Source organism: Rubrivirga litoralis, assembly GCF_031846415.1.
In the GTDB taxonomy this organism is placed as follows: domain Bacteria; phylum Bacteroidota; class Rhodothermia; order Rhodothermales; family Rubricoccaceae; genus Rubrivirga; species Rubrivirga litoralis.
Genome location: NZ_JAVRHT010000028.1, coordinates 1 through 49,038 on the forward strand (window position 1 = coordinate 1; position 49,038 = coordinate 49,038).

The window sequence follows — 49,038 nt, forward strand, 5'->3', positions numbered from 1 at the left end:
ACCGCCCCGCCCGCTCCACCCCGCGTCCGGCGTGGCGGCCGGGACCCGACGAGGACTCGGTGAACGGGGCGGGGCGGCGCCGAGCTCGGCCGCCGCGCCCGGTAGCTTCCGTCCATGCCCGAGACGCCCGCCCCGCCCGTGTCCGCCCGCGTGCTCGCCGTCGAGCGCCTGCTCCGCGTCGAGGCCGACGGCGCGTTCGTGGCCCGCCTCGGCGCCGCCCGCCGCGGGGCGGGGCGGGTCGACGCCGAGACGGCGCGGGCGGCGTCGGACTACGTGGCCGGCGTCACGCGGCAGAAGCGGTGGCTCGACTTCCTGCTCGGGCACTACGTGCGGGGCGGGCTGGGCGCGCTCGACCTCGAGTTGCTCCAGACGCTCCGCGTGGGCGCCTACGACCTCGTCGTCCGGGGGACCGCCCCGCACGCGGCCGTTAATGAGGCGGTCGAGACGGCGCGGGCGCTCCTCCACCGCGGGGCCGGCGGGCTCGCCAACGCCGTGCTCCGCGCGCTCGCGCGGGCGCTCCGCGATGGGGCGCTCCCCGAGCCGTCCACGGGCGACCTCGCCGACGACCTCGCCGTCCGCCACTCGCACCCGACGTGGATGGTCCGCCGGTGGCTCGCGGCGTGGGGCGAGGAGGCGACTGCTCGGTTTCTGGCCTCGAACAACGAGCCGCCCCGCTTCGCGCTCCGCGCCACGGGTCGGGCGCAACCCGATGGGCCGCAACCCGATGGCCCGGGCGGGGTGGACGCGCTCGCGGAGCGCCTGACCAGCCTGGGCGCCGAGCCCGAACGGTCGCGGTGGCTCGACGACTTCGTAACGGTCGGGCGCCTGCAACCCGTCCTGCGGGCGGGCCTCTTGGCTGAGGGCGCGTGCGCGGTCCAGGACGAGGCGGCCGGGCTGGTCGTCCGCGTACTGGACCCGCAGCCGGGCGAGGCCGTCCTCGACGGGGCCGCGGCGCCGGGCGGCAAGGCGGTCTACGCGGCGCAGCGGATGGCCGCGGGCGGAGCGATCCCGGGCGGGGCGGGGCGGCTCGTGGCGCTCGACGTGAGCGAGGCGAAGACGGCGCTCGTTGCCGAGGCCGCGCGCGCGCAGGGCGTGGCCGACCTTGTCGAGACGGTCACAGCCGACCTAACGACGTGGACGCCGCCCCGCCCGTTCGACCGCGTGCTCCTCGACGCGCCGTGCTCCGGCACCGGCGTGCTCGCCAAGCGGGCCGACCTCCGGTGGAACCGCTCGCCCGAGGACCTCAGGGAGCTGGCCGCGCTTCAGGACCGCCTGCTCGACGCCGCCGCGCGCGCCGTCCGCCCCGGCGGGCTCCTCGTCTACTCGACGTGCTCGGTCGAGGCCGAGGAGAACGACGACCGCGTCGGCGCCTTCCTCGCGCGTCACGCCGACTTCTCGCTGGAGCCCGTGGGCGCCCTCGTGCCCGAGCCCATACGCGACGGCGACGTGTACCGGGCGCTCCCGCACGTCCACGGGACGGACGGGGCGTTCGCGGCGCGCCTCCGCCGGGCGGGGTAGGGGCGGGCGCGTCCTATCCTGAACCGCCCCGCCCCCTTCGGGCGGGTACGGGGTACGGGGTACGGCCCGGTTTGGCCTCGGCGCGCGGGTACCTCGTACCGAGTACCCTGTACCTCCCTGCGTCCCGCCCCGGGTCGTCCGCCCCGCCCGCGCCATGAGCCCGCAGCTCCAGTCCTACGTCGACGCGTTCTCCGAGTCCCGCCGGCGCCTCCACGCGCTCGCGGGCGGGGTGGGCGACGACGCGTTCAACCGGAAGCCGTCGGCCAAAGCTTGGTCGGCGGGCGAGTGCGTGGTCCACCTCAACCGGACGGCCGCGGCGTACCTGCCGGCGCTGGAGGCGGCACTCGGGGCGGGGGCGCCGCGCGGCGAGGGGCCGTTCCGGTGGGGCTGGGTGGCGCGGCGGTTCGTCGAGGCCGTCCGCCCGGGAAGCCGGCCGGTCCCGACGTTCGGGGGCATGCGGCCGCCCCGCCCGGCGGGCCTCCGCTCGGACGTGGACCGCGCGCGCGCCGTCGCCCAGTTCGACGCCGACGCCGCCCGCTGGCTCGCCCTCTGCGAGCGGGCCGACGGTGTAGACCTGGGGCGAGTCCGCGTGCGGTCGCCGTTCGTCCCCCTCCTGAAGCTGCCGGCCGGGGCATTTCTGGAGGCGATGGGGCTCCACGCGCTCCGCCACGTCGGGCAGGCCGAGCGGGCGGTCGAACGCCCTCCCAGCGTCGGGGGCGGGGCGGACTCGTAGGGACGCCCCGTGCGGTGTCCGCATTCGCCTGGAGGCGCACCACGCCACGGGCGGGGCGGCCACGGGCGGGGCGGCGCCGTTCAGGACCGCCCCGCCCGTTGGATCCGCCCGCCCCGGACGCGGCGAGCCGTCCAGGCCCCGCCCGCGCGTCAGGGGCGGGGCGGCGGCGCTCCGGCAGGGCGACGGCACGCGCCTTGCGATGGACCCGGGCGTGCCCGACCTTGCGGGCTCGCCACCCCGCCCGCCTCTGCGCCTCGGTACGTTCTCGCCCTCTGGGTTCCCCCCGCCCCGCCCGTGATGCCGACGCGCCTCTGGCTCGCCCTGCTCCTGTTCGCCGCGCCCGCGGCGGCCCAAGACGTCGAGCCGGCCGCGCCCGACGAGCCCGGCGTCCGGTACGGGGCCGAGTTCCTGGCGACGGGCGTCGGCGCGCGCGCGCTGGGCATGGGCGGGGCGGTCGTGGCGCATGTGGGCGACGTGACGGCCGGCTACTGGAACCCGGCCGGGCTCGACGGGCTCCGCCAGACGGAGGGGGCCTACATGCACGCCGAGCGGTTCGACGGCGCCGTCTCGTTCGATTACGCGGCCGTCGCCGTCCCGCTCTCCGACCGCTCGACCGTCGCCGTGACGCTCGTGCGCTCGGCCGTCGACGACATCGCCAACACGCTCGACGCGCTCGACCCGGCAACCGGCCTCCCGCGCCCGGACGCCGCCGACTACATCACGTACTTCTCGGCGGCAGACCACGCGCTCTTCCTGTCGTACGCCCGCCGCGTCTCCGATGTCCTCTCGGTCGGTGCCTCGGCCAAGGTGGTCCAGCGGGGGATCGGGGACTTTGCTAGCGCCTGGGGCTACTCGCTCGATGTCGGCGCGCAGCTGAAATTGGGCGGGGTGGCGCTTGGGATCGCGGTCCAGGACGCGACGACGATGAACCAGGTGTGGTCGATCGACGAGGCCCTGTTCGAGCAGCTCGAAGGCGACGAGCGGCCGCTCGGGCTCGACACCCGCGTCCGCCCGGTCCTCCGCCTCGGGGCCGCCTCGTCGCGCGCGCTGGGCGCCGACGTCGCGCTCACGCTCGCGGCCGACCTCGACGTGGCCTTCGACGGCTTCGCCGCCAACGCGCTCAACACGGGCGACGTGTCGTACCACCCGCGCGTGGGCGGGGAGGTCGTCTACCGCGACGTGCTCGCCTTCCGCGCCGGGCTCTCGGACCTGACGACGAACGAAGACTACGGGACGCAGGTGACGCCGTCGGTCGGCGCCGGCGTGCGCCTCGGCGCGCTCTCGGTCGACTACGGGTTCGGCGACTTCGGCGGCCTCACCGGCGAGCTCGGCCAGTCGCACCGTGTGTCCGTCGCCTACCGCTTCGGCGAGCCCCGCGGGCGGTAGACCACCCCGCCCCGCCCGGCTCACGTGCGAGCCGCCGGGCGGGGTGGGGACGGGCGGGGCGGCGTCCGGCGTTATCCTCCGTCTCCCCCCACCGCCCTCTGGGTCCGCCCGTGTCCCGCGACGACCGCGAAGGGATCGCCCTCAGCCTGGGCGTCCACGCCGTGCTCCTGGTGTTCCTCGTGCTCGTGGCGGCGACGCCGTCCGAGACGCTGGACGAGGACTACCCGCCCCAGCTGACCGAGATCGAGTTCGGCGTGGCGCCGACGCTCCCGGTCGTCGAGGGGCCGCCGCAGTCGGCGCCGAGCGCAGCGCCGAGCGAGGCCGCCGAGCAGCCCGAGCCCGAGCGCCCCGCCCCGCCCGCCGCCACGCCCGCGCGCGTCCCCCGGCGGACGCCGACGCCGCCGCGCGACAACCCGCTGCCGCGGCCGGCCCCGACGCCCGAGGCCCGCCCCGCCCCGCCCAACCCGCCGTCCAGCGCCACGCGCCCGGAACCGCGCCCGACGGCCCCGACGAACACGCGCCCCACGCGCGGCGGCGGCCGCTCCGAGGGCGACGCCTCGACGGCCGGCACCGACGACGGCACGCAGCGCGGCTCCGGCGGCGACGCCGCGACCGAGGTCGGGTTCAACCGCGGCAACCGCGCCGACACCTGCCCCACGCCGCCGTTCGACGGCATCGTCGGCGAGGTCCGCTACCGGGTCACGTACTCGCCGAGCGGGAGCTACGTGGCCAACCAGCCGCTCCCGCCCCGCAACTCGGACCTCGACCGGCTGGTCCAGGGCGTCATCAACCGCTGCCGCGCCGAGCCGCTCCCGGCCGGTGTGCCGCAGGTGAACCAGAGCAACACGGTCACCTTCCGCTTCCGCGCGAACTGAGCGGGCGGGGCGGGGAGGAGAAGAGGCCGCGCGCCCTCGTGGCGCGGGCGGGGCGGTGGGCTCGCCTGCACCACCCCGCCCCAGACGTGCGGCGATCTCGGGGAACGGCGAGCCGTCCGCGGCGGCGCGCAGACGGATCTGCGGGCGGGGCGGCTGCGCTCCTCTCTTCTTCTCCTCCCCGCCTCTTCTCACCCCAGGCGCCGCGCCGCCGTCTGCACCTCGTCCGCGACGGCGTCCGCGAGGGCCTGGGCGGCGAGGCGGACCGGGCCGCGCCCCCGCGAGAACGCGTCGGCGACGGCGTAGAGCATCGTGGGCGTCACGCGCGGCGTCGACGTTGCGAGGTAGACGGGCTCCCAGGCGCCGGGGCGGAACTTGGCCTTGAAGTGTTCGAGGCCTCCGAAGTTGTAGAACCGCTGGGCGTGTGCACGCATCCACGCCAGGCCGGCCCGGATGAGGCGGGGCGGGGCGGGGTCCGAGAGCGGGGCGTGCGTCGAGAGCGGGACCAGCCCGAGCGTCACGAACGCGGCGCCCTCCTCGGCCGCGAGCCGGAACGCCCGGTCGATGAGGAGCGCGGCCGTCCCGTTCGGCGCGCGGTCGCCCTGGATCACCCACTCGACGAACCGGCCGTCGCGGGCTGGCACCGGCGCGAGCAGCAGGTAGCCGACGACGTCGCCGCCCCGCTCGGCCGCCAGCACGCGCCGCGCGCCGAGGTGGCCCAGCACGAGCGGGTCGGTCATGAACCCGAGGGCGGGCAGGCCGCGCCGGGCCAGCCATTCGTCCAGGACCGCCTGGAGCGGGGCGGGGCCGCCGTCCCACAGGGCGGCCTCGACGCCCTTGTTCCGCGCCCGGTTGACCTGGGCGCGGACCGAGCGCGTGGCGTCGTAGGTGGCCGCCCACTCTGCCGGGTCCCACACGGGCTCGGCCCCGACGACGAGCGATCCGTGCGGACCGGACGCGCCGAGCGCGTCGAGGAACGGTCGCCCCACGCCGAACCAGCACACGTCCGCCCCGCCCCGCTCGGCGTCGGCCTCGAACGCAGCGGCGACTTCCGCCACGTCGCCCGGCGGGCACACGGGCTCGCCGGCGGCCACCCACGTCGCCCCGCCCCAGGGCGCTCGCCGCGCGCGGACGTAGGCCACGAGCGCGTCGTCCTGCCGCCACCGGGCGAGGCCCGGGTTCAGGACCTGCTCGACGGACGGGCTCCGCCCGTAGCGGTCGACGAGGGCGCGGTCGGAGGTCACGGGGATGGGGGATGGGGGATGGGGGATGGGGGATGGGGGATGGGGGATGGGGGATGGGGGATGGGGGATGGGGGATGGGGCGGGCGCCGCGAAATGTTCCGGCCGCCCCGCCCGCGGGTGGGTGCCGTGGGGCGGGGCGGCCACGTCAGGCACAAACGCCGGCCGAGGGCGGCGGCAGTCCCCCTCCTGGTCAGGAGGGGATAGGGGTGGTTGTGACGCGGGCGGGGCGGTCGCCCAGCGCCACCCCGCCCGCGCGCCACCCCGCCCGATGCCGCCCCGCCCGTGGGCGGCGGCCCAACGGCGTTGCATGCAACGCCGCTACGAGATGTCGCCCCGCCCGGTGGCGCCGCCCCGCCCCGCCCGGCATCTTCCCGTACCCCGTACCCCGTACCCCGTACCCTACAGCCGGACCGCCAGCTCGGCGCGGACGAACGCCTCGTCGGGCGCGCGGTCCCACCGCTGGAGGTCGCCGAAGAGGCGGATCTCGACGTCGTTCAGGGGCTCGACCACCAGTTGCCCCTGGAGGCCCCAGCCCTCGAAGCGGTCGCCCGAGAGGAACGCCTTGAGGCCGTCGGGCGGAGCGGTGCCCACCTCGACGTCGCCGCCCACGTTCACGAACGCGCCAGTCTCATCGGTGTAGTTCTCGCCGCGGCGGCGGTAGCGGGCGACGGCCCGGGCGCGCACGCGGGCCGGCAGCCACGCCTGGACGCCCGCCAGCCACTGGTCAGCGTTCGGGCCGATAGGGTGGCCCAGGCCGAAGGCGTTGTGCGTGTACGCGTTGTAGAAAAACCCGTCCTCCTGGAAGCGGTGCGTGTAGGTGTGCGGCTCGACGCGGGTGTACTCCCCGAACGCGGTCCACCCCGAGACCGGGAGCGTGACCGACCCGCCCGCGTTCATGGCCCACTTGTTCGAGAACCGGCCGTCGCCCAGCTCGGCCGTCGCGAGGTCGTCGACGAACCACGTGCCGTAGAGCTCGACGCCGCGGGCGGGGCGGACCGTCGCTTCGAGCGCGAACAGCGAGTTGTCGCGGTCGTAGAGCGCGTGCTCGGCGGCCTTGATCGGGAAGAGCGGGTTGAGGTAGGCGATCTCGGGGCCGCGGAGCCCGTAGACCACCATCTCAGTAAAGGCCAGGTCCAGCCACCGCGTCGGCCGCACGCGGAGCCGGTGGAGCGCGAGGTAGCGCTCGGGGCTCACGATCCCGTTGTCGCCGTTCGGCCCGGCGACCTGGGCCGAGCGCGAGCTGAGCGCGGCGTGGACGGCCTGGAGGTCGAGCACGCGCGTGTGGAGGCCCAGCCGGACGAACGGGAGGTAGTCGGCGTTGGCGCTGAGCACGAGCGGGGCGTCGGCCGAGGCCCCGACGCGCAGCCGCTCGTGGGCGATCTCGGCCGAGAACGGGCCGGTCCGCACGCGGAGCGAGGCCGACGTCTGGTCGAACGGGCCGGCCACGTTGTCGGGGTCGCGCGAGACGTAGTAGAGCGGGGCGAGCGCGGGGTCGCTCCGCAGCACGGCCGCGTCGCCCGACGTCTGGGTGCCGGCCAGCGTGCTCGAGTACAGCCCGAGCCAGCCCCGCCACCCGCCGGCCACCGTGAGGCGGACGGCCCGGGCGAACCCGCCCGCACTCCGGTCCTCGCCGCCGACGCCGCGCGCCGCGCGGACCTGCGCGGCCCCCTCGCCGACCACGACGGCGCGCCAGTCGTCCGAGCGGTGGTAGAACAAGGTCCGCTCGGCGTCCGCGTCGAGCACGCCGGCGCGGCCGTTGCCGAGGTAGCTGTGGACGCGGTCGAGCGGCTCGAAAAACTCGCGGCGGAACTCGCCCAGCCAGAACCGCTCGGCGGCCCCGAGCCGCCCCGCCCCATCCGCTCCGCCCCGCCCCGCCCACGCGTCGGGCGGCAGCCGCGCGAGGCTGTCGCGCACGGTGAGGCTGTCGAGGTGCGCGCGGACCGTCCGCCGCCCGGTCGGGAGGATCTCGGCGTCGAACTCGGGGAGCCGCCCCGCCACGCGCTGGTCGGCGAGGAAGGCGTAGACCGGGTGCTCGGCGGGGACGACCTCGGCCTGGGCGCGGGCGGGCGGGGCGGCGGCGAGGGCCGCCAGGCCGGCGACGAGGGCCAGGAGGGCGGGGCGGGGCATGGGCGGCCCAAGCTACGGGTGGCTCCGGCGTGCCTTGCGCCCCCTGGGGCGGGGTCCTACTTTTGACCCCCCGCTCGACCCGCACCGACTGAGACCGTTCCGCTACGCGCCCTCTCCCGACGCGCTTCTGTGTCTCGTCGAGTCGAACTGCTCGCCCTCCTCCTGGGGGACACCCTCGCTACCGCGCTCGCCGCCGCCGTGGTGCTGCGCGGGCCGGCGGCGTGGGACTGGGTCCCGGAGCCCGGCGGGTCGGCTGCGCTCGGCGTCGCGCTCCTCGTGGCGGGGTGGCTCGTCCTGTTCTCGTTCTCGGGGCTCTACGGCGAGCGCTACGCCGGCGGTCGGCTCGACGAGCTCGTCGCGCTCCTGAAGGTGGTCGTGTTCGGGACGCTCGTGCTCCTGTTCGGGTACGCCCTCGACCGCGTCGCGCCCGACGCGCTGCGGCAGGCGATGGCCGTCTACGGCGGGGCGGTGTTCGCGCTCGTCGGCGCCGAGCGGCTCGCGATTCGGGGCCTCCAACGCGCGCTGGTCGTCCGTGGCTACGGCCGCCACCGGGCCGTCGTGGTCGGGTGGTCGGACCGGGTGGAGACGCTCTACCACGACCTCGCGAGTTACCCGGCGGCCGGCATCGAGGTCGTCGGCGCCATCCGCCTCAAGCCTGCGGTGACGGAGCCGGCCTTCGCCGGCGACGTCCCGAGGCCCGCGGGCGACGACGGGGGCGGGGTGGTCGAGAGGCCGTCCCCGGGCGGCGACGTGCTCCCGGCCGGGGCCGTCGAAGTCACGGCCGCCGGCGCCCCCGAGGCCGGCGTCGCCGAGCTCCCGCGCCTCATCGACTGCCTGGGCGTGCGCGACGTGCTCATCGCGCTGGGCAGCGACGACCATGCGACGCTCGACGCCGTGCTCCGCGTGTGCGACGGGCGCCCGGTCACGCTCAAGCTGGTCCCCGACTTCTACGCCGCGATCGGCGGCATGGCGCGGACGGAACACACGTACGGGATCCCGCTCATCGAGGTGCTCCCGGAGCCCATCCCGGTGTGGGAGCGCCGGACCAAGCGGATCGTCGACGTGGTCGCGAGCGCCGTGGCGCTCGTGGCCGGGCTCCCGCTGTGGCTGGCCCTCGGCGCGCTCGTCCGCCTGACGTCGCCGGGCGGGGCCATCTACCGCCAGGAGCGGGTCGGGCGCGACGGGCGGCCGTTCACGATGCTCAAGTTCCGCACGATGGTCGACGGCGCCGAGCGCGAGACCGGCCCGGTGTGGGCGGGGCGGGGCGACGCCCGCGTGACGCCGGTCGGCCGGTGGCTCCGGCGGTTCCGGCTGGACGAGGCGCCCCAGCTGTGGAACGTGCTCGTGGGGCAGATGAGCCTCGTCGGTCCGCGCCCGGAGCGGCCGTACTTCGTGCGCCAGCTGGCCGAGCAGGTCCCGCTCTACAGCCGCCGCCACCGCGTCCACCCCGGGCTGACCGGCCTCGCGCAGGTCAAGTGGCGCCGCGACGCCGACATCGAGGACGTCCGCCAGAAGCTGAAGTACGACCTGTTCTACATCGAGAACATGAGCCTCCAGATGGACGCGACGATCCTGTTCCAGACCGTGCGGACGGCGCTCCTGGGGCGCGGGCACTGACCGCCCCGCCCACGGGTGGGGCGAGGAGGTCGGAGCGGCTTGCGATCTCTGGAGCTTTGGGGAGCCGCTTTCTCCACCCCGCCCGTTGCGAGACGCGCCTGAGGCGGGGTGGAGCCCGGCCTAGGTCTAGCGACGGCCTCCCGGCTCGGAGCTCCTGGTCCGGTACGCGGGGCACGGCACGCGCGGTGCCTGGAGCGGAACGGACTTCTGGTACTCACCCGTCGCCGACGCATCGGTATACGCGATGAGCCGGCCGACGAGACCGCCCCGCTCAGGCCGAGCCACGACGTAGACGCCGCCGAAGGCGAACCGAGCAGGACCGAGCGCGATGAGGAGCGAGTCGCCGGCCTCCGTCGGACGCCACGCCTGAAACGGGTCGTCGTCGCGGGGCCAGTCGCGTACGTCCGTGCGGCCGTATGCAGCACGGTACGGCGACGGCACGGACTGCCCCGTCGAGTCCCGACCGGCGACGGGGATGGCCGTCAGTTCCACCGCTCCAGGCGTCCCGCGGAACCACGAGGGGTAGCCCGCCGCCTCCGGAGCGTCGAGCCGGTAGCATCCGACGAGGCTGCTAGGCCGGTCCACGTGGGGAGCGGGGCGGAGGGCCGCGCACCCGCCGACGAGCAGCGCGACGAGGCCCAGCAGGGCGGAGTGGCGGGGTGGGAGCATCAGCCTCGGACGCGTCTCAAGTCCTGAGGCGCGCGCCTCGCCCGGGCCGCCACCCCGCCCCCGGCGGCCGCCCCGCCCCCGGCCGTCCGCCCCGCCCGGTACCAGCGCGCAAAGAGGGCCACGAGCAGGAGCCCCTCCGCCAGGTCGCCGCCGTAGTACATGACCTGCGCCGCCGCTTGCACCTCCGCCGCGCCCGCCACGCCGCACGGCCACCCGTACCCGTACATCAGCTTGCCCAGGACGGCGTGCGCCGCGATCGCCAGCGTCAGCACGCCGAGCCGGGTCGCGAGCGGGGCGGGGTGGGGCGCCGGGTCCGGCCCGGCGAGGACGGCCCACGTAAACAGCACGCCGGCCGCCAGAACGTGCAGGTGGACCAACGCGTGGAGCGCCGGCGCGTGCAGCGTGGCCGCGTAGAGCGGGGTGAGGTACAGCACGGCCATCCCGCCCACGTTCAGGACCGCCGCCGTCGCCGGGTGCGACACGACGCGCACCACCCTGCCCCTCAAAAATCGCGTCACGCGGCGGGCGGCCGGGACGGGCAGCGTGCGCAGCGCGAGCGCCACCGGCGCGCCGAGCACGAGCCCGAGCGGGGCGAGCATCCCGACCAAGACGTGCTGGACCATGTGGCCTCTCAAGTCGCCGTGCGCCCACGCCGCCAGGGGCGGGGCGGCGGCGAGGGCCAGGAGCGCCACCCCGCCCGCGAACGCCGCCGTCCGCCCGCCGGCCCAGCGCCGCCCCGCCCGTCGCTGCGCGCGCGCGGCGGCGAGGTAGGCCATGAGCACGGCCGCGAGCGCTAGGAGCGGGGCGGGAGAAGGCGCGTGGTCCACGGCTACGCCGGCCTGGCTCGCCGCGCGCGGACCGCGAGCGCCGCGCCCACGGCCAGGAGCGCGAGCCCGACCGCGTTCCACGCCACGTCGTACGGCAGGAGCTCGACGCCGTAGCGGACCTGGTGGATGCGGAGCACCTTGTGGTCCACGATCCCGTCGAAGAGCTGGAATCCGCCGGCGCCGAGGAAGCCGCCGGCCCACGCCCACCGCCCCGCCCACGCCCCGCGGCGGAGGAGGTCGGCGGCGAGGAACGCGCCCGACACGAGAGCCACGAGCTCGAAGGCGTGGAGCAGCCCGTCCGAGATGATCCCGACGGCCGGCGTGGAGAGGTCGAAAAAGTGGTGCCAGCGGAGGAGCTGGTGGAACACGACCTCGTCGACGGCCGCCATCAGCCCGACGCCGAGCAGGGCCGCCACGCCGAGCGACCGGCGGGCGTCGGGGCGGGGCGGAGCCGCGGGGCGGGGAGCGTCGGGCATGGGCGGGGCGGGGAAGAGGGGCCAACCCTGTTCTGCCCGCCGAGGTCCGGGCGGGGCAGCATCTCCCCGCAGGCTAAGGCGAGGAGCTCGGGGAGGGAATGGCCTCAGTTCGGGTGAGGCGGCTCGTACGCGGCTCCCTGGAGGAATCCGGTCGAGTTCCTGGCGACTACGCTTGCGCGGTGACGCTCATTCGTGACGTTCGCTCCCACACATTTGTCACGCTCGAAACCCCGCCCCGCTCCGTAAACTGGCACGCGGACCCCGCTGGGTAGGGCACCGTTGTGCCCCCTCGTTTCCCTCGACGCATGCCTGTTGCTTCGCCCTCCGCCGCCCTCTGGAACCGCCTCGCTTGGCAAGGACTCCTGATCGGAGCACTCACTGTCGGGGCTGGGTGCGCCACGTCCCGCCCTGCCCCGCCGCCGGCCGTCAACGCTGAGCCGGAGCTCGCCCGCGCCCGCGAGGCTATCGCCGACGCTCGGGCGGTCGGGGCTGAGGCCGAGGCCGCGGTCGAGCTCCGGGCAGCGACGACACGTCTGGACGAGGCAGAGCAGGCGCTCGCAGGTGGTGACGCTGTCGGGGCGAGCCGCTTCGCCCGCGAGGCGTTCGTCGACGGCCAACTCGCTGAGCTCACCGTGCTCGCCGCCCGCGCGCGCCGAGCGCGCGCGCTCTACGACGAAGTCCGCGCGCTCCGCGCCGAGGTCGATACCGCCCTCGCGAACTAGGGCAGAGGCCGCCCCTTGGCCCCGCTCCGCCCGCTAAGGGCGGGTCACTGCTACTCAGCCCCCGCCGACCGACCCTCGCCGCAGCCGACCCCAGATGGGGCGGGGCGGCGGCCGTAGCGCCCCCTTCGCATTTCCTTCCTTCCGCCTGTTCCTCATGCGTCGATTGACGTCTCCGGCTCTCTTCTTGGCGGCGGTGCTCGCAGTTGGTCTCGCCGGCTGTAGTTCCTCCGCCGTTGTCTACACCGCCAGCCGTGCCGAGGCTGAGGCCGCCGTGTCGGAGGCCCGCCGGGCCGTCGACCGCGCCGACCGTTCGTCCGCGCTCGCGGCTCGCTACGACCTCGGCGCCGCCGCCGCGGCGCTCGAGGCCGGGGACCTCGACGAGGCGGTGCACCAAGCATACCTCACGCGGCGACGCGTGCGCGTGGCAGCGCTCCAGGCCACGCTCGACGACGCCGAGCGCAGCGTCTCCGGCGCCGACGCCGAGGGGGGGCGCCGCCTCCTCATCACGGACGCCTTCCAAACGGCGCAGACGGACCTCCGCCCGGCCCCCCGCGAGGCGGTCGCCCGCGTGGCGTCTTACCTCCTGTCCCACCCCCATCGCGTCGTCCTCGTCGAGGGGTTCACCGACAGTACGGGCAACGAGAAGCAGAACCTCGACCTCTCGGTCCGCCGTGCCGCGGCCGTCAAGGCCCAGCTCGTCGAGGCCGGCATCGACCCCTCCCGCGTTGTGGCGGCGGGGTATGGGCAGGCATACCCCGTGGCCCCCAACGACACGGCCGAAGGCCAGCGCCAAAACCGCCGGATCGAGATCACCGTCGCCGACCGCCTCGACGCGCTCCCCACGCGCTGACGGGCTATGCCCGGGCGGGGCGGCGTCCTGACCCCGGGCCGCCCCGCTCGGACGCAGGGGGTGGGGCTTTGGCCAAACCGGCGGGGCAGAGAGCCCCCGACGCACCCGCTCGCCTCGCCGAGGAGGCCGGCGAAGAGCCCGTGCCCGGCGCCGTTCTGGTCGTAGAGGTTCTGGTCGTGAGGGCGAACGGGCTCGCGGGTCCCGTCGTCCGCCCCGCCCGTACCCCACGTGCCGGGGCGGGGCGGTCGGTAGCTTCGCCACCCCGCCCGGCCGCCCCGCCCGCATGGACACCGCCCCCCACGTCGCCGCCCCGCCCGTCTCGGACGCCGACCTCGACCTGTACCGGGCGCTCCGCCTGCCCCGCGCGGTCGAGGACAAGATGCTCCGGCTGATCCGCCAGAACCGGATCTCGAAGTGGTTCTCGGGCTACGGCCAGGAGGCGATCGCCGTCGGGTGCGCGTGGGCGCTGGACGACCGCGACTGGCTGCTCCCCATGCACCGGAACCTGGGCGTGTGGACCACGCGCGGCGTCCCGCTCCGCCCGCTCTTCTGCCAGATGATGGGGCGCGAGGGCGGGTTCACGAACGGCCGCGACCGGACCTTCCACTTTGGCACGCGCGAGCACCGGATCGTCGGGATGATCTCGCACCTGGCCGCCATGCTCCCGGTCGCCGACGGGCTGGGGCTGGCCGCGCAGTTGAGGGGCGAGGACGCCGTCGCGCTCGCGTTCACCGGCGAGGGGGCCACGCGCGAGGGCGACTTCCACGAGGCGCTGAGCCTGGCCGCCGTGTGGTCGCTGCCGGTCGTGTTCGTGGTCGAGAACAACGGGTACGGGCTCTCCACGCCGACCGCCGACGCGGTCCCCGTCGAGGATCTCGCCGACGCGGCGGCGGGCTACGGGATGCCGGGCGTGGTCGTCAATGGGAACGACATAGAATTCGTTATTGCATCAACAAAAAAAGCCGTTGAGCGCGCGCGGGCGGGGCGGGGGCCGACCCTCCTCGAAATGAAGACGTTCCGCGTCCGCGGCCACGAGGAGGCCAGCGGCACGGCCTACGTCCCCGACGACCTTATCGCTGAGTGGGAGGCGCGCGACCCCGTCGCCGCCTTCCGCGCCCGTCTCGTCGAGCGCGGCGTGGCCGAGGCTACGCTCGACGCCGTCGACCGCGAGGTCGAGGCCGAGGTCGAGGAGGTCGCCGAGTGGGCGCTACAGCAGCCGCCCGTCGAGGGCACGCCCGAGGGCGAGGCCGCCGACCTGTTCGCCCCGCCCGCGGACCGCCCCGCCCTGCCCGCCCCGCCCGCTAAAGGCCAGGGCGGGGTGGAGGAGAAGCGGTTTATCGACGCGCTCTCCGACGGCCTGCGCAACGCCTTCGACGCCGACGACGCGACGCTGCTGATGGGCCAGGACGTGGCCGGCTACGGCGGCGTGTTCAAAACGACCGCCGGGTTCCTCGACCGCTACGGGCCGGAGCGCGTCCGCAACACGCCGATCATCGAGAGCGGGGCGCTCGGGTGCGCGCTCGGCCTCGCGCTCGACGGGTTCCGCCCGGTCGTCGAGATGCAGTACGCCGACTTCGTGACGTGCGGGTTCAACCAGATCGTCAACAACCTCGCCACGACGCACTACCGCTGGGGCGCGCCGGTGCCGGTCACCGTCCGGCTCCCGTTCGGGGGCGGCATCGGGGCCGGACCGTTCCACAGCCAGAGCCCCGAGGCGTGGTTCTGCCACGTCCCCGGCCTCAAAGTGGTCGTGCCCGCCACACCCGCCGATGCCAAGGGCCTCATCCGGGCGGCGATCGCGGACCCCAACCCGGTCCTCGTCTTCGAGCACAAGAGGCTCTATCGCGCGCTCCGGGGTGACGTGCCGACGGGCGACTACGCGACGCCGCTCGGCGAAGCGCGCCTCGCGCGGGCGGGGCGGGACCTGACGGTCGTGACGTGGGGCGTCGGCGTGCAGTGGGCGCTGGACCTTGCCGAGACGCACGAGGCGGACCTCGAAGTGGTCGACCTCCGGACGCTCGTCCCCTGGGACCGCGCGGCCGTCCTGGCGTCGGTCGAGAAAACCGGCCGGCTCCTCGTGCTCCACGAGGCGACGCGGACCGGCGGGTTCGGTGCCGAGGTGGCCGCCGAAGTCGCCGAGGCCGCGTTCTCGTACCTCGACGCCCCGCCCGTGCGCGTCGGCGCGGCCGACCTGCCGGTTCCGTTCTCCCCGCAGCTCGAGTCCGACGTCTACTCGGCGCGCGCGCGCCTGGGCGGGGCGGTCGACCGGGCGCTCGCGTTCTGACCGCCCCGCCCGCGCCGAGGGCGGCCCCGACGCAGCGGCCCCTGCTGACCCCAGCCCGTGAGGCCGAGGAACGGGCGGGGTGGCGGTCTTCTCGGCCGCCCCGCCCTCTCGACTCTCGGTCCTCGATCCGCGATCCGCCGGCTGCTCGGCCGCCCCGCCCGCTACACCGTCCACATCGGCTCCTCCTCCGGCCCCAGCTCCGGGTGCCCCGGCGGCAGCGGGCCGCCTGGGAGGGCGGGGTGGCCCGGCGGGAGGCGGTCGAGGTCGGGCGGCGCGTCGGCCACCTCGACGACCAGCCGGTACGGCCCCGCCCCGCCCGGCGCCGACGACGTCACGAGCACCTCCCACCGCCCCGCGACCGGCGCCACGAACGCCGTCGCGGCCGCGCGCGCGCCGCCGGGCACGTCGGTCTGCACGCCGTCCGGGCTGTGGAGGATGAGGTAGGGCGCGAAGCCCTCGGCCTCGACCTCGACGCGGACCCACTGGCCGGGCTCGACGTCGACCTCGTGGGCGTCGACCAGCTCGCCCGTCGCGAGCGTCTCGTCGCCCGGTTCGAGCGCGCCGGCCGTCTCGACCGGGCCGCGGGCGCAGCCGGCGGCGAGGAGCAGGAGGACGGCGAGGGCGGGGCGGACGGGCATGGCCCGAACCTACGCCGCCCCGCCCCGCCTACCCGCCTCCGGCCGTGGCGGGGAGTGCCTGAGGAGCGGGCGGGGCGGCTCCCGAGACCGAGTCGCGCGCGGCGCGCGGCCCGACGCCGGCCCGGTCGAGCGCGTCGTCGAGGAGCCCGCCCCGCCCGCCGGCGGCGCCCAGCGCGACGGCGTCGAGGACGAGCCCGTTGAGGTTGCCGCTCACCTTCGTCAGCACGAGGTTGCCCTCGCCCATCACGACGGCGAGAAGGTCGGTGAGGCGGCCGTCGGGGCGCTCCCGGAGGAACACCCACGCGGCCGCGGCGCTGTCGCGGGCGACGACGAACGGGCTCCACCCGTCCTCCCGGTAGCGGCGGAGGGCGCGGGGCGTGGACATCGCCCGGCCGTCGAACGCGCCGCGGAGGCGGTAGTGGCCGACCTTGACGGCCTTGACGTGGCCGATGATCTGGCGGGCCTCGCGCGTGGAGCTTGGGGCGGCGAGCCGCCCGAGAAACCGGGTGGTCCCCATCGTGAGCCGGCCGAATCCGACTGCGAACCCGTCGCCGACCTCGGCGTCGGTTTGGGCCTCAACGTCGTGTCGGAGGTCTCGGCTCAGCCGGTTCATCTCGAACGAGACGCACCCGGTGAGCGGGGCGAGGAGGAGGAGCGCCGCGAGGGCGGGGAGGGCTCTACTGGTCATCGTCGTCGCGGCTGGAGTCCCCGTCGCGGTCTGCCTGGTCTGCCTCGTCGTCCACGTCGACGTCGGCGAAGCGGCGCGTGAGGGCGCTCACCTGGGCCGGGTCGATGGTCCCGTCGATGAGAACGAACACGGCGTTGTCGTCCTCGTTGTCGACGGCCATGACGGCCATCCCGTCGAAGGCGTCGCCGGCGTCGCGGACGTAGATCCAGACGTCGCCGTCGTTTTCAGTGTCGCCCGGCTGCGAGCGGACGCGGACGAACGTCCACCACCCGTCGGCCTCGAACCGCTGGCCGACGTCGGCCAGGCGCCGCACGGCGAGGTCGCGCGTGGCGCCTAGCGTGTAGACGCGGACGGTCACGGCGCGGAGGCCGTCGAGCATGAGGGCGGCCTCGGGCTCCTCGGCGCGGGCGGCCTCGGACGCGAGCCGGAGGAGCGACCCGCGGAGGTTGACCTCGACCGTGGGCGGGGCCTCGAACAAGGCGTCGAGCGCGGCGACGTCGACGGGCTGGGCCGTGGCGCCGAGCGGGGCGGCCAGGGCGAGGGTGAGGAGGAGGCGTCTCATGGCGTCGTTACGGGGCGAGGTGGGGGAGGGCGGTGTCGAGGGCGCGGAGGGCGTCGGTCTCGTCGCGGACGGCGCGGTCGGCCTGGCGCTGCGCGCGGGCGACGAGCGCGAGCGCGAGCTGGAGGTCCTGGGCGGCGGCCTCGACCTCGGCCGCCGTCGGCTCGGGGGCGCCGGCGAGGTCCAGGGCGTCCGGGGGCGGGGCGGCCGCCCCGCTCGGGCGGGGCAGGCCGTTGTCGGGCGGAGCGCTCGGCGCGGCTGCGTCGTTGGCCCGCGGCTCCACCCCGCCCGGAGCGGCGTCCGCGACGGTGGGCGGGGCGGTGTCGGACGTGGTGGTTTCGGGCGGGGCGGCTTCAGGCGTCGTGCCTCCGGGCGGGGCGGTGTCGGGCGAGGCGCCCAGGGGCGGGGTGGGAGCGACCGGGGCCGGCGCCACGCGCTCGGCCACGCGCGGCGCCGGCTCGACGCCCGCCCCGCCCGGCCACAAGACGACGGCAACGGCGAGCGCGCCCAGGGCCACGAGCGCGACGGGCGCCCACCGCCGCCCCGCCCGCGCACGCCGGGCGGGGCGGTCCGGCGCCGGGCGCGCGGCGCTCCGCCCCGCCCGAGTGGCGGCCGGCGGGGCGGACGTCCGGTGCGCCGCCGCGAGCGCAGCGGCGACCACGTCGGGCGGGCACGTCGCGTCAGCGAGGACGGCGAGGTCGGCGCTGACCGACGGGGGCGGGGCGGCGAGCGCGGCGTCGAGCGCGGCCTCGCACGCGGCGCAGTCAGCGAGGTGGCGCTCGAATGCGGCCTCCTCGTCCGGCGCGAGCCGGCCGTCGAGGAACTCGTCGAGTCGGGTGCAGGGCGCGGTCATGGGACGAGGTCGGGCGAGGCGGCGGTGAGGGCGGCCTGGAACCGCCGGCGCGCGCGGAGCAGGTACACTTTCATCGTGTTCAGCGGGAGGTCGAGCGCGTCGGCGACCTCGGCGTAGGCCAGCCCCTCGACGTCGCGGAGCACGAGGAGCGAGCGGTACGGCTCGTCGAGCGTTCCGAGCGCCCGCTCGATCCCGGCGCGGAGGTCGGCCGCGTGGGCGTCGTCGTCGGGGAGCGGGGCGGCGCTCGCGGGTTCGGAGACGGGCTCGGCGAGCCCGGGCTGCGGCCGCACGCGCCGCCGGCGGACGAGGTCGAGCGCGGCGTTCCGCGCCACGCGCGCCACCCAGGCGCGGCGCCGGTCGGGCTCGACGGTCTCGATGTGGTGCCAGACGTTCACGAGGGCGTCCTGCGCGGCGTCGGCCGCGTCCGCCGGGCACCCGGTCACGCGCAGCGCGACGCGGTACGCGAGGTCGGCGTGGGCACGGACGAGGCCGTCGGCGGTCATGGTGTGGGGGCGTGACGGACGAACGACGGGGGTCGCTTCTCAAAGGTTACAGGCCCCCAATCGCGCGCCCGCTCCCCCACCACCTCTGCCCACCCCACCCCGCCCCGCCCGCTCTGGCCCCTCAGCCCTCAGCCGGGGCCGCGAGCCCGGACCCGATTCGAGACGGCGCTCGGTTCCCGGTCCACCCGTGCTCACAGGAGCGGGGCGGCGGCCTCAACGCATTCGCCAACGGCGCGGCGTAGCGCCCCCGCCCCGCCCGCCCCTGCCCAGGAGCATCTGAGCCGCCCCGCCCTCAAAGCACTCTGCGGATGGGTGCGGGGTATGGCCCGATCTGACCTCGGCGCGCACGTACCCCGTACCGAGTACCCCCGTACCCACCGCTCTAGAACGAGCCGCCCCGGAACGCCTCGCCCTCGAGAACGGCCTCGCCGTCTGAACTGGGGGCGGGGCGGCCGACGTCCAGGTCGTCGAGGGCGGGGTGGCCCGCGTCGAAAAGGGCGAGGTCGCGGACGTTCTTCTGCACGGCCACGGCGCCGAACAGGACGAGCAGGAACGACATGCCATAAAACCCCTTCTCGCTCAGCGCCAGGTCGGCGTTGAACAGCCCGACAAAGAGCAGCGTGATGGCGATCGCGACCGCCCCCCCAGCACAGGCCGAAGTAGAGGGCCGTCACCGAGATCCCCTCCAGCCGTTCGCGGACCGACTTCTGGAGCGAGACGGCCGCGAACAGACCGAACAGCAGCACCGTCAGGTAGTACCCCTTCTCGTTCAGGAGCATCGCGGCGTTCCACAGCCCGACCATAAAGGCGACGGCGCCGACCAGGAGGGCCGTCCAGGACGCGGCGATGAAGGCGGGCGTGGGGCGGGCGGTCGTCGTGTTCATGTCGGGGCGGGGTGGGAGGAGACCCGTAGGCTACAGCGCGTAACGCGTTTAGCCCTAATGCAAACGGACTATGCCGCGCCACCCCGCCGGGCGGGGCGGGAAAAGCCTCGGCGGCTCCACGCGGGCCGCCCCGCCCGGTCACTTACCGCAGTCGCCCCGCGAGGTCCGCCGCGGCGTCCGCCGCCGCCTCGGCAAAGTCGGCCCCGGGTGAGGCGTAGAGGATGGCTCGGCTGCTGTTCACCAGGATCGGCCCGCCGGCGTTCGCGTCGAGCACCTCGGCCGCCGCCCCTCCCTGGGCGCCCACGCCCGGCACCAGGAACGGGACGCCGGGGTGCTCGTCGCGGAGCCCGGCCAGGAGGGCCGGGCGAGTCGCGCCGACGACGAACCCGGCCGCCCCGCCCCGACGGGAAGCGTCTTCGTCGGGCACGGCCTCGACGGCCAGCCGGGCGACGCGCCGGTAGAGCGGCTCGCCGCCCACGTCGAGCGCCTGGAGGTCGGCCCCGCCCGGGTTCGAGGTGGCGACGAGGACGAACGCGCAGCGGCCCGGGTGCTCCAGGAACGGGGCGACGCTGTCGGCCCCCATGTACGGCGCGACGGTGGTCGCGTCGGCCCCGAGCCCGTCGTAGAGGGCGTCCGCGTAGCGCCGGCCCGTGTTGCCGATGTCGCCGCGCTTGCCGTCGAGGACCAGGAGCCGCCCCGCCCGGCGGACGGCGGCGCAGACGGCGGCGAGGGCGTCCCACCCGTCCGGCCCGTACGCCTCGAAAAAGGCCAGGTTGGGCTTGAACGCCGCCGCGTGCGGCGCCGTCGCCCCGACGACGGCCTCGCAGAACGCGGCGGCGCCCTCCGCCCCGCCCACGACGAACGGGGCGGGGAGGCGCTCGGGGTCGGGGTCGAGCCCGACGCACAGCGGGGAACCGACCTCAGCGACGGCTGCCGCTAGGCGGTCGGCGAATGGGGCGGGGTGGGGTGAGGGCATGGAGAGCGGAGAGAGCGGAGAGAGCGGAGAATGCGGGCGGGGGCGGGGCGGGTCAAGCCACATTCCATCGACTTCCTGCCGCCCCGCCCTCGCGCCGGGTGGGCGGGGTGGGCATCTTGCCTTCTGCCTTCTGCCTTCTGCCTTCTGCCTTCTGCCTTCTGCCTTCTGCCTTCTGGCCTTGCCTCAGGCTTCAACCGACGGCGGGACCCAGGGAGCACCTCCGGTCGTCTCAGAAGCGCTTCCATTCCCCTAACACGAGCACACGCGCAACCGCTATGGCCGACCTCTCCACGATGAAGGGCGTCTCCGCCCGAGACCAGAAGATGATCCGCGAGGTCGAGACCATGTTCGGTCCCGAGCCCGAGGACATGGGGTTCATCAAGAACCTGTTCTGGGGCCGCATCCGCGAGGAACTCGTGTTCCCGTACCCCGAGGTCTCGCCCGAGGAAAAGGCCAAGACCGACAAGCTCCTCGACGAGCTCGAAGCGTACCTCGACACCGAGCACCCGCGGATCCAGATCGACCAGGACCAGGTCATCCCCGAGTGGGTCGTCGACCGGCTGTTCGAGATGGGCGTCATGGGCATGACGGTCCCGGAGCCGTACGGCGGGCTCGGGCTCGGCGTGGCGTCGTACAACCGCGTCCTCGAAGCCATCGGCCGGCGGTGCGGCTCGACGGCCGTCATGGTCTCGGCCCACCAGTCGATCGGGTGCAAGGCGCTCATGCTGTTCGGGACCGACGACCAGAAGGACCGCTTCCTCCCGATGGTGGCCCGCGAGAAGCTCTCCGGCTTCTGCCTCTCCGAGCCCCAGGTGGGCTCCGACGCCGCCGGCCAGGAGACGCACTGCGAGTGGAATGAGGAGGAGCAGGTCTTCGTCCTCAACGGCGAGAAAAAGTGGATCACGTCGGGCGCCCTCTCCGGGCTCCTTACGGTTATGACCACGCAGGACGTCAAGGACCCCAAGACGGGCAAGGTCAAAAAGGGCGTCTCGGCGCTCATCGTGACGCCGGACATGGACGGCGTGACGTTCTTCCAGAAGAACCGCTCGAAGGCCGGCATCCGCGGGACGTGGCAGGCGCGCATCCGGTTCGAGGACGTGAAGGTCCCGAAGGAGAACCTGCTGCACCGCGAGGGCCAGGGCCTGAAAGTCGCGCTGACGTGCCTGAACTACGGCCGCTGCACGCTCTCGGCCGGCGTCACCGGCGCCGCCAAGCAGGCCGCCGAGCAGTCGACGAAGTGGGTCCAGACGCGGTACCAGTTCCAGCGCCCGCTGGCCGACTTCGAGCTCGTCCAGAAGCGGGTCGCTGAGATGCACGCGCTGTGCTACGCGATGGACGCCATGCTCTACGAGGTCTGCGGGATGCTCGACCGCCACGACCCGGACATCATGGTCGAGACGGCCGCCTGCAAGTACTTCTGCTCCGAGGAGGGCTGGAACGTGATCGACTCGGCCATGCAGATCATGGGCGGGGAGGGCTACGTGACCGAGAACGAGTTCGAGCGCCTGTGGCGCGACAACCGGATCCACCGGATCGTGGAGGGCTCGAACGAGGTCATGCAGCAGTTCATCTTCGCCTACGGCGGCAAGCAGCTCGCCGAGCACATGCTGGGCGTGCTCAACCAGGTCGAGTGGTCGGACGAGGAGACGACGACGGAGAACCTCCAGCGCATCCTCGCCGGCGCCTTCAAGCCGCAGACGGTCCGGGCCGGCACGCCGCTCGCCGCCGAGATCTTCCTCGGCAAGAAGGTGGCCAAGCCCGAGCTCACGCGCGTCCACCCGTCGCTTAGGTCGTTCGCCGACCGGCTCGCGGCCCACGTCCAGACGCACACGCGCGAGTTCAAGCTGGCCTCGAAGCGGATGGAGGAGCAGATCGTGACCGCCCAGGTCACGCAGGCCCGGTTCGCCGACAACGCGACGCTCATGTTCGCGTGGTCGTGCGTGCTCGCCAAGCTCGACCAGCAGTTGGCCGACGGCGCGAGCGGGCCGGAGTGGGACCGCGACAAGCTCGCCGGCCTCCACTTTATGCACATGGCCCACGAGCGGATCAAGGCCAACGTCCGCGCGCTGACGGAGAACTCGGACGACTCCATGCTCCGCGCCGCCGAGGCCGCGCTGACCTGGGTCGACACGCTCCCGAACGACGAGTTCTACATCCACGAGACCTCGCCGGTCGCCGCCGGCACGGGCCACGAGGTCCAGGAGGCGTACATCAAGCAGTTCCCCGAGGACGGCGCCCCGTACACGCCCCGCCCCGACGGCGAGGCGGCGGGCGACGGCGCCGTCCAGGAGGCGTCGCCGGCGAAGACGGCCAAGAAAAAGGCCAAGGCCAAGGCCTAGCCGCCCCGCCCGGACGCTGAGTTCGACCGCCCCGCCCCGCCCGCCACTGCGCGGGCGGGGCGGGCGTGTTTATGGGCGCTCCGCAGTCGGACGGAGGCCGCGGGACGGTATGGCAGGAGCTGGATCCTCAGGGTGGGGTGGCCGGGGCCGCCCCGCCCCGCCCGCCCACGTCCTACCTTGCCGACGGACACAACGGGCGGGGCGGCCGCGCCGACGGCGCGCGGGGGCGGGGCGGTCCCACAGAGCTCCTGCCTGGGCTTCCTTTCCCCTTTCCCTTTCCCACTTTCCCCCGTGGTCGACTTTACGCGGCTCGCCGGCCAGATCGAGGACTTCGCCGTCTACCGGCGGGGCGAGGACCGCGCGCACGCCGGCCGCCTCGACCGCGCCCGCGTGGCGCTGGCCGACTGCGCGCCGGCGTGGGAGGCGCTCGTCGAGCGCGCGCAGGCCCTCTCCGGCGGACCGCTCCGGGCGCTCCCGCAGGCGCGGCCCGACGCCCGCGACGGCTGCCCGCCCCGCCCCGCCACCGTGACCGTCGTGGCGACGGACGGGTCGCAGATCTTCCCCGACCGCCACGTCGAGCCGGCGTGCTACCTCCTCAACGTGGGCCGCGTGGCGTTCCACTACGGCACGCTCGACCCGCCGCTCATCGCCGCCGAGCCCACGCTCCGCTACCGCCAGCAGGACCTGGCCGACCTCGCCCAGGACGACGACGCGGACGCCTCGCCCATCGACCTCACGACCGAGGTCGTGTCGGCGCTCCGCGACGAGCTCGAGCTCACGTGGCTGTTCGAGACGGCCGAGGCCGAGCGCCGGAGCGGGCGGCCCGTTCTTGCCGTCGCCGACGGCACGCTCATCCGCTGGATGCTCCGCGGCATGAAGAACCGGCGCCTGGAGGACCGCCTCATCGACCGCTACGTGGCCGAGCTCGACCGCTTCCGCGAGGCCGGCATCCCGGTCATGTCGTACGTCTCGCGCCCGGGCAACGCCGAGGTCGTCAACCTCCTCCGGCTGCACCTGGGCGAGGACGACTGGGCCGAGGGGCCGGAGTCGATCCGCGGCCTGCTGGACCGCCACCTGTTCGAGGCGTGGCTCGCCGAGGGCGAGCGGAGCGCCGTGTTCCTCTCCCGCTCAGGCGTCCTCAAGCGCTACGGCGCTCACCGGATCGTCGCGTTCTACGTCCGCGGCTGCGGCGAGGTGGGCCGCGTCGAGATGCCGGAGTGGGTGGCGCAGAACCCCGAGTGGCTCGACCTCGCGCACGCCGTCGTCCTCGACCAGTGCGAAAAGGGCGGGGGCTACCCCATCATCCTCCAGGAGGCCCACGAGCGCGCCGTCGTGCGGATGCAAGAGAAGGAGGTGTTTTACCGCATCCTCGCCCGCCAGGCCCGCCGCGCGGGCGGGGTGGTCCCGACGTACTCCGGCAAGGCGGCCTCGAAGCGGGCGCCGCGGGTGTAGGCTCGCTTCGCTCGCGGGGATGGGGAAAGGGGGGAGGGGAACGGGCAGAAAGCCGCCGCCCTGCCCCCGGCCGCTCCGCCACTCATCGCCCCGCCTGTTCTCCCTCTGCCCTCTCCTTTTTCCCATTGCCCAGTTCCCCCGCATCCCCCGCCCCGCCCGTCGCCGAAGTCATCGCGTCGAGCACGCGCGAGATCCTGGCCGAGGTCTACCCCGACGCCGAGGTGCCCGCCTTTGGGTCGTGGATCGAGGTCGAGACCGAGGGCATCGACGGGCGGGGCGGGGCGGTCCTCTACGGGCTCGTGAGCCACGCCGAGACCGGCTCCGTCGAACCCGGCCGCCAGGCGGTCGCGCTGGGCGCTGACTACGACCGCGACCGGCTCCGCCGCGAGATGCCGCAGCTGTTGGAGCTTATCCGCACGACGGTCCGCGCGCAGGTGCTGGCGTACTGGGACGGGCAGAGCCAGCGTGAAGGGCGCCCGCACGTCCGCCAGACGCTCCCGCCCCGCCCCGCGGCCCTCCACGACCGCGTGCGCCCGTGCGCGCCCGAGGCCGTCGCCGCGATCGCGGCCCCGTTCGACGTGCTGCGGACGCTGGCGCGGAGCCCCGACCCGGCCGTCCCCGCCGACGACTTGATCGCGGCCGCGCTCCGCGGGCTCTACAAGAGCCACGGCGAGGGGCCGGACGGCGAGGCCGTGCTCGTCGCCGCCGGCCGCGCGCTCGCCCGGCTCATGGACGACGACCACGAGCGGCTCCAGTCGATCCTCCGCCGCGTGGAGTAGGGCGGGGGATGGGGAACGCGCGGGCGAGGGGGTGCCCGTCTGGTTCCGCCCCGCCCACCGACGGCGCCCGTAGGGACACGGCTTGCCGTGTCCGGGCTTACGACCACCCCGCCCCAGGCCGCCCCGCCCTCAGATGAGGGCGGGGCGGTTGTGCGAGGGCCGGAGCGTGAAGACGGGGCGCAGGGGGAGGTCGGAGTGGCAGCTTGTCTGGACTCAGTCTAGGTTTGGACAGAGTCTAGATAGAAGCCTCGGCACCGCGCCCCGGTCCGACCCCATGCGTCCCCTCCGCCTCGTCGCCCTCGTCCTCGTCGTCGCCTCCGCGACGGCTGCCCGGTCCCAAGGCCGCGGGGCCGTCGCGGGCGCGGTGACGTCGTCCGCGACGGGGCAGCCCGTCGCCGGGGCCACGGTCCGGGTCGGCGGGCGCGGGGCGGCGGCCGGCACCGACGGCCGGTTCCTCATCGCCGACGTCCCGGGCGGGGCGGCCCGGCTCCGCGTCTCGGCGGTCGGCTACGCCCCGGCCGAGGTCGAGGTCGAGGTCCCCGTCGGCGGGCGCGTCTGGGCCGACGTGGAGTTGTCGGAGGCGGCCGTCGAGACCGGCCCCGTCGTGGTCACGGCGACGCGCACGGCCCGCGACGTCGAGGACGTCGCCGTACCCACGACCGTCGTCACCGCCGAGGCCATGCGCCAGCGCGGGGCCGTCCGGCTGGGCGACGTGCTCGAGGACGTGCCCGGGCTGTTCGTGTTCGACGACCACGGCGGCGGCGTCCAGGTCCAGGGCTTCGACGCCGACTACACGCTCGTCCTGCTCGACGGCGAGCCGGTCATCGGGCGGACGGCCGGGACCCTCGACGTGGACCGGCTGGCGGTCGCCGGGGTCGAGCGCGTCGAGGTGGTCGAGGGGCCGTCGTCGTCGCTCTACGGGTCGGAAGCGCTGGCGGGCGTGGTCAACCTGGTCACAGCGCTGCCCGCGGCGGGCACCGAGGCGGGCAGCGCCCGGCTCCGGGCGGGGTCTTATGGCGAGTCCGACCTGACGGCCGAGGCCGCCGTCGGCCGCGAGCGGTGGGCCGTCCGCGTCCTCGCCGACCGGTTCGGCTCGGACGGCTACGACCTCACGCCCGAGGCGTTCGGCCCGACGACCCCGTCGTTTACCGACTGGACCGGCGACGTCCGCGCTGAGGCGCGGCTGGGGGCGGGGCGGCTGAGCCTCGGCGCGCGCGTCGCGGCCCAGGACCAGGCTGGCGCGTTCGCGCTCGACGAGGGCGGGGCGGAGGTCGGCTACGACGACGCCGGCCGCCGCGTCGACTGGAGCGTCCACCCCGAGTGGACCGCCCCGCTCGGCGGCGGGCTCCGGCTCACGACGACGCTCTACGGCGCGCGCTACCAAGCCGAGACCCGGCACCGCCGGCAGTCCGACGGTGCGCTCGCTTACACCGACGACTTCGACCAGCGCTACGCCAAGGCCGAGGCTCAGCTCGACGCGGCCTGGAGCGGCCGCCACATCTCGGTCGTCGGAGCCGGCGCGACCACCGAGCGGCTGGCCGGCGACCGCTACGGCGCGGGCGGGGTGGCGCCGAGCGCGCGGCAGGGGTACGCCTTTGCGCAGCACGAGTGGTCGCCGTCGCGCCGGCTCGCCGTCGCCGTGAGCGCCCGGTTCGACGCCCACTCCGACTACGCGGCCCGGCTCACGCCCAAGGCGTCGGTCCTCGTGCGCCCGGCGGCCGGGCTCCGGCTCCGGGCCAGCGTGGGGAGCGGGTTCAAGGCCCCGGCCTTCCGCCAGCTCTACCTCGCGTTCACGAACGCGGCCGCCGGCTACAGCGTGTTCGGGGCCACGCGGCTGGCCGAGGGGCTCGGCCGGCTGGAGGCCGAGGGGCAGGTCGCGCAGCGGTTTCTCGACCCGGCCGCGCTGGGGGTCCTGGAGGCCGAAAACTCCGTGGCCGTCAACGCCGGGCTCGCCGCCGACCTCGCGCCGGGGCTGACCGTCGAGGTCGGCGGGTTCTGGAACGAGGTCGCCGACCTGATCGAGACGCAGCCGGTGGCGCAGAAGACGAACGGGCAGCAGGTGTTCGGCTACTTCAACCTCGACCGGATCTACACGCGCGGACTGAACGCCGAGGTGACGGCGCGGCGGGGCGGGGTGGAGGTCGCCGCGAGCTACCAGTTTCTCCAGGCCCGCGACCACGCGGTCGTCGACCGGCTGGCGGCTGGGACCGTGTTCGGCCGCGGCACGGACGGCCGCGACGTGCAACTCTCGCTGGCCGACTACGGCGGCCTCTTCGGGCGCTCGCCGCACGCCGTGACGGCCCGTGCGACGGCCATCCGCGGCCGCTCCGTGGCCTCGCTCCGCGCCCGCTGGCGGAGCCGCTACGGCTACCGCGACCTCGACGGCAACGGCCTCGCCAACCGCGACGACGAGTTCGTGTCCGGCTACGCCGTCGTCGACCTCACACTCACGCACCGCGTCCCGCTCCCGGTCGGCCGGCTCGAGGTCCAGGTCGGCGCCGACAACCTGCTCGACGTGACGCGGAGCACGCTCGTCCCCTCCATGCCGGGGCGGACGTTGTTCGCGTCGCTCGGCCTCCTCTTTTAGCCTCCACCACCCCGCCCCATGACCCGCCCCGCCCTCCTCGCCCTCTCCGGCGCCCTCGCGCTCGCCGCCTGCGACTCCGCCGATCCCGAGCCCGTGCCGGTCCCGCTGAACGTCCAGACCGCGGCCGACGTCGAGGCCGACCCGACCTCGGGCCGTGACCCGAACACAGGCGCGCCGGTCGCGAACGACCAGTTCACGCTCTACGACCTCGACACCGGCGAGGTCGTCCTGTCGTCGTCGGAGGGCGACCCGGCCGTGCGCGCGGCCGATTCGACGGGGACGGCCTGGGACATCGGGCTCAAGGGCACGACGGTCATCCTCAACGGCGGCACCAGCGGTCCGGGCTCGGTCCGCGGCCGGCTCCTCGAGGCGACTCCGTTCGCCGGGCTGGCCGAGGCGCCGGCCGAGGGCTACCTCGTCGACGGCGAGAACGAGTGCCCAGCCGTCCAAACGCCGGGCGGCTCGTTCCCCGGGACGCCGTACGTCGTCTGCACGGGGTCCGGCAACGGGTGGTACACCTACGCCGACGGCGTCGTCACGCCGGTCCCGGGCCGGACGCTCGTGCTCCAGACCAGCGAGGGCGACTACGCCAAGTTCCGCGTCCTCAGCTACTACCGCGGCAACCCGTCCGAGCCGGGCGGGGAGGGCCGCTACTACACGTTCGAGTACGTCGTCCAGCCCGACGGCTCGCGCGACTTCGACGCGACGGCCGCGCTCTAGCGCCCGTCCCCACCCCGCCCCGCTCCTCTCGTCCCACCCCGCCCCATGCTCCGCTTTCCCGCCCTTCTCGCCGTCGTCCTCGTAGCCCTCGCGCCGCCGGCGCCGGCCCAGGACGCCGACGCGCCCGGCCTCCTCGTGATGGCCCACGGCGGCGACCCCGCCTGGAACGCCTCCGTCGAAGACGCCCTCGCCCCGCTCCGCGAGCGCTACCCCGTCGCCGTCGCGTTCGGCATGGCCGACCCGGCCTCGCTCGGCGCCGGCGTGGCCGAGCTCGAGGGCCGAGGCGCCGGGCGCGCGGCCGTGGTCCGGCTGTTCCTCGACGGCCGCTCGTTCCTCCACCAGACCGAGTACTTTCTCGGCCTCCGGCCCGACGCGCCGGATCAGTTCGTGCTGCACGGCCCGTCGGGCGGCCACGGTGGCAGCCACGGCGGCGCCCACGGCGAGCACGGCCCGCCCGCGCCCGTCGAGCACGGGCTGGCCCTCGCGCTCTCGCCCGACGGCCTCATGCAGGCCGACGAGGTGGCCGAGGTGCTCGCCGCGCGCGCGGCGTCGGTGAGCGAGAACCCGGCGGCCGAGTCGGTCCTCGTGCTCGCGCACGGGACCGGCGACGACGTCGAGAACGCCCGCTGGGTCGCGGCCATGGAGCGCCTGACGGGCGGGCTCCGGGCGGACGGCTACCACGCCGTCCGCGTCGAGACGCTCCGCGAGGACTGGCCCGAGCCGCGGGCGGCGGCCGAGCGGGCCATCCGCGCGTTCGTCGCGGCCGAGACCGAGGCCGGGCGGACGGTCCTCGTGGTCCCGTTCCGGCTCTCCGGCTTCGGCCCGTACGCGGCCGTCCTCGACGGGCTCGACTACCGGGCCGCCGAGGCGGGCATCCTCCCGCACCCGGCCGTCGCCGACTGGGTCGAGCGCGAGTACCGGACCGTCCTCGCCCGCGCCGGCTGGGAGGCCCCCGCGCCGTAACGCGCCGACCACGCCGTTGCGTCGGGCGGGGCGGTCTGCTGAATCGCCCCGCCCACGCCACGGGCGGGGCGGGCCGACGCTGCCCGCCGCGTCTCCTGGCACCACCCCGCCCCCAGCGCTCCGGGCGGGGTGGGCGCTGCCGGGAAGGACTCCCTGCGTCCTAAAAGATCACCCCGCCCCGGACGGTCAGGAGCAGGGCCGTCGCGTCCTCGCCGAGGATGAGCGACGGGTTGGCCTCGACGTAGAGCGACGTCGCGTTCAGCGGGACGGCCCACCCGATGCCGCCGTGGACCGTCGGCCCGCCGCCGCCGTCGAACGGGATGAACCCGCCGAACCCGCCCAGGACGTACCGGGCCGTCCCGCCGCCGGGCAGCGTCACGATGAGCGAGGCCTGCGGGTTGAGGACGTACCGGGCGTCCCGCGTCCCCTCGAACAGGTGGGCCGAGGCGCCCAGGCTCGCCGCCACCGAGACGTCGGCGTTGACCGGCAGCGCGACGCGCCCGCGCACGCCGAGGGCGGGGCCGTCCGGGCTGAGGTCGCCGCCGAAGAGCGCGGCCGACACGTCGAACCCGACGCCGATGCGGGGCGGGGCGGCCTGGGCGAGCGCCGGACCGGCGGCGAAGAGCACGAGGAGGACGCCGAGGCGGCGCCACGCGGACGGAGACAACATGGGTGGGGGGACGATCGGGTCGGGCACCGGGGCGCTCTGCGCGCGTATCCCGCAGACTGCACCCGGCGCCCTCAAAGTACCCACCCCGCCCCCGATGGCCGACCCCACCGACCGCCCCGCCCTCGCCCCTTCTGCCGGTGACGGCGCCCCGCACGTGCGCGACCAGGCCGGCGACCCCGACGCGTTCCTGCCCCTGGGGACGATCCCCTACGGCGTCACGAACGGCGACTACGACCCGGCGTCGTTCGACGGCCTCGACTTCTACCGCGTCGACGACCTGCTGACGGACGACGAGAAGGCGCTGAGGGACCGGCTCCGGGAGTACGTCTCGGCCGAGGTCCAGCCCGTCATCGAGCAGCACGCGCAGGCGCTCACGTTCCCGCTCGACGTCGCGCGCGGGCTCGCACGGCTGGGCGCCATCGGGCCGACGATCCCGGCCGAGTACGGCGGGCTCGGCGCGTCGTCGGTCGCCTACGGGCTCGCCATGCAGGAGGTGGAGCGGGCCGACAGCGGGCTCCGCTCGTTCTGCTCCGTGATGGGCTCGCTCGTCATGTACCCGATCTACACGTACGGGAGCGAGGAGCAGAAGCGGCGCTGGCTGCCGCGGCTCGCGACCGCCGAGGCCGTCGGCTGCTTCGCGCTGACCGAGCCCGACGTGGGATCGGACCCGGGCTCGATGACCACGCGCGCCCGCCGCGACGGCGACGACTACGTGATCACGGGCCACAAGCGGTGGAGCACGAACGCGTCGATTGCCGATGTGGCGCTCGTCTGGGCCAAGGACGACGACGGCGACGTCCGCGGCTTCCTCGTCGAGACCGACCTCGACGGCGTCTCGACGCCGCGGATCATGGACAAGTGGTCGCTCCGGGCGGCCGTCACGTCCGAGGTCGTGCTCGACGAGGTCCGCGTGCCGGCGAGCGCCATGCTCCCCAACGTGAAGGGGCTGAAGGGGCCGCTCTCGTGCCTCACGCAGGCCCGCTACGGGATCGCGTGGGGCGTGCTCGGGGCCGCCATGGCGTGCTACGACGCGGCCCTCCAGCACACGACCTCGCGCGAGCAGTTCGGGCGACCGGTGGCCGGCTTCCAACTCGTCCAGAACCACATCGCCGACATGCTCGCCGGCATCACCAAGGCGCAGCTCGTGGCGTGGCGGCTGGGGCGGATGAAGGACGAGGGCACGATGCGCCCCGCCCACGTCTCGCTCGCCAAGCGCGACAACGTCCGCATGGCGCTGAGCGTGGCGCGGCAGAGCCGGCAGCTCCTGGGCGGCAACGGCGTGCTCGGCGTCTACCCCGTCATGCGGCACATGGCCAACCTCGAATCGGTCGTGACCTACGAGGGGACCGACGAGGTCCACACGCTGGTCCTCGGGCTGGAGGCGACCGGAATCAACGCCTTTTCCTGAGCGGGGCGGGGCGGCGTAACTGCCCCGCCGCCCCGCCCGTAGTCCGCCTGCACCCACCCCGCCCCGATGGACATCACCGAACTGTTCGCCATCTTCGCCGTGTTTATCGGGCTGCCCTGGGCCGTGTTCGCGGGCATCGCCAAGGTTCGGGCCGCGAACGCCGTCGGGCGGGGTGGGGGAGAGGAACTGCGCGCGAGCGAGCTCCGCGCGATGATCGAGGCGTCGGTCGAGGAGGCCACCGCCCCGCTCGTCCGCCGCATCGAGACGCTGGAGGCCATCGCCACCGACGACGAGCCCGCGCGGGCGGGGCGGCTCGACCCAGCCACGCTCGCCGACGTGTTTGACACGGACCTCGGGGATGCCGACGAGGTGCCTGTCGCCCGACGCCGCGCGCGCGAGTAGTGCCGTCGGTCCGCCCCGAACACGACGACGCCTTTTGGGCGGCCCTGGCCGAGCGGCCGTGGCGGCGCGTCCGCTGGCGCCGTGCGCGCACGCCCGACGCCCCGCCCGAGGGCGCGCGGTGCGTCGCGTTCGGGACGCCCATCCACCGGGCTGGCACCTACTACGTCCGCCCCGCCTACACTGACGGCGAGGCGTGGCTCAGCCAGCAGGCCTACGAGGCAATGGTCCGGCGGACGCGCGGCGGCCGCGCCTCGCGGCGGACCTCGGACCGCCCCGCCCCGCCCGACGGCTGAGGGCGGGGTGGAGCGGCCTCGCCTGAACGGGGGCGGGGTGGTCCCGCAGGCTGGGAGTTATAACAAGTCCGGTTGATCCGTGCCAGCCGGCTCCCCCCGCTTGCCGGCCGGTCGCTCTGCTCCCGGGCTGGGAAATTGTCCCCCTCACGCGTGAGGGGGACAGCCCGAGCGCCCGCTGAGCGGAGCGAGGGGCGCTCGGGCGGGGGGAGCGGGCTGTGACAGTCTACCCGAATTCGGTATTAGGTGGAGGGCTGGTCAGGGGCGGGGCGGTCCGCCTGAGGGGCAGATCGGAGGACCCACGGGCAGCCCGCGCGAGTCTCAGGAGCGCCGCCGCCGGCTGCTCCGGGTCCCGCTGAGGGGCAAGCCGAGCCGCCGCGGCCTATTCGCCCCTTTCTCCACCCCGCCCGCGCGTGCCCATGTCCGCTTCCCCCACCACCGTCGACGCCGTCGTTATCGGCTCCGGCCACAACGGGCTCGTCGCCGCGGCGGCCCTCGCGAAGTCGGGGTGGTCCGTCGTCGTGCTCGAGGCCGAGGACACGCCCGGCGGGTGCATCCGCTCGGGCGAGGCCACGGTCCCCGGCGTCGTCCACGACCTGTACTCGACCAACCAGAACCTCTTCCAGCAGTCGCCGCCGTACCAGGCGTGGGAGGACGACTTCGAGCGCCACGGGCTCCGCTTTGCCCACTCCGACACCCCGTTCTGCAACGTGTTCGAAGACGGCACGGCGCTCCGCGTGGTCGCCGACATCGACCGGACAGCCGACCTGTTGGCGCAGCACTCGGCCGCCGACGCCGAGGGCCTCCGGCGGCTCAACGAGCGCTTCGAGGACTTCCAGACCGCGTTCCTCCCGCTCTACAACTACGCGCTCCCCTCGGCCGGGGCCGCCGCGGCGGTCGCCAAGGGCGTCGCCTCGGTCGGCGTGGAGCGGACGCTGGAGCTGGCCCGGATGCTCCTCGGCTCGACGCGTGAGCTGGGCGCGAGCTACTTCGAGACCGAGAAGGCGCAGGCGCTCCTCGCGACCTGGGGCATGCACATGGACTTCGGGCCGGACGTCTCGGGCGGGGCGGTCTTCCCACTCATGGAGACGTTCTCGAACATCGCCGGCGGCATGGTGGTCGCCGAGGGCGGGGCGTCGAAGATCCCGCAGGCGCTCTGCGCCATGATCGAGGAGAACGGGGGGACAGTCCGCACCGGCGCCCGCGTGACGCGCATCCTGACCGACGACGGCCGGGCGACGGGCGTCGAGATCGAGGGCGGCGAGCGGATCCGGGCCGAGAAGGCGGTGATTGCGAACCTCATGCCGCAGGCCATCTTCGACGGCTTGCTCGACGGCGTCGAGACGCCCGAGCCGTTCCAGCACAAGGTCGAGGGCTACCAGCACGGGCCGGGCACGTTCATGCTCCACCTGACCCTCGACGGCCCCGTGCCGTGGGCCGCCGGCGACGACCTCGCCCGCTTCGCCTACGTCCACATCCCGCCGACGGTCGACGACCTCGCGCGGACCTACCAGCAGAGCCTGGCCGGGCTGCTCCCCGACAGCCCGCTCCTCATCGTCGGCCAGACGACGGCCGTCGACCCGACGCGCGCGCCCGACGGCACGCACGTGCTCTGGATCCAGGTCCGCTCCGTCCCCGGCACGATCCAGGGCGACGCCGCGGACGAGATCGACGCGACCGACTGGGACGGCGCCACCGGGCCGTTCACCGAGCGCGTCCTGGACAAGCTGGAGCGGTTCGCGCCGGGCGTCCGCGAGCGCATCGTGGGCCAGCACGCCATGAGCCCGATGGACCTGGAGCGCCACAACGCGAACCTCGTCGGCGGCGACTCGATTGGCGGCAGCGCCCACTTCCGGCAGAACTTCCTGTTCCGCCCGTTCCCCGGCTGGAGCCGCTACGAGATGCCGGTCGAGGACCTCTACCTGTGCGGCGCGGCGACGTGGCCCGGCCCGGGCAACAACGCGACGTCGGGGTGGCTTGTGGCCGAGCGGCTCACGAGCGGCGTGCCGTGGAAGGAGGTCGCCCTGGGCGCGGCGGCAACGGGTGCCACCGGGGCCGCCCTCTGGTCGCTCCTGTCGTCCTCGGACGAGTAGGGGCGGGGCGCCACCCCGCCCGAGCGCCGCCATCCCGTTCCACAGGCTCCGCCCCGCCCGGCGGCAGGAGCGAGGGCGGGGTGGGCGGGGCGGCCAGATCCAACAGGTAGGGCGCGGCCGGAGGGCTCTTCGTGCTGTCCCACCCCGCCCTGGAACGGAAGGGCTGCGGCCGCGGAGACCCGTGCCGTTAGAACTCCCGGCTCTTCCAGAGGTAACGGGTGACTGGCGTGGGCTCCGCGCCTGTCTCCTCTGTCTAGCCTCCTGGACCCTTGGCCTCTCTCATCGGAACCATCTCCGACCACTGGTGGGTGCCGCTGCTCCGCGGCATCGTCGCCGTCCTCTTCGGCTTCATGGCGCTCGCTTGGCCGGTGCTCACCCTCGGTGTGCTGGTCCTGCTCTTCGGGGCCTACGCCCTCGTAGACGGCGTCGTCGCCGTGATCGGGGCCGTCCGTTACCGTGACCGGGTGGAGCGGTGGTGGCTGTGGCTCATCACCGGCGTGCTCGGCATCGTCTTCGGCGTGCTCACCTTCTTCTGGCCGGGCGTGACGGCGCTCGTGCTGCTCTGGTTTATCGCCGGCTGGGCCATCCTCACCGGCATCTCCGAGGTCCTGGCCGCGGTCCAGTTCCGCAAGGCGATCGAGGGCGAGTGGCTGCTCGGGCTGGCCGGCGTGCTCTCGGTCCTCTTTGGCGTCGCCCTCCTGGTGTGGCCCGGGGCCGGACTGCTCAGCCTCGCCTGGCTGATCGGAGCGTACGCGCTGGTGACGGGCGTCGCCCTCGTCGTGCTCGCGTTCCGCCTGCGGAGCCTGTAGGGCGCGCCACCCCGCCCTGCTCTCAAAACCGCCCCGCCCCGCCCCAGCGTTGGGCGGGGCGGCCGAGTCTTGTGGAGACGGGGGCGGGGTGGCCGTGCCGAAGGTGGCCCCCGCTTACCCGTTCCACCGAACGACAAAAGCCCCCGTCCCGCTGGGGACGAGGGCTTTCTATCGATCGGTGTACGCCCGAGAGGATTCGAACCTCTGGCCTTTGGTACCGGAAACCAACGCTCTATCCAGCTGAGCTACGGGCGCGTGGGGTGGTCCCAAGATACGGCCGGGGCGGGGTGGGGCAACCCGGTCCTCCGCAAGAGCGCGTGAACCGGCCGCCCCGCCCTATACCGAAGCGTAGCGGTCGGCGACGGGCACTTCGCACCGCCGGCGGCGGATTTCGTACCGGGCCATGCGTACGAGCGCCCGGTCGCGGGTCTCGGCGTCGCGGTCGTCGGACGGCGCGACGGGGCGGTCGACGGCTTCTTGGAGCTTACGGTCGGAAAAGAGCTGGAAGTGTTCGGGGGTCATCGGAGCGTTCATCGTAGGGCAGGGGCGGGCGCCACCGCCCGCTCGAAATCAGAGGGCTCCTTGTACGCCGGGGGCGGGGTGGGGGTCCCGGCGCGGCCTCGGGCGATTCCCGAACCGCCCCGCCCGCACGCTGCCGCCCCGCCCCTACGCGGCCTCGGCTTCGAGCGCGGCGACGAGCTCGTCGAAGGGGAGCGTGGCCCCGAAGATGCGGCTGTCGGCGCCCGCGTACGGGATCACCAGCCGGTCGCCCCAGCGATGGTTGGCGCAGGCGAAGAGCACGTTGTCGACGCCGAGTTCGTCGTCGCCCTCGGTCTCGAAGGCACCCGAGGGGCGCATGAGCGGCTCGATCCGAGCGCGGACCGGGTCGTCGTGGGAAAAGTCCAGGAGCGCCGCCGAGAGGTCGTACTCGCGCGAGCCGTCGGGCGCGTAGTGGCCCTGGTGGTAGACCATGAGGAACCGCTCGCCGCCGAGCGACAGCGGCGGCCCGCCCGCCCCGACCCACGACTGCGCAAACTCCTTGTAGCGGTACGACCGGAACAGGAGTCCCTTGCTCGTCCACGGCCCAGCGGGGTCCGGGGCGGTCGCCCAGTGGACGGCCATCGCGTCCTCGCCCTCCATCGGCCGGTGGAGCAGGACGTAGTTCCCGTCGACCGGCTCGGGCAGGAGCGCCGCGTTCTTGTTGTTGATCCGGTTGAGGTCGCCCGCGGTCGGTCCGTGGAGCTCCCACGTCACGAGGTCGGCCGACGTCGCGAGGCAGATGTCGACGTGCCGGTCGAAGTCGTCGCCTGGCGTGGGGTCGGTGTAGCCCGTGTAGTACAGGTAGTACGTGTCGCCGACGCGCGTGCACCGGGCGTCTTCGAGTCCCAGGTTGTGGAACGGGGCGTCGGGGCTGAGGGCGGGGCGGTCGCTGCGGTGGACGAGGTCGAGCGTCGGGGTGAGGATGGCGCGGCCGAGGTACGACGGCGCCATCCGAATGTGCTCCTGGACCTCGCCCTGCGCCCGGTACAAGAGCACGCACGCCCCGCCCGCCTCGCGGAGCCGGTCGGCCTGGGCGTCGGTGAGGCCCCACGCCGGGAGCAGCGCCTCCAGCCGGTCGGCCTCGACGAGTTGGCCGGCCGGGTTGAGGACCACGCCGGACTCCCAGGGGTTGTCCTGGACGGGCGCGAGAAAGGGGCGCCCTCCGTGCAGGCGCTCGACGGCGACCGGCGGCGGGGCCTCGATGGACCGGGCGGGGCCGACCGTGGGGGGGGGCGTGGCGTGCATGGCTCCGGGGGGCGGGGTAGAGGGAAGATACCCGCCCCGCCCCCAAATACGGTGCCTATCCCTCCCGGGCCTCGTCTGCGGCCGCCTGGGCGCTGGCGGCCGCCCCGCCGCCGGCGAGATCTTCCGCGGCGAGGTGGGCGAAGATGCACGCCAGCGCCGACTCGGCCCCCTGGTTCAGGTTCACGCCCTGCTCCGAGAACCCGTCGTAGCAGGCCCCCGTGCGGACGTCGAATAGGGGCTGCCCGACCCGGTTGCGACCGTAGAACCACGCCACGGCCAGCCGCGCCGCCTCCGCGTAGCGGTCGTCGCCGGTGAGCGCCGCGTCGGCCGCCCAGCACCGCGCGGCGTAGCCCGCGTCGATGGGCTGCTGGTCGAACACGGCGTGGCCGCCGCCCTTGCGGAGCCAGCCCCGGTTGCCGACCGCGTCGAACTGCCCGTCGCAGACCGTGTTGGCGAGCACGAACTCGCCGGCGTCGAGGGCCACGTCCCGGAACCGCTCGGCGGCGGGCTCGCCCTCCAGCCGGTTCGCAGCGCGGAGCAGCGCGTGGGGGACGAGCGCGTTGGCGTACGTGAGCTCGTCGCAGAACCACCGCCAGCGCGGCGTGACCGACCGCTCGAACTGCTCGACGAGCCGGGTCGCGTGCGTGCGGAGCGCGTCGCGGAGCGCGTCCGCGTCGGGAAACTGGCCCAGCGCGAGGTCGAGCCCGCACGCGGCGTACGCGACGGCCCGCGTGTGCGTGAGGTCGACGCCCAGCGACCGCTCAAGGAGCGACCGGGCCAGGAGCCGCGAGGGCTCGTCGGGCGCCCAGGCCGCCGTCGCGCCCAGCCCCCAGAGCGCCCGGCCCGTCGTGTCCTCCCCGCCCCCGTCGTCGAGGAAGCGGCGGCCGTAGTCCATGAAGTTGTGGAACGTCCCGTCCGGCCGCTGGGCGTGCTGGACGAAGCTGAGGCACGTCCGAGCCACGGCGAGGGCTGTCGCGCGCTCCTCGCGCTTGGGGTCGAGGCGGCGGGCGGCGTCGTAGGCGGCCACGAGCGCGCGGCCGGCGTCGTCGGTGCAGTACCCGTGCGTCCGGTCGGGGACGCCGAACGTGGCGTGCTGGATCGGGCCGACGTCGTCGGTGATCCGGTCGAGGTAGCCCAGCGCCGCCGGGAGCGCGCCGGGGTGGACGTCGAAGGCCGCGGGCGGGGCGGGGTGGGCGCGCACGGCGGCCTCGAACACCTCGCGGTAGGCGGCGCCTGTAGCCGGCCACGTCGTCGTCTCGCCAAAGGCGCGGGCGCGGGCGGCGGCCTCGGCGCGGGCCTCGGGGTCGGCCGCGTAGCGCGCGAGGGCCTCGCCGAAGGCGTCGGTGTCGCCGTAGGGCACGAGCGCGCCCGCCCCGCCCGCGAGCACTTCGCGGGCGTGGAGGTACGGCGTGGACACGACGGGGAGCCCGGCGGCGAGCGCGTAGGACAGCGTCCCCGAGCAGATCTGGTCCATGCCCGGGTAGGGCGTGACGTAGACGTCGGCGGCGCAGAGCCATCCCCACAGCTCGTCCTTGTCGACGTAGCGGTCGACGAACCGGACGTGGTCGTCCAGCCCGCGCGCGGCGACCTCGGCCTGGAGCCGCTCGCGGTACGCCTCGCCCTCGCGCTCGACGATCTCGGGGTGCGTCGAGCCCAGCACGACGTAGAGCAGGTCGGGCTGCGCGGCGACGGCCCGTTCGAGCGACGCGATCGCGAACTCGATCCCCTTCGACGGCCCGAGCAGCCCGAACGTCAGCAGGACCGTTCGGCCCTCCAGCCCCAACTCCTCGCGCAGCCCCGGCGGTGGGACGGCCGGGGCGGCCGGCGCCCCGTGGGGGACGACGGCGACCTTCGAGACGGGCACGCCGTAGACGGACTCGAGCAGGTCCCGCGCCGTCTCGGTCATGACCACGACGCGCGTCGAGCGCGCGACGACGGCCCCGAGCGCCCGCCGGTAGTGGCCGGGCGGGTCGGGGAGGACCGTGTGGAGCGTGGTCACGACCGGCCGGTCGCAGGCGTCGATAAAGTCGAGGACGTAGCGGCCTTCTGCCCCCCCAAAGATCCCGAACTCGTGCTGGACGCTCACGACGTCGGCCGCCCCGCCCGCGACGCGCCGCCCGGCGGCGGTGTAGTCGGCCCGTGTCGGCTGGTCGACCTCGAGCGTCACCTCGGGGCGCTGGCCGTCGCCGGCCGGCGCGCGCACGACCGAGACGACGTCGGACGTCACGCCGGCGTGGACGAGCCCGTCTCGAAGGTCGCGGGCGAACGTCGCGAGCCCGCAGGCGCGGGGCGGGTAGGTCGAGAGGATCGTCGCGTGCATACCGGGTGTGGGGCGGTGGTGGGAGGGCGGGGCAGCTACGCCGTGTTCGGGGGCCGGCTCGGGAGCTCAAGCGGCCCGAAACCCTCGGGTTCAGGCACCCCATGTACCCCGCGGAACGCGGAGGGGTTGCCGACGCAGAAGGTCCGCCCCGCCCGCGAGCGAGTTCATCCGGTGCGCCCTGCCCGCGGGCTCGGGGCTCGTCTGAGCGGCCCCGCCCGTGCCTCTGGGCGGGGCGGGAGGCCCGGCAGCGGCCCGGGCGGGGCGGAAACGCCCGAACCCTTCACGCGGCCCGGGCAGCCTATCCGCCTCCCCGCCCGTTGTTTGCCGTTCACTGCCGCCCCGCCCGTGCCCGTCCGCATCACCGCCGTCGACTCCGGGTCGCTCGCCCACACGCTGGGGTGGGCGCCCGGCGACCAGATCCTCGCCGTCAACGGCGAGGCCGTCGCCGACGAGCTCGACCTGAGGTTCAAGGCGTCCGAGGAGCGGCTGGCCGTTAAGGTCCGCGTCGGCGGCGACCTCCGCGAGGACGTGGTCGAGAAAGGCCCCGACGAGCCGCTCGGCGTGACGCTCGAGGAGTTCCGCGTCAAGACCTGCGGCGACGACTGCGTCTTCTGCTTCGTCGACCAGAACCCGACGGGGCTGCGCGACACGCTCTACTTCCGCGACGGCGACTTCCGCATGTCGTTCCTCTACGGGAACTACATCACCGTCACCAACCTCCGCGAGCGCGACCTCGAACGGATCGTCGAGCAGCGGCTCTCGCCCCTCTACGTCTCCGTCCACTGCACCGACGACGACGTCCGCGCGCGGATGATGGGGCACCGGACGCTCCGCGACCGGCTGGGCGAGAAGCTCCGCTACCTGGCCGACCATGACATCGAGCTCCACGCCCAGATCGTGCTCGTCCCCGGGTTCAACGACGCCGGCCGCCTGGTCGAGACGATTCTCGACCTCTACGACCTCCACGAGCGGCTGTACTCCGTGAGCGTGGTGCCCGTCGGGCTCACGCGGCACCGGCGCGAGCAGGCCGACCTCCGCCTCGTGTCGCCGGCCGAGGCCCGCCAGCTCGTGCGCCTCGTCGAGCGCTGGCAGCGGACGTTCCGCGAGACGATCGGGCGCGGCTTCGTCTACCTCTCCGACGAGGTCTACCTGCTCGCCGGCCAGGACTTCCCCGACGAGGACGACTACGACGGCTACCCGCTCATGGAGAACGGCGTCGGGATGAGCCGCGACTTCCTGAACGAGTTGGCCTTCCAGGCCGAGGACTTCCCCGAGGCCCTCCCCGCCCCGCGCCGCGTGACGTTCGCCTCGGGCGCGCTCACGGCGCCGTTCCTGGACGAGCGCGTCCGCCCCGCCCTGGAAGGTGTCGGCGGCCTGGACGTGCGCGTCGTGGCCTGCGAGAACCTCCTCTTCGGCGACTCGGTGACGGTCTCGGGCCTCCTCAACTTCAAGAGCTTCGCCGCCGCGCTCCGGCCGCTCGCCGAGCGGGGCGAGCTCGGCGACCTCGTCGTGCTCCCGCCGGACAGCGTGAACTTCGAGGGCCTCTTCCTCGACAACCGCCCCGGCCAGATGACGCCGGACGACCTCAGCGCGGCCTTGGGCGGGGTGGAGGTGGCCGTGTTCGACGGCGACTGGGCCGCGCTCGTGGACCGCCTCGCGGACGCGGTGCCGGCGTAGACCGCCCCGCCCGCGAGGGCGGGGTGGAGGAGGGCGGGGCGGCCTGCCTACCCGTACGGACACCATGCATGGTGTCCCTACCCAAGACTGCGGCGCAGCCCGGGCGGGGTGGCGTCGCGGGGCGGGACGGCCCCGGTGCAAGACCGGCGCGGCGCCCGCCGATACCCCCGCGAATCCCCGCCGGCGGCCCGACGTTGAGGCCGCCCCGCTCTGCCGCCCCGCCCGATGACCGACCCGCCCGTCGCCGACCGCCCCGCCCCGCAGGGGCCTGCCCCCCTGGGGTCCGCCCCGCCCGCCGAGGCCGTCCCCGCGTTCCGCGACGCGTGGCCGTGGGCACGGCCGGTCCGCCTGACGGGGTGGATGGAGCGGAACGGGTTCACGCCGCTCTGGGCGGCGGCGCTCGTGTTCGTGCTGGCGTTCCTCCTGTTCCAGCTCGTCGTGAGCCCGCTCGTGATCGCGATCGGCATCGGGATCGACGTCGCGCGGTCGGGGGGCGGGTCGGACGTCGGGGCGCTCATGGAGGGTGTGCTCGAGAACGGGCGGCTCCTGCTGACGGCCAACACGGTCGGGCAGGCCGTCGGGTTCGGGCTGCTGGCCGTCGCCGTCGCCCGGCTCCACTCGCCCGACGCCTGGGAGTACCTCCGCGTCCGGCGCCCGGACGGCCCCGGGCTCGCGCTGGCCGCGCTCGGGTGGGCCACGCTCTACCCGGCCGTCCTGTGGGCGGGCCAGCTCAACGAGTCGCTCCCGCAGCCCGAGTGGCTGCGCCAGTTCGAGCAGTCGCAGGTCGAGCTCCTCGAAGGCGCGCTCCTGGGCAGCGACCTCTCGACGGCGTTCCTGTTCGTAGCCCTCGCGCTCACGCCGGCCATCTGCGAGGAGCTCCTGTTCCGGGGCTACCTCCAGCGCCAGGTCGAGCGCCGGGGCGGGGCGGTGGCGTCGATCGTCGTGGTCGGCGTCCTGTTCGGGGTCTACCACCTCCGGCTGAGCCAGGTGGTCCCGCTGTCCATGCTGGGGATCTACATGGGGTTCGTGGTCTGGGCGACGGGCAGCCTGTGGGCCGGGGTCGCGGTCCACCTCCTGAACAACGGGCTCGCCGTGGCGGTCGCCGCTGTCGCCAAGCACCGGGGCGACGTCGACATGGCCGAGATCGAGGCGGCCACGTTCCCGTGGTACCTTGGGATCGGCGGCCTCGTCCTGACGTACGCCGTCGTGCAGGCCCTCCTCCGCCGCCGGCACGCGGTCGTCGGCGACCGCGACGACGCCGAGCCGGTCACCGCCCCGCCCCACCGCCCCGCGACATGAAAGAGCCGTCCGGCCCCCCCCAGCACAACGACCCCGAAGACCGCCAGTCGCGGACCTACGAGGGGTGGATCTCGGTCTACGAGTGCTCGACCGACTTCGAGGCCGACCTCGTCCGCGACCGGCTGGACGAGGCCGGCGTCGCGGCCGTGGTCCTCACGCAGCGCGACCACAGCTTCAACCTCAACGTGGGCGACATGGCCCCGGTCCACGTGATGGTCCGGCCCGGCGACGAGCGGGCGGCCCGGGACATCGTCAACCAGGCTCCGCTCTCGGACGAGGAGCTTGAGGCGGCCGCCATGAGCGCCGACGTCATGGCCCCCGACGCCCACGACCCGTCGGCCGAGGCCCGCCTGGACTCGGGGATCGAGGAGATCAGCCTGGACGTCCCCGACGACGACGAGGCGTAGGCGCCTCGTGTCGAACCTCACTCAGCGGACCCTCACGGCGATCGTCGCGGCGGCCCTCGCCATCGGCGCGGTGTGGCTCGGGGGGTGGGTGTTCGCCGCCGTCATGGGCGCGGTGGCGGTCGCGGCGCAGGTCGAGGTCTACGGCCTCCTGCGCAAGGCCGGCGCCGACCCGTTCGTCCCGCTCGGGCTCGGGCTCGGGCTGCTCACATCGATGCGCGCCGTGATTCCTGGGAGCCTGAACCTCCTCGTGCTCGGCGGCCTCGTCGTGCTCCTCGGCGTCCTGTACCGGCGGAAGGCCACGCCGCTCCTCGACGCCTCGGCCACGCTTTTCGGCGTGGCGTACCCCGCGGCCTTCGTCGGCTCGTTCGTCGCCCTCCGCCTTGCCGATCCGCCCTGGCTCGTAGGCCACGACGCCTTCTGGCTCACGACGGCCGCGCTCTTCGGCATCTGGGGCACCGACACGTTCGCCTACTTCGCGGGCCGCGCATTTGGGCGGCACCCGCTGTTCCCGCGCGTCTCGCCCAAGAAAACGTGGGAGGGCGCCGTGGGCGGGGCGGTCGGCGCGCTCGTCGTCGTCGCCGGCTTCAAGCTGGCCGTGCTCGACGCGGTCCTAACGTGGACCGACGTGGCGGCCATCGCCTTCGCGTGCGGCGTCGCGAGCCCGTTTGGGGACCTCGTCGAGAGCCACTTTAAGCGGTCGGTCGACGTCAAGGACTCGGCTACGTGGCTGCCCGGCCACGGCGGGCTCCTGGACCGGATCGACGCGGCCGTCGTGGCCATGCCGCTCGTGGTCCTGTACCTGGACCTGACGAAAGGGCTGACGTAGGGCGCCCTCCGGGTGGGTACGAGGTACCGGGTACGAGGTACGGGCTTGGGTGGGCTGTCTCGGATCGTTGGGTCTGCCCCCACGACCTGTTGCGGCGTGCGTTAGCGCTCTGGGCGCTCTGCCAGCGGGTACCGGCGGGCGGGGCGGGCGGGGCGGTCGGGCGGGGAGTTCCCCTCCTGGGCAACCGTCAGATCGGCGGAGTCAGGAGTGGGCGGGGCGGTCACTCCAGGTCTCGCCCCGCCCGCGTCCTACGACGCGCTCGACGGGCGGGGCGGCAGACCGGGGAGAAGCCACCCCGCCCCGCCGCGCCACACGGGGCGGGGTGGGGGCGACGCAGTGCGGCATGCCGCCGTGTGAGCGAGCAACGACGGGCGGGGCGGGTCCTTTGACGCGGTGCGGAACCTGCTTTGCCGCAATGCGTCAAAAAGCCCGAACCACCCCGCCCCCATGCCCCGCCTCATCAAACGTTACGGCAGCCGGAAGCTCTACGACACGGCCGAGAGCCGGTACGTCAGCCTTGACGAGATCGCCGGGTTCGTCCGCGAGGGCCAGGACGTCCAGGTCGTCGAGAACAAGACGGGCGACGACGTCACGGCGGCCGTGCTCACGCAGATCATCTCGGAAGAGGGCCGCAACGGCCGCTCGCTCCTCTCGACGCCGTTCCTCCACGACCTCGTGCGGATCGGCGAGCGGGCGGTCCGAGCCGGCGAGGGCGCCGTGGGCGCTGGTCTCTCGACGGCCCGCCGCGGCGTCGACGACCTGGCCCGCCTCGCCGTCGACCGGATCCGCCCGGGCGGCCCCATCGCCGAGGTCCGCGACGAGATGGACCGGCTCCGGTCCCGCCTCGCGGGCCTCGAACGGACGCTCAACGAGATCGACGACTCGCAGACCGACTAGCTGACCCGACGCGCTCCGGCGCCGACCACCAACCTCCCATCCCCATGGCTACCACGACTCAGAACCTCCAGAAGGAGTTGAAAAAGACCACCACCGACGCCGTCACACTCGCCAGGTCCACGGCGGGCAAGGTGCAGAAGGACGTGAACGACACGGTCGGCGACGTCCGCGACTCGGTCCAGAACGTGTTCCTCGCCGGCCTCGGCGCGCTCGCGCTGGCCGAGGAGGAGGGCTCGAAGCTGTTCAAGAACCTCGTCCAGAAGGGCGAGAAGGTCGACCTCCCCTCGCTCGGCGTGGACCGCCTGAAGGCCGTCCGCGACGACCTCGAAGGCCGCGCCGGCAAGGCGACGGGACTCGTCAAGGGCCGCGCCGCCTCGGCCAAGGACGCAGCGGAGGACACCACCGACAAGGCCGAGGACCGGCTCCAGGAGACGGTGGCGACCGTCATGAAGCGGCTGGGCGTCCCGACGCGCGACGAGGTCGGGGAGCTCTCGGCGAGCGTCGAGCGCCTGACGGACCACATCGAGCGCCTCAAGACGAGCCAGGTGTCGGCCGAGCCCGTGACGCCGGCTGCGCCCGTGACGGCGGCCCGGGCGGCGGCGTCGGCCGCGCCCTCGGTGCAGGCCGACGCGTCGATGCAGGCCGTCGGCGGCGGCTGGTACGAGATCCGCGTCGGCGAGGTCGTCGTCGAGAAGGTCCAGGGGCGGGGCGACGCCGAGGCCGCGCTCGTCCGCGTCCAGGAGCAGCGCGCGTAGGCGTCCCCGGACGTCCTCCGCACCGGGCGGGCGTGGACTCCCGCGCCCGCCCGGCTTCGTTTCTGCACGTCCGCCCGGAACGCGTGGTCGCGCTGCGCGCTCGGCCACCCCGCCCCCAGTCGCCCGCCCCGCCCCGCCCGGCGGTACACTCTGATCCCCCCGAAAGCGCTTCCGCCATGCAGATCGCCGACTTCCAGCAGACGACCGGGACGGTTGGGCTCGCCCTGGCCGGCGGCGGCCCCGAGGGCGCCATCTACGAGATCGGCGTGCTCCGCGCCCTCGACGACGCCCTCGACGGGCTCGACCTCAACGACGTCCCCATCACGGTCGGCGTCTCGTCGGGTGCGTTCGTCGGCGCCTCGCTCGCGAACGGGATCACGACGGCCCAGCTCGTCCGGTCCGTCGTCGGTGAGGAGCCGGGCGAGCACCCGTTCCGCCCCGACCTGTTCCTCTCGCCCGCGCTCGGCGAGTACGCCCGGCGGGCGCTCCGCGTGCCGGGGCTCGTCGCCGAGGCCGTGTTCACGGCGCTCCGGCACCCGCGCGATTCGAGCGGCCTGGTCTCGACGCTCGTCGACCGGCTGGGGCGGGCGCTCCCGGTCGGCGTGTTCGACAACGCCCCGCTCCGGTCCTTCCTGCGCGCCACGTTCGAGCACGAGGGGCGGACCGACGACTTCCGCCGCCTCCGCAACCGGCTCGTCGTCGTGGCGACCGACCTGGATTCGAGCGAGACGGTCCTGTTCGGGGAGCCCGGCTACGACGACGTCCCGATCTCGCGGGCCGTCCAGGCCTCGACGGCGCTCCCCGGCCTCTACCCGCCGGTCGAGATCGGCGGGCGCCACTACGTCGACGGCGTCCTCAACAAGACGGTCCACGCGTCGGTCGCGTTCGAGGGCGGGGCGGGGCTGGTCCTGTGCGTGAACCCGATCGTGCCCGTGGACACGGCCCGCGCCGTCGCGACGGGCGCCATGCGCCGCGGCCGGCTGGTCGACCGCGGGATGCCGGGCGTGATGAGCCAGACGCTCCGCACGCTCGTCCACAGCCGGATGGGGACGGGCATGGCCAGCTACCGCGGGCGCTACGAGGGCGCCGACCTCGTCCTGTTCGAGCCGCCCAAGGACGACTACACCATGTTCTTTACGAACGTGTTCTCGTTCGCCGCGCGCAAGGAGATCGTGGCCCACGCCTACGCCTCGACGCTGGCCCAACTCCGCGACCGCGCGGGCGAGGTCGGCCCGGTCTTCGCGCGCCACGGGATCACGCTCCGCACCGACGTCCTCACGCGGCCGCAGTTCGACGTGTGGGAGAGCGTGGGGCTGGCGGCCGGGCGCCCGCTGCTGCCCTCGACGGTCGCCACGCGCGACCTCCACGACGCGCTGGCGGACCTGGAGGAGGTGCTCCGCACGCGGGCGGCGTAGTAGTGACGAGAGCGGGTAGAGCAACGAGCGGTGCCGCCCCGCCCGGGCGGGGTGGGGGAGCAGGTAGAGCAGGGGGCGGGGTGGCGGCTGAAACGTTCCGCTCCGCCCACGGCTTCGGGCGGGGCGGTCGAGCAGGCGAGACGAGCCAACCCGCCCTGTTTCCGGCTACCACCCAGCCCGTAGGTTCGGGCCGTGGCCGACCTCTTTCTCGATCCCGCCCCGCCCGCCGCCCCGCCCGTCCCGGCCAGCGACGCCGAGCGGCGGGCGCTCGTGGCGCTCTCGCTCGTGCCCGGCGTCGGCGCGGGGCGGGCGCGGGCGCTCGTGGCCGCCTTCGGGTCGGCCGAGCGCGTGCTCGCGGCGCCGGCCGGCCGGCTCGTCCGCGTCGACGGCGTGGGGCGGGCGACGGCCGAGGCCGTCCGCGCGGGCGCCGACGCGCGGGCGGTCGACGACCAGTTCCGGCGGGCCGAGCGCGTCGGCGCGCGGCTCGTCGCGTTCGGCGACGGCGAGTACCCGGCGCTCCTCCGCGAGATCTACGACCCGCCGCCGTTCCTGTGGGTGCTCGGGCGGTTCGACGCGGCCGACGACCGGGCCGCGGCCGTCGTCGGCACGCGGCGCGCGAGCGACTACGGGCTCCGCGTGGCCGAGGCGTTCGCGCGCGGGCTCGTCGAGGGCGGGGCGACCGTCGTGAGCGGGCTGGCCTACGGCGTCGACGTCGCCGCGCACCGGGCGGCGCTGGCCGCCGGCGGCCGGACCGTCGCCGTCCTGGGCTCGGGCGTCGACCGGATCTACCCGTCGCGGCACGCGCCGGTCGTGCGCGAGGTCGTCGAGCGCGGCGCGGGCGCCGTCGTGTCGGAGCTCCCGATGGGGGCGAAGCCGGACGCCCCGCACTTTCCGCGCCGCAACCGGATCGTCTCGGGCATGAGCGCGGCCACGGTCGTCGCCGAGGCCCGCGCGACGGGCGGGGCGCTCCTGACGGCCGCTATTGCACTCGAGCAAAACCGCGAGGTGTTCGCCGCGCCGGCGCCCGTGTTCTCGGACTACGAGGGGACGAACCGGCTCGTGCAGCAGGGGTGGGCCGCCCTCGCCCTCGGCGCGTCCGACGTCCTGGCCGCGCTCGACGCCGTGGCCCCGGCCGCCGCCCCGCCCGGCGCGGCACCGCCCGCCCCGCCCGCGCCCGCGCCGCCCGACCTCACGGCCGTCGAGCGCCGCCTGCTCGACGCGCTCGACGGCGAACCCCGCCCGCTCGACGCCGTCTGCGGCGCGTCCGGCGTCGACACGTCGCAGGCGCTCGTGTACCTGCTCCAGCTCGAGTTTCGCGGGCTCGTCCGCCAGCTCGCTGGCAAGCAGTTTTACCGGGCGTGAGCGGGGCGGTCCGCCGTGCCCGAGGCCGCCCCGCCCCGCCCGCGCGGTGAGGGGGCGGGGCGGTGGCCTGGTTCTTGTATGGAGACGGGCGCCCCGGCGTAGGTTTGCGCCCCATTCCCCCGTCGTCCCCCCGCCTGGTTGACTGCCGTCAAGCTCACGCTCTCCGTTCTCGCCGTCCTGCTCGTGCTCGCCGTCGCGCTCCCGTTCGTGCGGAAGCCGTACTGGTGGGTGCGGATGTTCGACTTCCCGCGCGCCCAGATCGCCGCCGCCGCGGTCGTCGTGCTCGTCCTGTTCGGGGTCGTCCACGTCGGGTTCGCCGAGCCGGGCGGGGTGGAGTGGGCGATCATGGGGCTCCTGGCCCTCGCCACGGCCTACGAGGTCTGGCGGATGCTCCCGTACACGCGGCTCGCCAGCGTCCAGACGCTCGACGTCGACGGCGCCGCCGAGGGCCGCTCGTTCCGGCTCGTGATCTCGAACGTGCTCATGGAGAACCGCGACGGCGAGCGGTGGCTCGAGACCGTCCGCGCCGAGGACCCCGACCTCGTCGTCGCCGTCGAGACGGACGCGTGGTGGGCCGAGACGGCGGGCGCCCTAAAGGACCGGCTGCCCCACGCCGTCGAGCTGCCGCAGGACGACACGTACGGGATGTGCCTGTACTCGCGGCTCGAGCTCGACGACGTCGAGGTCCGCCACCTGGTCGAGGACGAGGTCCCGAGCCTGTGGGTGCTGGCGCGGCTCCCCGGCGGCGACCGCGTCCGCTTCGTGTTCCTCCACCCGCGGCCGCCCCGCCCCGACATCGCCCAGGACTCGACGCTCCGCGACGCCGAGCTGGTCCTGGCCGCCCGCGACATCGTCGACTTCGACGAGCCGGTCGTCGTCGCCGGCGACCTCAACGACGTGGCCTGGAGCTACACGACGAGCCTGTTCCAGAAGAAGGCCGACCTCCTCGACCCCCGCGTCGGGCGCGGCCTCTTCGCCACGTTCCACGCCCAGCACCGCTGGCTCCGCTACCCGCTCGACCACGTGTTCCACTCGGACGACTTCGCGCTCGTCGGCCTCCAGCGCCTGGGAAACGTGGGCAGCGACCACTTCCCGATCGCCATCGAGCTGGCCCTCGACGAGTCCAAGCGCCCGCTCCAGGAGGCCCCCGACGCCGACTCGGCCGACGACGAGGAGGCAGCCAAGATGGTCGAGGACGCGGCCGCGTTCAAGGAGGAGGAGTCCGAGGAGGAAGCCGAGGAGCGCAAGGCGGCGGACGTGTAGCCTCGCCTGCGGCTCGGGAAAAGGGAAAAGGGAAAAGGGAAAAGGGAAAAGGGAAAAGGGAAAAGGGAAAAGGCGCGCGTGGGCGGGGTGGCGC

At 74.7% G+C, this 49,038-nt stretch carries 43 protein-coding genes, 1 tRNA gene and 1 pseudogene; 28 read left to right on the forward strand and 17 right to left on the reverse strand.

Features of this window, described 5'->3' with window-relative positions; all coding sequences use genetic code 11:
• The first annotated feature begins 114 nt into the window (after positions 1-114).
• From RM540_RS11760 to RM540_RS11775, 4 genes are all read left to right on the forward strand, one after another.
• On the forward strand, positions 115-1,518 hold the full coding sequence (locus RM540_RS11760; protein ID WP_311664295.1) for a transcription antitermination factor NusB: 1,404 nt from the start codon (positions 115-117) through the stop codon (positions 1,516-1,518).
• A gap of 154 nt (positions 1,519-1,672) precedes the next feature.
• Positions 1,673-2,251 (forward strand): DinB family protein, encoded by a 579-nt coding sequence (locus RM540_RS11765; protein WP_311664297.1) that lies wholly within the window; start codon positions 1,673-1,675, stop codon positions 2,249-2,251.
• 297 nt (positions 2,252-2,548) lie between these two features.
• Positions 2,549-3,637 (forward strand): PorV/PorQ family protein, encoded by a 1,089-nt coding sequence (locus RM540_RS11770; RefSeq protein WP_311664299.1) that lies wholly within the window; start codon positions 2,549-2,551, stop codon positions 3,635-3,637.
• A gap of 110 nt (positions 3,638-3,747) precedes the next feature.
• Positions 3,748-4,512, forward strand: coding sequence for an energy transducer TonB (locus tag RM540_RS11775; protein ID WP_311664301.1), 765 nt, complete (start codon positions 3,748-3,750; stop codon positions 4,510-4,512).
• Positions 4,513-4,700: 188 nt separating this feature from the next.
• Here RM540_RS11775 and RM540_RS11780 read toward each other — a convergent pair whose 3' ends face one another.
• Both RM540_RS11780 and RM540_RS11785 read right to left on the reverse strand, forming a co-directional pair.
• Complete coding sequence (locus RM540_RS11780) at positions 4,701-5,753, reverse strand: phosphatidylglycerol lysyltransferase domain-containing protein (RefSeq protein WP_311664303.1); 1,053 nt, start codon at positions 5,751-5,753, stop codon at positions 4,701-4,703.
• Positions 5,754-6,152: 399 nt separating this feature from the next.
• Positions 6,153-7,880, reverse strand: a complete 1,728-nt coding sequence (locus RM540_RS11785; RefSeq protein WP_311664305.1) for a capsule assembly Wzi family protein — start codon at positions 7,878-7,880, stop codon at positions 6,153-6,155.
• Between the two features lie 129 nt (positions 7,881-8,009).
• On the opposite strand from RM540_RS11785, the gene RM540_RS11790 reads away from it, so the two are divergent.
• A complete protein-coding gene (locus RM540_RS11790) occupies positions 8,010-9,497 on the forward strand; it encodes a sugar transferase (RefSeq protein WP_311664307.1) in 1,488 nt (495 codons plus the stop codon).
• Positions 9,498-9,623: 126 nt separating this feature from the next.
• On the opposite strand, the gene RM540_RS11795 is transcribed toward RM540_RS11790, so the two are convergent.
• From RM540_RS11795 to RM540_RS11805, 3 genes are read right to left on the reverse strand one after another with little or no spacing between them, the layout of a single operon-like run.
• On the reverse strand, positions 9,624-10,166 hold the full coding sequence (locus RM540_RS11795) for a hypothetical protein (protein WP_311664309.1): 543 nt from the start codon (positions 10,164-10,166) through the stop codon (positions 9,624-9,626).
• Entirely contained in the window at positions 10,166-10,993 is an 828-nt protein-coding gene (locus tag RM540_RS11800) for a cytochrome c oxidase assembly protein (RefSeq protein WP_311664311.1), read from the reverse strand. Before RM540_RS11800 ends, RM540_RS11795 begins: the two co-directional genes overlap by 1 nt.
• Positions 10,994-10,995: 2 nt before the next feature.
• Positions 10,996-11,469, reverse strand: coding sequence for a DUF2243 domain-containing protein (locus RM540_RS11805; RefSeq protein WP_311664313.1), 474 nt, complete (start codon positions 11,467-11,469; stop codon positions 10,996-10,998).
• 305 nt (positions 11,470-11,774) lie between these two features.
• Between RM540_RS11805 and RM540_RS11810 the strand changes: the two genes are divergently transcribed.
• The 3 genes from RM540_RS11810 (at position 11,775) to RM540_RS11820 (ending at position 15,325) form a co-directional block, all read left to right on the forward strand.
• Positions 11,775-12,191: a DUF4398 domain-containing protein gene (locus tag RM540_RS11810; RefSeq protein WP_311664315.1), complete on the forward strand. Its 417-nt coding sequence runs from the start codon at positions 11,775-11,777 to the stop codon at positions 12,189-12,191.
• Between the two features lie 163 nt (positions 12,192-12,354).
• On the forward strand, positions 12,355-13,041 hold the full coding sequence (locus tag RM540_RS11815) for an OmpA family protein (protein WP_311664317.1): 687 nt from the start codon (positions 12,355-12,357) through the stop codon (positions 13,039-13,041).
• Positions 13,042-13,324: 283 nt separating this feature from the next.
• Positions 13,325-15,325, forward strand: coding sequence for an alpha-ketoacid dehydrogenase subunit alpha/beta (locus RM540_RS11820; protein WP_311664319.1), 2,001 nt, complete (start codon positions 13,325-13,327; stop codon positions 15,323-15,325).
• Between the two features lie 161 nt (positions 15,326-15,486).
• Here the strand turns inward: RM540_RS11820 and RM540_RS11825 are convergent, their stop codons facing one another.
• The 7 genes and pseudogenes from RM540_RS11825 to pyrF all read right to left on the reverse strand — a co-directional run bounded on the left by RM540_RS11825 (position 15,487) and on the right by pyrF (position 20,426).
• Positions 15,487-15,963 carry a hypothetical protein gene (locus tag RM540_RS11825; RefSeq protein ID WP_311664321.1) on the reverse strand — a complete coding sequence of 159 codons (477 nt, stop codon included), beginning with the start codon at positions 15,961-15,963 and terminating at the stop codon, positions 15,487-15,489.
• A gap of 28 nt (positions 15,964-15,991) precedes the next feature.
• Entirely contained in the window at positions 15,992-16,651 is a 660-nt protein-coding gene (locus tag RM540_RS11830) for a hypothetical protein (protein ID WP_311664323.1), read from the reverse strand.
• Positions 16,641-17,213 carry a DUF4252 domain-containing protein gene (locus tag RM540_RS11835; RefSeq protein ID WP_311664325.1) on the reverse strand — a complete coding sequence of 191 codons (573 nt, stop codon included), beginning with the start codon at positions 17,211-17,213 and terminating at the stop codon, positions 16,641-16,643. Before RM540_RS11835 ends, RM540_RS11830 begins: the two co-directional genes overlap by 11 nt.
• A gap of 7 nt (positions 17,214-17,220) precedes the next feature.
• Positions 17,221-18,063 (reverse strand): zf-HC2 domain-containing protein, encoded by an 843-nt coding sequence (locus RM540_RS11840; protein WP_311664327.1) that lies wholly within the window; start codon positions 18,061-18,063, stop codon positions 17,221-17,223.
• Positions 18,060-18,566, reverse strand: a complete 507-nt coding sequence (locus RM540_RS11845) for an RNA polymerase sigma factor (RefSeq protein WP_311664329.1) — start codon at positions 18,564-18,566, stop codon at positions 18,060-18,062. The genes RM540_RS11840 and RM540_RS11845 overlap by 4 nt, the downstream gene beginning before the upstream one ends.
• 382 nt (positions 18,567-18,948) lie before the next feature.
• Positions 18,949-19,450: pseudogene (yiaA, locus tag RM540_RS16415) on the reverse strand (inner membrane protein YiaA).
• Positions 19,451-19,592: 142 nt separating this feature from the next.
• Complete coding sequence (gene pyrF / locus RM540_RS11855; protein ID WP_311664331.1) at positions 19,593-20,426, reverse strand: orotidine-5'-phosphate decarboxylase; 834 nt, start codon at positions 20,424-20,426, stop codon at positions 19,593-19,595.
• A gap of 275 nt (positions 20,427-20,701) precedes the next feature.
• Here pyrF and RM540_RS11860 point away from each other — a divergent pair, with 275 nt between their 5' ends.
• The 6 genes from RM540_RS11860 to RM540_RS11885 all read left to right on the forward strand — a co-directional run bounded on the left by RM540_RS11860 (position 20,702) and on the right by RM540_RS11885 (position 29,266).
• Positions 20,702-22,765, forward strand: coding sequence for an acyl-CoA dehydrogenase family protein (locus RM540_RS11860; RefSeq protein ID WP_311664333.1), 2,064 nt, complete (start codon positions 20,702-20,704; stop codon positions 22,763-22,765).
• 291 nt (positions 22,766-23,056) lie between these two features.
• A complete protein-coding gene (locus RM540_RS11865; protein WP_311664335.1) occupies positions 23,057-24,217 on the forward strand; it encodes a DNA double-strand break repair nuclease NurA in 1,161 nt (386 codons plus the stop codon).
• A 125-nt stretch (positions 24,218-24,342) separates the two neighbouring features.
• The gene (locus RM540_RS11870; RefSeq protein WP_311664337.1) at positions 24,343-24,996 is read left to right on the forward strand and encodes a hypothetical protein; all 654 of its coding nucleotides are present in this window, start codon (positions 24,343-24,345) and stop codon (positions 24,994-24,996) included.
• Positions 24,997-25,270: 274 nt separating this feature from the next.
• Entirely contained in the window at positions 25,271-27,583 is a 2,313-nt protein-coding gene (locus tag RM540_RS11875) for a TonB-dependent receptor (RefSeq protein ID WP_311664339.1), read from the forward strand.
• A gap of 18 nt (positions 27,584-27,601) precedes the next feature.
• On the forward strand, positions 27,602-28,303 hold the full coding sequence (locus RM540_RS11880; protein ID WP_311664340.1) for an HmuY family protein: 702 nt from the start codon (positions 27,602-27,604) through the stop codon (positions 28,301-28,303).
• A gap of 45 nt (positions 28,304-28,348) precedes the next feature.
• Positions 28,349-29,266, forward strand: coding sequence for a sirohydrochlorin chelatase family protein (locus RM540_RS11885; RefSeq protein ID WP_311664342.1), 918 nt, complete (start codon positions 28,349-28,351; stop codon positions 29,264-29,266).
• A gap of 160 nt (positions 29,267-29,426) precedes the next feature.
• On the opposite strand, the gene RM540_RS11890 is transcribed toward RM540_RS11885, so the two are convergent.
• Positions 29,427-29,936: a hypothetical protein gene (locus RM540_RS11890; RefSeq protein ID WP_311664344.1), complete on the reverse strand. Its 510-nt coding sequence runs from the start codon at positions 29,934-29,936 to the stop codon at positions 29,427-29,429.
• 94 nt (positions 29,937-30,030) lie between these two features.
• Between RM540_RS11890 and RM540_RS11895 the strand changes: the two genes are divergently transcribed.
• From RM540_RS11895 to RM540_RS11915, 5 genes are all read left to right on the forward strand, one after another.
• On the forward strand, positions 30,031-31,344 hold the full coding sequence (locus tag RM540_RS11895; RefSeq protein ID WP_311664346.1) for an acyl-CoA dehydrogenase family protein: 1,314 nt from the start codon (positions 30,031-30,033) through the stop codon (positions 31,342-31,344).
• A 66-nt stretch (positions 31,345-31,410) separates the two neighbouring features.
• A complete protein-coding gene (locus RM540_RS11900) occupies positions 31,411-31,746 on the forward strand; it encodes a hypothetical protein (protein WP_311664348.1) in 336 nt (111 codons plus the stop codon).
• Positions 31,746-32,039 (forward strand): hypothetical protein, encoded by a 294-nt coding sequence (locus RM540_RS11905; protein WP_311664350.1) that lies wholly within the window; start codon positions 31,746-31,748, stop codon positions 32,037-32,039. The genes RM540_RS11900 and RM540_RS11905 overlap by 1 nt, the downstream gene beginning before the upstream one ends.
• Positions 32,040-32,455: 416 nt before the next feature.
• Positions 32,456-34,129: a phytoene desaturase family protein gene (locus tag RM540_RS11910; protein WP_311664352.1), complete on the forward strand. Its 1,674-nt coding sequence runs from the start codon at positions 32,456-32,458 to the stop codon at positions 34,127-34,129.
• 269 nt (positions 34,130-34,398) lie between these two features.
• On the forward strand, positions 34,399-34,938 hold the full coding sequence (locus RM540_RS11915; RefSeq protein ID WP_311664354.1) for an HdeD family acid-resistance protein: 540 nt from the start codon (positions 34,399-34,401) through the stop codon (positions 34,936-34,938).
• A 181-nt stretch (positions 34,939-35,119) separates the two neighbouring features.
• Here RM540_RS11915 and RM540_RS11920 read toward each other — a convergent pair.
• The 4 genes from RM540_RS11920 to RM540_RS11935 all read right to left on the reverse strand — a co-directional run bounded on the left by RM540_RS11920 (position 35,120) and on the right by RM540_RS11935 (position 39,043).
• Positions 35,120-35,193, reverse strand: a tRNA-Arg gene (locus RM540_RS11920).
• Positions 35,194-35,274: 81 nt separating this feature from the next.
• Entirely contained in the window at positions 35,275-35,460 is a 186-nt protein-coding gene (locus RM540_RS11925; protein ID WP_311664355.1) for a hypothetical protein, read from the reverse strand.
• A gap of 144 nt (positions 35,461-35,604) precedes the next feature.
• Positions 35,605-36,723, reverse strand: a complete 1,119-nt coding sequence (locus tag RM540_RS11930; RefSeq protein WP_311664356.1) for a glycoside hydrolase family 130 protein — start codon at positions 36,721-36,723, stop codon at positions 35,605-35,607.
• A 55-nt stretch (positions 36,724-36,778) separates the two neighbouring features.
• The gene (locus RM540_RS11935) at positions 36,779-39,043 is read right to left on the reverse strand and encodes a glycosyltransferase (RefSeq protein WP_311664357.1); all 2,265 of its coding nucleotides are present in this window, start codon (positions 39,041-39,043) and stop codon (positions 36,779-36,781) included.
• 321 nt (positions 39,044-39,364) lie between these two features.
• Here RM540_RS11935 and RM540_RS11940 point away from each other — a divergent pair, with 321 nt between their 5' ends.
• The 9 genes from RM540_RS11940 (at position 39,365) to RM540_RS11980 (ending at position 48,944) form a co-directional block, all read left to right on the forward strand.
• Positions 39,365-40,720 (forward strand): DUF512 domain-containing protein, encoded by a 1,356-nt coding sequence (locus RM540_RS11940; protein ID WP_311664358.1) that lies wholly within the window; start codon positions 39,365-39,367, stop codon positions 40,718-40,720.
• A gap of 225 nt (positions 40,721-40,945) precedes the next feature.
• Positions 40,946-42,019, forward strand: coding sequence for a CPBP family glutamic-type intramembrane protease (locus RM540_RS11945; RefSeq protein ID WP_311664359.1), 1,074 nt, complete (start codon positions 40,946-40,948; stop codon positions 42,017-42,019).
• On the forward strand, positions 42,016-42,426 hold the full coding sequence (locus RM540_RS11950) for a putative signal transducing protein (RefSeq protein ID WP_311664360.1): 411 nt from the start codon (positions 42,016-42,018) through the stop codon (positions 42,424-42,426). Before RM540_RS11945 ends, RM540_RS11950 begins: the two co-directional genes overlap by 4 nt.
• 7 nt (positions 42,427-42,433) lie before the next feature.
• The gene (locus tag RM540_RS11955; RefSeq protein WP_311664361.1) at positions 42,434-43,252 is read left to right on the forward strand and encodes a phosphatidate cytidylyltransferase; all 819 of its coding nucleotides are present in this window, start codon (positions 42,434-42,436) and stop codon (positions 43,250-43,252) included.
• A gap of 447 nt (positions 43,253-43,699) precedes the next feature.
• Positions 43,700-44,149 carry a polyhydroxyalkanoate synthesis regulator DNA-binding domain-containing protein gene (locus tag RM540_RS11960; protein ID WP_311664363.1) on the forward strand — a complete coding sequence of 150 codons (450 nt, stop codon included), beginning with the start codon at positions 43,700-43,702 and terminating at the stop codon, positions 44,147-44,149.
• A 44-nt stretch (positions 44,150-44,193) separates the two neighbouring features.
• Complete coding sequence (locus tag RM540_RS11965) at positions 44,194-44,904, forward strand: phasin family protein (protein WP_311664365.1); 711 nt, start codon at positions 44,194-44,196, stop codon at positions 44,902-44,904.
• A 176-nt stretch (positions 44,905-45,080) separates the two neighbouring features.
• On the forward strand, positions 45,081-46,319 hold the full coding sequence (locus tag RM540_RS11970; protein ID WP_311664367.1) for a patatin-like phospholipase family protein: 1,239 nt from the start codon (positions 45,081-45,083) through the stop codon (positions 46,317-46,319).
• Positions 46,320-46,511: 192 nt separating this feature from the next.
• Positions 46,512-47,681 carry a DNA-processing protein DprA gene (gene dprA / locus RM540_RS11975; protein ID WP_311664369.1) on the forward strand — a complete coding sequence of 390 codons (1,170 nt, stop codon included), beginning with the start codon at positions 46,512-46,514 and terminating at the stop codon, positions 47,679-47,681.
• 138 nt (positions 47,682-47,819) lie between these two features.
• Complete coding sequence (locus tag RM540_RS11980) at positions 47,820-48,944, forward strand: endonuclease/exonuclease/phosphatase family protein (RefSeq protein WP_311664371.1); 1,125 nt, start codon at positions 47,820-47,822, stop codon at positions 48,942-48,944.
• Positions 48,945-49,038 lie beyond the last annotated feature (94 nt).

What these genes read in the sequence shown, in the direction of transcription:
- RM540_RS11950 (WP_311664360.1), top strand. Translation starts at nt 42,016, where the DNA reads ATGAAAGAGCCGTCCGGCCCCCCCCAGCACAACGACCCCGAAGACCGC.
- RM540_RS11825 (WP_311664321.1), bottom strand. Translation starts at nt 15,963, where the DNA reads ATGCCCGTCCGCCCCGCCCTCGCCGTCCTCCTGCTCCTCGCCGCCGGC.
- RM540_RS11960 (WP_311664363.1), top strand. Translation starts at nt 43,700, where the DNA reads ATGCCCCGCCTCATCAAACGTTACGGCAGCCGGAAGCTCTACGACACG.
- RM540_RS11900 (WP_311664348.1), top strand. Translation starts at nt 31,411, where the DNA reads ATGGACATCACCGAACTGTTCGCCATCTTCGCCGTGTTTATCGGGCTG.
- RM540_RS11765 (WP_311664297.1), top strand. Translation starts at nt 1,673, where the DNA reads ATGAGCCCGCAGCTCCAGTCCTACGTCGACGCGTTCTCCGAGTCCCGC.
- RM540_RS11805 (WP_311664313.1), bottom strand. Translation starts at nt 11,469, where the DNA reads ATGCCCGACGCTCCCCGCCCCGCGGCTCCGCCCCGCCCCGACGCCCGC.
- RM540_RS11935 (WP_311664357.1), bottom strand. Translation starts at nt 39,043, where the DNA reads ATGCACGCGACGATCCTCTCGACCTACCCGCCCCGCGCCTGCGGGCTC.
- RM540_RS11795 (WP_311664309.1), bottom strand. Translation starts at nt 10,166, where the DNA reads ATGCTCCCACCCCGCCACTCCGCCCTGCTGGGCCTCGTCGCGCTGCTC.
- pyrF (WP_311664331.1), bottom strand. Translation starts at nt 20,426, where the DNA reads ATGCCCTCACCCCACCCCGCCCCATTCGCCGACCGCCTAGCGGCAGCC.
- RM540_RS11760 (WP_311664295.1), top strand. Translation starts at nt 115, where the DNA reads ATGCCCGAGACGCCCGCCCCGCCCGTGTCCGCCCGCGTGCTCGCCGTC.
- RM540_RS11895 (WP_311664346.1), top strand. Translation starts at nt 30,031, where the DNA reads ATGGCCGACCCCACCGACCGCCCCGCCCTCGCCCCTTCTGCCGGTGAC.
- RM540_RS11845 (WP_311664329.1), bottom strand. Translation starts at nt 18,566, where the DNA reads ATGACCGCCGACGGCCTCGTCCGTGCCCACGCCGACCTCGCGTACCGC.
- RM540_RS11965 (WP_311664365.1), top strand. Translation starts at nt 44,194, where the DNA reads ATGGCTACCACGACTCAGAACCTCCAGAAGGAGTTGAAAAAGACCACC.
- RM540_RS11835 (WP_311664325.1), bottom strand. Translation starts at nt 17,213, where the DNA reads ATGAGACGCCTCCTCCTCACCCTCGCCCTGGCCGCCCCGCTCGGCGCC.
- RM540_RS11770 (WP_311664299.1), top strand. Translation starts at nt 2,549, where the DNA reads ATGCCGACGCGCCTCTGGCTCGCCCTGCTCCTGTTCGCCGCGCCCGCG.
- RM540_RS11820 (WP_311664319.1), top strand. Translation starts at nt 13,325, where the DNA reads ATGGACACCGCCCCCCACGTCGCCGCCCCGCCCGTCTCGGACGCCGAC.
- RM540_RS11945 (WP_311664359.1), top strand. Translation starts at nt 40,946, where the DNA reads ATGACCGACCCGCCCGTCGCCGACCGCCCCGCCCCGCAGGGGCCTGCC.
- RM540_RS11875 (WP_311664339.1), top strand. Translation starts at nt 25,271, where the DNA reads ATGCGTCCCCTCCGCCTCGTCGCCCTCGTCCTCGTCGTCGCCTCCGCG.
- RM540_RS11830 (WP_311664323.1), bottom strand. Translation starts at nt 16,651, where the DNA reads ATGACCAGTAGAGCCCTCCCCGCCCTCGCGGCGCTCCTCCTCCTCGCC.
- RM540_RS11970 (WP_311664367.1), top strand. Translation starts at nt 45,081, where the DNA reads ATGCAGATCGCCGACTTCCAGCAGACGACCGGGACGGTTGGGCTCGCC.
- RM540_RS11840 (WP_311664327.1), bottom strand. Translation starts at nt 18,063, where the DNA reads ATGACCGCGCCCTGCACCCGACTCGACGAGTTCCTCGACGGCCGGCTC.
- RM540_RS11785 (WP_311664305.1), bottom strand. Translation starts at nt 7,880, where the DNA reads ATGCCCCGCCCCGCCCTCCTGGCCCTCGTCGCCGGCCTGGCGGCCCTC.
- RM540_RS11910 (WP_311664352.1), top strand. Translation starts at nt 32,456, where the DNA reads ATGTCCGCTTCCCCCACCACCGTCGACGCCGTCGTTATCGGCTCCGGC.
- RM540_RS11885 (WP_311664342.1), top strand. Translation starts at nt 28,349, where the DNA reads ATGCTCCGCTTTCCCGCCCTTCTCGCCGTCGTCCTCGTAGCCCTCGCG.
- RM540_RS11930 (WP_311664356.1), bottom strand. Translation starts at nt 36,723, where the DNA reads ATGCACGCCACGCCCCCCCCCACGGTCGGCCCCGCCCGGTCCATCGAG.
- RM540_RS11860 (WP_311664333.1), top strand. Translation starts at nt 20,702, where the DNA reads ATGGCCGACCTCTCCACGATGAAGGGCGTCTCCGCCCGAGACCAGAAG.
- RM540_RS11880 (WP_311664340.1), top strand. Translation starts at nt 27,602, where the DNA reads ATGACCCGCCCCGCCCTCCTCGCCCTCTCCGGCGCCCTCGCGCTCGCC.
- RM540_RS11890 (WP_311664344.1), bottom strand. Translation starts at nt 29,936, where the DNA reads ATGTTGTCTCCGTCCGCGTGGCGCCGCCTCGGCGTCCTCCTCGTGCTC.
- RM540_RS11925 (WP_311664355.1), bottom strand. Translation starts at nt 35,460, where the DNA reads ATGACCCCCGAACACTTCCAGCTCTTTTCCGACCGTAAGCTCCAAGAA.
- RM540_RS11810 (WP_311664315.1), top strand. Translation starts at nt 11,775, where the DNA reads ATGCCTGTTGCTTCGCCCTCCGCCGCCCTCTGGAACCGCCTCGCTTGG.